The 57,671-nt window shown below is 50.0% G+C and carries 47 protein-coding genes (2 of these 47 running past the window's edge); 27 read left to right on the top strand and 20 right to left on the bottom strand.

Translation table 11 applies throughout. From position 1 onward, the window contains the following. The 7 genes from FOA19_RS19540 to FOA19_RS19510 form a co-directional block, all read right to left on the bottom strand. On the bottom strand, positions 1–732 hold the 5' portion of the coding sequence (locus FOA19_RS19540) for a glycosyltransferase family 4 protein (protein WP_149092521.1). The gene continues 366 nt to the left of window position 1, outside the view; only the first 732 of its 1,098 coding nucleotides appear in the window; it begins with the start codon at positions 730–732; its stop codon lies beyond the left edge, outside the window. A gap of 30 nt (positions 733–762) precedes the next feature. After that, the gene (locus FOA19_RS19535) at positions 763–2,181 is read right to left on the bottom strand and encodes a lipopolysaccharide biosynthesis protein (protein ID WP_190300476.1); all 1,419 of its coding nucleotides are present in this window, start codon (positions 2,179–2,181) and stop codon (positions 763–765) included. Positions 2,182–2,289: 108 nt separating this feature from the next. Beyond that, a complete protein-coding gene (locus FOA19_RS19530; protein WP_149092519.1) occupies positions 2,290–3,264 on the bottom strand; it encodes a UDP-glucuronic acid decarboxylase family protein in 975 nt (324 codons plus the stop codon). Between the two features lies 1 nt (position 3,265). After that, the gene (locus FOA19_RS19525; RefSeq protein ID WP_149092518.1) at positions 3,266–4,618 is read right to left on the bottom strand and encodes a UDP-glucose dehydrogenase family protein; all 1,353 of its coding nucleotides are present in this window, start codon (positions 4,616–4,618) and stop codon (positions 3,266–3,268) included. Between the two features lie 56 nt (positions 4,619–4,674). Then, positions 4,675–6,582 (bottom strand): asparagine synthase (glutamine-hydrolyzing), encoded by a 1,908-nt coding sequence (asnB, locus tag FOA19_RS19520; protein WP_149093136.1) that lies wholly within the window; start codon positions 6,580–6,582, stop codon positions 4,675–4,677. Positions 6,583–7,068: 486 nt separating this feature from the next. Beyond that, positions 7,069–8,046 carry a UDP-glucuronic acid decarboxylase family protein gene (locus FOA19_RS19515; RefSeq protein WP_149092517.1) on the bottom strand — a complete coding sequence of 326 codons (978 nt, stop codon included), beginning with the start codon at positions 8,044–8,046 and terminating at the stop codon, positions 7,069–7,071. 42 nt (positions 8,047–8,088) lie between these two features. After that, a complete protein-coding gene (locus FOA19_RS19510) occupies positions 8,089–9,441 on the bottom strand; it encodes a UDP-glucose dehydrogenase family protein (RefSeq protein ID WP_149092516.1) in 1,353 nt (450 codons plus the stop codon). 338 nt (positions 9,442–9,779) lie between these two features. On the opposite strand from FOA19_RS19510, the gene FOA19_RS19505 reads away from it, so the two are divergent. The 7 genes from FOA19_RS19505 to FOA19_RS19475 all read left to right on the top strand — a co-directional run bounded on the left by FOA19_RS19505 (position 9,780) and on the right by FOA19_RS19475 (position 18,163). Further along, positions 9,780–10,865, top strand: coding sequence for a mannose-1-phosphate guanylyltransferase (locus tag FOA19_RS19505; RefSeq protein ID WP_223808988.1), 1,086 nt, complete (start codon positions 9,780–9,782; stop codon positions 10,863–10,865). 481 nt (positions 10,866–11,346) lie between these two features. Continuing rightward, positions 11,347–11,793 (top strand): ArsI/CadI family heavy metal resistance metalloenzyme, encoded by a 447-nt coding sequence (locus FOA19_RS19500; protein WP_149092515.1) that lies wholly within the window; start codon positions 11,347–11,349, stop codon positions 11,791–11,793. A gap of 21 nt (positions 11,794–11,814) precedes the next feature. Beyond that, the gene (locus FOA19_RS19495) at positions 11,815–12,324 is read left to right on the top strand and encodes a GNAT family N-acetyltransferase (RefSeq protein WP_149092514.1); all 510 of its coding nucleotides are present in this window, start codon (positions 11,815–11,817) and stop codon (positions 12,322–12,324) included. Between the two features lie 148 nt (positions 12,325–12,472). Next, positions 12,473–13,084 carry an RNA polymerase sigma factor SigZ gene (gene sigZ, locus FOA19_RS19490; RefSeq protein WP_149092513.1) on the top strand — a complete coding sequence of 204 codons (612 nt, stop codon included), beginning with the start codon at positions 12,473–12,475 and terminating at the stop codon, positions 13,082–13,084. Between the two features lie 302 nt (positions 13,085–13,386). Then, the gene (locus tag FOA19_RS19485) at positions 13,387–15,018 is read left to right on the top strand and encodes an NAD(P)/FAD-dependent oxidoreductase (protein ID WP_223808987.1); all 1,632 of its coding nucleotides are present in this window, start codon (positions 13,387–13,389) and stop codon (positions 15,016–15,018) included. Between the two features lie 6 nt (positions 15,019–15,024). Beyond that, positions 15,025–16,575 (top strand): hypothetical protein, encoded by a 1,551-nt coding sequence (locus FOA19_RS19480; protein ID WP_149092511.1) that lies wholly within the window; start codon positions 15,025–15,027, stop codon positions 16,573–16,575. 358 nt (positions 16,576–16,933) lie between these two features. Beyond that, the gene (locus FOA19_RS19475; RefSeq protein ID WP_149092510.1) at positions 16,934–18,163 is read left to right on the top strand and encodes a hypothetical protein; all 1,230 of its coding nucleotides are present in this window, start codon (positions 16,934–16,936) and stop codon (positions 18,161–18,163) included. Positions 18,164–18,199: 36 nt separating this feature from the next. Here the strand turns inward: FOA19_RS19475 and FOA19_RS19470 are convergent, their stop codons facing one another. After that, entirely contained in the window at positions 18,200–20,281 is a 2,082-nt protein-coding gene (locus tag FOA19_RS19470; protein WP_149092509.1) for a ComEA family DNA-binding protein, read from the bottom strand. Then, positions 20,278–21,045, bottom strand: a complete 768-nt coding sequence (locus FOA19_RS19465) for a PorV/PorQ family protein (RefSeq protein WP_190300475.1) — start codon at positions 21,043–21,045, stop codon at positions 20,278–20,280. The genes FOA19_RS19470 and FOA19_RS19465 overlap by 4 nt, the downstream gene beginning before the upstream one ends. Positions 21,046–21,236: 191 nt before the next feature. Here FOA19_RS19465 and FOA19_RS19460 point away from each other — a divergent pair, with 191 nt between their 5' ends. Next, a complete protein-coding gene (locus tag FOA19_RS19460) occupies positions 21,237–21,440 on the top strand; it encodes a hypothetical protein (RefSeq protein ID WP_149092507.1) in 204 nt (67 codons plus the stop codon). A 146-nt stretch (positions 21,441–21,586) separates the two neighbouring features. Here the strand turns inward: FOA19_RS19460 and FOA19_RS19455 are convergent, their stop codons facing one another. Next, a complete protein-coding gene (locus FOA19_RS19455; protein WP_190300474.1) occupies positions 21,587–23,893 on the bottom strand; it encodes a S46 family peptidase in 2,307 nt (768 codons plus the stop codon). 66 nt (positions 23,894–23,959) lie between these two features. Here FOA19_RS19455 and yidD point away from each other — a divergent pair, with 66 nt between their 5' ends. The 7 genes from yidD to FOA19_RS19420 all read left to right on the top strand — a co-directional run bounded on the left by yidD (position 23,960) and on the right by FOA19_RS19420 (position 28,538). Beyond that, positions 23,960–24,190, top strand: a complete 231-nt coding sequence (gene yidD, locus FOA19_RS19450; RefSeq protein ID WP_149092506.1) for a membrane protein insertion efficiency factor YidD — start codon at positions 23,960–23,962, stop codon at positions 24,188–24,190. Between the two features lie 212 nt (positions 24,191–24,402). Further along, positions 24,403–24,726: a hypothetical protein gene (locus FOA19_RS19445; protein WP_149092505.1), complete on the top strand. Its 324-nt coding sequence runs from the start codon at positions 24,403–24,405 to the stop codon at positions 24,724–24,726. Positions 24,727–24,820: 94 nt separating this feature from the next. Next, the gene (locus FOA19_RS19440; protein ID WP_149092504.1) at positions 24,821–25,564 is read left to right on the top strand and encodes a DUF4184 family protein; all 744 of its coding nucleotides are present in this window, start codon (positions 24,821–24,823) and stop codon (positions 25,562–25,564) included. Continuing rightward, entirely contained in the window at positions 25,561–25,998 is a 438-nt protein-coding gene (locus tag FOA19_RS19435; protein WP_149092503.1) for a nucleoside deaminase, read from the top strand. The genes FOA19_RS19440 and FOA19_RS19435 overlap by 4 nt, the downstream gene beginning before the upstream one ends. Before the next feature lie 123 nt (positions 25,999–26,121). Continuing rightward, positions 26,122–26,673 (top strand): metal-dependent hydrolase, encoded by a 552-nt coding sequence (locus tag FOA19_RS19430; RefSeq protein WP_149092502.1) that lies wholly within the window; start codon positions 26,122–26,124, stop codon positions 26,671–26,673. A 224-nt stretch (positions 26,674–26,897) separates the two neighbouring features. After that, complete coding sequence (gene msrB, locus FOA19_RS19425; RefSeq protein ID WP_149092501.1) at positions 26,898–27,476, top strand: peptide-methionine (R)-S-oxide reductase MsrB; 579 nt, start codon at positions 26,898–26,900, stop codon at positions 27,474–27,476. Positions 27,477–27,671: 195 nt separating this feature from the next. Next, positions 27,672–28,538, top strand: a complete 867-nt coding sequence (locus FOA19_RS19420) for a hypothetical protein (protein WP_149092500.1) — start codon at positions 27,672–27,674, stop codon at positions 28,536–28,538. Between the two features lie 113 nt (positions 28,539–28,651). On the opposite strand, the gene lgt is transcribed toward FOA19_RS19420, so the two are convergent. Further along, the gene (gene lgt / locus FOA19_RS19415) at positions 28,652–29,482 is read right to left on the bottom strand and encodes a prolipoprotein diacylglyceryl transferase (RefSeq protein ID WP_149092499.1); all 831 of its coding nucleotides are present in this window, start codon (positions 29,480–29,482) and stop codon (positions 28,652–28,654) included. A gap of 194 nt (positions 29,483–29,676) precedes the next feature. Here lgt and FOA19_RS19410 point away from each other — a divergent pair, with 194 nt between their 5' ends. The 7 genes from FOA19_RS19410 (at position 29,677) to FOA19_RS19380 (ending at position 41,919) form a co-directional block, all read left to right on the top strand. Further along, positions 29,677–30,690 (top strand): NAD(P)/FAD-dependent oxidoreductase, encoded by a 1,014-nt coding sequence (locus FOA19_RS19410; RefSeq protein WP_149092498.1) that lies wholly within the window; start codon positions 29,677–29,679, stop codon positions 30,688–30,690. Positions 30,691–30,694: 4 nt separating this feature from the next. Further along, a complete protein-coding gene (locus FOA19_RS19405; RefSeq protein ID WP_149092497.1) occupies positions 30,695–31,018 on the top strand; it encodes a 2Fe-2S iron-sulfur cluster-binding protein in 324 nt (107 codons plus the stop codon). A gap of 290 nt (positions 31,019–31,308) precedes the next feature. Continuing rightward, entirely contained in the window at positions 31,309–32,073 is a 765-nt protein-coding gene (locus FOA19_RS19400; protein ID WP_149092496.1) for a LuxR C-terminal-related transcriptional regulator, read from the top strand. Between the two features lie 466 nt (positions 32,074–32,539). Beyond that, positions 32,540–35,071: a TonB-dependent receptor domain-containing protein gene (locus FOA19_RS19395; protein WP_149092495.1), complete on the top strand. Its 2,532-nt coding sequence runs from the start codon at positions 32,540–32,542 to the stop codon at positions 35,069–35,071. Positions 35,072–35,379: 308 nt separating this feature from the next. Next, positions 35,380–36,294 carry a carboxypeptidase-like regulatory domain-containing protein gene (locus FOA19_RS19390; RefSeq protein WP_149092494.1) on the top strand — a complete coding sequence of 305 codons (915 nt, stop codon included), beginning with the start codon at positions 35,380–35,382 and terminating at the stop codon, positions 36,292–36,294. A gap of 288 nt (positions 36,295–36,582) precedes the next feature. Further along, positions 36,583–39,105, top strand: coding sequence for a TonB-dependent receptor domain-containing protein (locus tag FOA19_RS19385; protein ID WP_149092493.1), 2,523 nt, complete (start codon positions 36,583–36,585; stop codon positions 39,103–39,105). 357 nt (positions 39,106–39,462) lie between these two features. Further along, positions 39,463–41,919 (top strand): outer membrane beta-barrel family protein, encoded by a 2,457-nt coding sequence (locus FOA19_RS19380; protein ID WP_149092492.1) that lies wholly within the window; start codon positions 39,463–39,465, stop codon positions 41,917–41,919. Between the two features lie 60 nt (positions 41,920–41,979). Here FOA19_RS19380 and FOA19_RS19375 read toward each other — a convergent pair whose 3' ends face one another. From FOA19_RS19375 to FOA19_RS19355, 5 genes are all read right to left on the bottom strand, one after another. Further along, positions 41,980–42,612, bottom strand: a complete 633-nt coding sequence (locus FOA19_RS19375) for an HD domain-containing protein (RefSeq protein WP_149092491.1) — start codon at positions 42,610–42,612, stop codon at positions 41,980–41,982. Between the two features lie 220 nt (positions 42,613–42,832). Further along, complete coding sequence (gene nadE, locus FOA19_RS19370; RefSeq protein WP_149092490.1) at positions 42,833–44,686, bottom strand: NAD(+) synthase; 1,854 nt, start codon at positions 44,684–44,686, stop codon at positions 42,833–42,835. Between the two features lie 433 nt (positions 44,687–45,119). After that, positions 45,120–45,782: a ribonuclease III gene (rnc, locus tag FOA19_RS19365; protein WP_149092489.1), complete on the bottom strand. Its 663-nt coding sequence runs from the start codon at positions 45,780–45,782 to the stop codon at positions 45,120–45,122. Positions 45,783–45,874: 92 nt separating this feature from the next. Beyond that, positions 45,875–47,125 (bottom strand): beta-ketoacyl-ACP synthase II, encoded by a 1,251-nt coding sequence (gene fabF, locus FOA19_RS19360; RefSeq protein WP_149092488.1) that lies wholly within the window; start codon positions 47,123–47,125, stop codon positions 45,875–45,877. 76 nt (positions 47,126–47,201) lie between these two features. Then, positions 47,202–47,438, bottom strand: a complete 237-nt coding sequence (locus tag FOA19_RS19355; protein WP_048919546.1) for an acyl carrier protein — start codon at positions 47,436–47,438, stop codon at positions 47,202–47,204. 177 nt (positions 47,439–47,615) lie between these two features. On the opposite strand from FOA19_RS19355, the gene FOA19_RS19350 reads away from it, so the two are divergent. Next, positions 47,616–48,041, top strand: coding sequence for an IPExxxVDY family protein (locus FOA19_RS19350; protein ID WP_149092487.1), 426 nt, complete (start codon positions 47,616–47,618; stop codon positions 48,039–48,041). A gap of 3 nt (positions 48,042–48,044) precedes the next feature. Next, positions 48,045–49,475 (top strand): pyruvate kinase, encoded by a 1,431-nt coding sequence (gene pyk, locus FOA19_RS19345; protein WP_149092486.1) that lies wholly within the window; start codon positions 48,045–48,047, stop codon positions 49,473–49,475. 279 nt (positions 49,476–49,754) lie between these two features. Here pyk and rpsT read toward each other — a convergent pair whose 3' ends face one another. After that, complete coding sequence (gene rpsT / locus FOA19_RS19340; RefSeq protein WP_149092485.1) at positions 49,755–50,012, bottom strand: 30S ribosomal protein S20; 258 nt, start codon at positions 50,010–50,012, stop codon at positions 49,755–49,757. Between the two features lie 516 nt (positions 50,013–50,528). Between rpsT and FOA19_RS19335 the strand changes: the two genes are divergently transcribed. After that, positions 50,529–50,945, top strand: a complete 417-nt coding sequence (locus FOA19_RS19335) for a BrxA/BrxB family bacilliredoxin (RefSeq protein ID WP_149093133.1) — start codon at positions 50,529–50,531, stop codon at positions 50,943–50,945. A gap of 160 nt (positions 50,946–51,105) precedes the next feature. Here FOA19_RS19335 and FOA19_RS19330 read toward each other — a convergent pair whose 3' ends face one another. The 3 genes from FOA19_RS19330 to recQ form a co-directional block, all read right to left on the bottom strand. Then, on the bottom strand, positions 51,106–52,389 hold the full coding sequence (locus tag FOA19_RS19330) for an acetyl-CoA hydrolase/transferase family protein (protein WP_149092484.1): 1,284 nt from the start codon (positions 52,387–52,389) through the stop codon (positions 51,106–51,108). Positions 52,390–52,568: 179 nt separating this feature from the next. Further along, the gene (gene purD, locus FOA19_RS19325) at positions 52,569–53,873 is read right to left on the bottom strand and encodes a phosphoribosylamine--glycine ligase (RefSeq protein WP_149092483.1); all 1,305 of its coding nucleotides are present in this window, start codon (positions 53,871–53,873) and stop codon (positions 52,569–52,571) included. 154 nt (positions 53,874–54,027) lie between these two features. Beyond that, positions 54,028–56,205, bottom strand: coding sequence for a DNA helicase RecQ (gene recQ / locus FOA19_RS19320; RefSeq protein WP_149092482.1), 2,178 nt, complete (start codon positions 56,203–56,205; stop codon positions 54,028–54,030). Positions 56,206–56,274: 69 nt separating this feature from the next. On the opposite strand from recQ, the gene FOA19_RS19315 reads away from it, so the two are divergent. Both FOA19_RS19315 and FOA19_RS19310 read left to right on the top strand, forming a co-directional pair. Continuing rightward, positions 56,275–57,243, top strand: coding sequence for a KpsF/GutQ family sugar-phosphate isomerase (locus tag FOA19_RS19315; RefSeq protein WP_149092481.1), 969 nt, complete (start codon positions 56,275–56,277; stop codon positions 57,241–57,243). Between the two features lies 1 nt (position 57,244). Beyond that, positions 57,245–57,671 carry the 5' end (the start) of a mannose-1-phosphate guanylyltransferase gene (locus FOA19_RS19310; RefSeq protein WP_149092480.1) on the top strand. The gene runs 650 nt beyond the window's last position, so the window shows 427 of its 1,077 coding nt (coding positions 1–427); its start codon is at positions 57,245–57,247; its stop codon lies beyond the right edge, outside the window.

The following is a 57,671-nucleotide window of genomic DNA, read 5'->3' as shown; positions in this document are numbered from 1 at the left end:
ATGATAAAGCATAACACTTTTTTCCAGCTTAAGAGATTTTACAATTTTACTACAAATATCGTATAGGTTACCTGATCCTACCATGAGCAACTTAGCATCCGGTACTTTATCAAGCACTTTTTGGAAAGATAATATTGTAAGGTATGGGGCTTTCTTTTCTACAAATCTACCGACAGCTATTAGCTGCTTAGGTGACAAATTTACTTTGGCTTCACTAAATCGATCAGTATCTACTCCGTATACATTGTAAAATATTTTATCAGAAGGTGCTCCTAAGCTTATTAATTGATTTCTCATATCCTTAGATACTACAATTAACGCCTTTGCATAAGAAAATAATTCCTTATACTGTTCCTTGAATTCATCTAAAATATCTTTTCTATAAGCATCATACCCATGGAAGTGAACAACTAGGGGAATATTTAATTTTTTACAACTAGGCATCACCTTAACGCCTGTCATACCATACTCTGCAAGTACTATATCAATTCCGTTTCCAAGAAGAAACTCCTTTATTCTTTTTTCATATAATACATTTTTAGCTGTATGGTAGGCGTTTCTAATGTACCTCTTAATAAAGGGCTGTTTTGCAAAATCTCCTCCTTTAGATATTATATATTCAGGAAAAGACTGAACTGAAAGAGTTTCAGCATGCAAATTGTTTATATGTGATTGAATAAAAGTTTCAGAATATTCAAGAGCCTTTGTCCTAATAACAACGCAAATTTTCATACAGATTCAACTAAATTCGATATTACAATATTAGCTAAGTATTTTTTTTACAAAAAACCTTATCGTTACCTTTATTTCTTCAAGCACTTTCAGCACTATTGTAATACCATAAATCATAAGGACAAAAGGAATATAATAATCTAATTTATTCCAAAGTAAAAACAAGATTACTAATGACAACAATACTTTAGGCACCCAAAATACTATTATAAATTTCCAATCAAATCCAAAACTTTTGACAAATCCAAAATATAAATTTATCGGCACATTAAAACTTAGATATACAAGCGCATAAACACGAGCAACATCAACAATAGAATAGAATGCTCCAATTACAATCCCTAAAACTAGGATTACTGCATTAACAGCGCCTACGTAGAAATTAGTTTTTTCCTTCCCTAATAAGTAGTAAATATTACCAATTGTTGTAATTAAACCCTGAGTAAGCAGCAACAATCCGAAATAAGGCAATAACTCGGCAACTGCAATCCAGTTAGGCCCCCATAAAAAACTAACTAATTGTTTTGGAAAAACTATTAATACAAATGCAATTGGAAAATCAAGAAGGCTAATTATGTTCAACACCCCTTCGTATTCTTTATTTATGTCTCCTCCACTACGTTTTAGTTTAGTTAAGCTAGGGAGCAATACAGAGCCAAAAATTCCTGAAACAATATTTAGTGGTAGGGTTAACAATGAATAAGCTCTATTATAAATACCTAGTTCTTCAGCTCCATACCATTTTCCAATAATCAAATTATCAGCGTTTCTAGCCCAGTAATTTATTGTATCAAACCCTAAGACACTCCCAATCAATTTTTTTGTTTTTTTATACCCTACAATTGTATATTGCCAAGGATATATTTTATATCCTAAACCAACCTTCAATTCTAAAAAGTAGAAATTCAAAATTGCTACAAAAATTTGCGGAATAATCAATGACCAGTATGAACAATTCAAATAAGCCATTATAATGGTAATTAAAACACTGATTAAGGAAGACAAGAGATCTCTTTTACCTATATATGAAAAATTCAAATTTTTTCGCAATATAGCAGAGGGCACTATTGATAATGGTCTGAAGATAAATACTAAGGAAAAAACCACTATTGGTAATACCAAACTTGAATTCCTATAAAACCAAGCAATAGGATATGCTAAAAGAAGCATAATTGTAAAAATCACTACCCCCATCAACAAACTTAAATTTCTTAAAGCTTTGTAATAAGTAGTATTGTAATTACTTCTTATGACTGCTGCTCCAAACCCCGCATTTGTAAATATTCCTACAAACCCTGTAAACACTGTTATTAATGCAAAAAAGCCATAATCACTTGGCAACAATAGTCTTGAAATAACAATAGAAGACAAAAAACTAATAACCTGTGTACTGTAGGTATATCCCCCTACGGTTAGCACATTAACATAAAGATTTTTTTTAAATTCCAATTGCAATATTATTCAAAACGTTATAGCTAATATTACCTAAAAAGACTGTATTGTTACACACCCTTATAAGTAATTTCTCGCATTCAAGGTTGTTATATAAAAATAAGCTTAAAACGTCCGATGCTCGACCTCTTCCGCGTGAACGGTCTCCCGGAAGTACTCCAGAGTCTTACGTAACCCCTCGGCCCGGGAGACGTGGGGCTCCCAACCCAAGATGGCCCTTGCCTTAGTAATGTCAGGACGTCGCTTCTGAGGGTCGTTCTCCGGCAGGGGTTGGAAACCCAACTTTAGCTCTACGCCAGTCAATTTGCAGATTTCCTCGGCGAACTCCTTTATGGTCACCTCTGAGGGATTGCCGATGTTCACTGGCAAAGCGTAGTCGCTCAGGAGCAAGCGGTAAATGCCCTCCACCAGGTCATCCACGTAGCAGAACGAGCGGGTTTGAGACCCATCTCCAAAAATTGACAACTCCTCGCCACGTAATGCTTGGCTCATGAAGGCGGGCAATACTCTGCCGTCGTTGAGGCGCATGCGAGGACCATAAGTGTTGAAGATTCGCACAATGCGAGTCTCCAAACCGTGATGCATATGGTAGGCCATAGTGATAGCTTCCTGGAACCGTTTAGCCTCGTCATAACAACCCCGAGGTCCTACAGGATTCACATTACCCCAATATTCTTCAACTTGTGGATGCACTTCTGGGTCGCCGTATACTTCTGAAGTAGAAGCAATAAGCATGCGTGCACCTTTAGACTTTGCCAAGCCTAAGAGATTATGAGTACCCAGAGATCCTACTTTTAAGGTCTGGATTGGAATCTTAAGGTAGTCAATTGGTGAGGCTGGAGAAGCAAAATGAAGGATATAATCTAAGTGACCCGGCACGTGCACATACTTAGACACATCGTGGTTATAAAATTCAAACTGCTCTAATTTAAACAGGTGCTCAATGTTCCGCAGGTCTCCGGTAATAAGGTTATCCATTGCAATAACATGGTATCCTTCTTTTATAAACCGATCACACAAATGTGAACCTAAAAAGCCAGCACCACCAGTTATAAGAATTCGTTTTCTATCTTCTGCCATTTTAGTTTGTTATTTCTGTTACTGGTTGTACTTCTTGGACGCCTATACCATAATAAGCAAAGCCCTGTTCCTGAAGTTCCTTTGCCTCATAGATGTTGCGGCCGTCTATGATAACCTTATTTTTTAGCAGTTTGCCGATGACCTGGAAGTTGGGCGAGCGGAACTCGGGCCACTCGGTCACAATCAGCAGCGCGTCGGCGTCGATGAGGGCCTCGTACTCGTCCTTGGCGTATTCCACCCTGTCGTTCTCCCCAATCATATGCTGCGCCTCTTTTATGGCTACTGGATCATACGCTTTCACACTAGCACCCTCTGCCAAAAGCTTTTCAATAATGACCAATGAAGGAGCCTCACGCATATCATCTGTTTTAGGCTTGAAGGAAAGCCCCCATAGCGCAAAGGTTTTACCAGCAAGATCCCCTCCAAAGTGCTTCATCACTTTATTGAAAAGGACTTCTTTCTGGTTCTCGTTCACAGTTTCTACTGCCTGCAGTATCTGCATCTGATATCCATTCTCTGCCGCAGTTTTGATCAAGGCTTTCACATCTTTAGGGAAGCAAGAGCCTCCATAACCTATGCCTGGGTAGATGAATTTATTACCAATGCGGCTATCGCTACCTATGCCACGGCGCACCATATTTACATCTGCGCCCATGATCTCGCACAGGTTGGCGATGTCATTCATGAAGCTGATTTTGGTGGCGAGCATCGAATTGGCCGCATATTTGGTCATCTCCGCCGAAGGAACGTCCATAAAAATAATGGGGTGGCCATTCAAGAGGAACGGTTTGTAGAGCTTGCGCATCACTTCCTCGGCTTGCTCACTCTCAACTCCTATGACAATTCTATCTGGCTTGAGGAAGTCGTCAATAGCAGCACCTTCTTTCAGGAACTCGGGGTTCGAAGCCACGTCAAAAGTTAGGTTAAAACCTCTCTTTTCCAATTCTCCTGTCACAGCCTGTTTTACTTTCTGGGCCGTGCCCACCGGCACTGTGCTCTTGGTCACCACTACCAGGTAGTCGTTCATGTGCTGACCGATCTCCCGGGCCACACCCAATACATATTTCAGGTCAGCAGAACCATCTTCACCTGGAGGGGTACCAACAGCAATAAAAGCTGCATCACATCCCTGAATGGCAGTAGCTAAATCTGTAGTGAAATGCAGTCTGTCTTTTGCAACGTTCCGCATCACCATCTCCTCCAGCCCCGGCTCGTAGATAGGCAAAATACCTTGCTTTAAATCCTCAATCTTTTTGACATTGACATCAATACAAGTTACATCTATACCTACTTCAGCGAAGCAAGTACCTGTCACCAAGCCTACATAGCCTGTTCCTACAACTGCAATTTTCATGGGAGAAATTTAAAAATTAAGATTGTTCTAGAAATAAAGGTTAATGGTAGAAACTCTTATGCCATCCACTTTTTCCACCAGTGCTGGAACACTACCAACGCCCAAATGCGGGCATGGATGTCGCCTGGATTTTTAGAGAATAGCTGAGCTTTCAACCGCTGAATCTCTTTAAGGTTAAAAATTCCCTGGGCTTCTATAAAGGAGTCCGAAAGAAGGTCATCCATAATCATAGGCCGCAACTCGTTTTGGAACCATTTTAGCAAAGGAACCTCAAAACCGTGCTTCGGGCGTTTGTACAATTCAGCAGGCAACATCTCGCGGAAGGCATCCTGCACGATCTTCTTCTTCATGCCGCCATCAATCTTGGAGGACTGGGGCAAAGAGAAGGCGAAGTTGACCACTTTGTAATCCAGGAAAGGAGTACGTACCTCTAAGCTGTTGGCCATCGACATCAGATCCACCTTGGTGAGCATGTCATTTGGCAACACGAGTTGCATATCGGTTAAGAGCACCTCGTTTATGTCCCCTTTTTGGGAAAGGTGACTTAAAATCTTTTGGCGACGCTTTTTGTAGACATCCTTGGAAAGTATCTTTTTGGATTTGCCGCTGAGTAAGGATTTGGCGTCTTCTTCGGTGGCGAAGGAAGCCCAGCGCCAGTACCGGTCCTTAGCGGAAAGGTTCATGCCCTCACCAAACCTTTGAAACTGCCGCATGCGGTTACCGAAGGAAGAGTTCCTGGATTTGGGCATCATTTCCCAAACCGGCAGCAAAGCGGCCACTGCTTCGGCGGCAAATCCGCCTTGACGGACTTTGTACTCGGCCATGTGCTTGTTATAGCCGGCAAAAAGCTCATCAGCGCCGTCACCTGACAAGGCAACGGTCACTTTCTGGCGAGTATAGTGGCTTAGGATATTTACAGCCAGGGCTGATGAATCAGCGAATGGCTCATCTATGTAATCGAGGGCTCGGAACAGATGATCGTATAGGTCATTGTTCGTAAGCGAGAAGACCGTGTGGTTGGTCTTGTATTTATCGGCCACCAATTTGGCGTACTTGGTCTCGTCAAAGAAGGGCTCGTCTTTGTACCCGATGGAGAAGGTATTCAGATGTTGTGTATGACGGGAAGCCAAGGCCACAATCGCCGAAGAATCAATTCCGCCGCTCAGGAACGCTCCCAAAGGAACATCAGAGATCATGCGGCGCTGCACCGCACCGTCCATCAGGTCTACCAGTTTTTTCTGCTGTGCCTCATAGGAGAGCGTGTTGTGCTTTACCTTTTTCTCATCGTACGGAATCTTGTACCACCGCTTTATCTCCACTTTGCCCTTCTTCCCCACCATGAAATAATGGCCCGGCATCAGTTTTTTGACACCTTTGAAAATGGAAGCAGGTCCGGGGATGTAATTTAGCTGAAGGTACTCGTACAATGAGGCATAATCCAGTTTGCGCGGTATCCCGAAGGCCAGCAAGGACTTCATCTCAGACGCAAACACCAGTCTATCCTCGTCCTGGAACATCAGGAGGGGCTTAACGCCATACCGGTCCCGGGCTACAAACAAGGTATCCTCCTCTTTGTCGTAGATGGCAAAGGCGAAAAAGCCATTCAGTTTCTTGAGAAACGAAGGTCCTTCTTCTATGTAGTATTTCAGCAATACCTCGGTATCTGACTGCGAAAAGAAGGAATACCCTTTGTCTACAAGTTGCTTTTTAAGCTCCTGATAGTTAAAGATTTCGCCGTTGAAGACAATGGTATAGCGCTCATTTTCTGTATGCATGGGCTGACATGCCACATCACTTACGTCAATGATGGATAGTCGCCGATGGCCTAACCCTACGTTTCCGTGGGTAAAATGCCCGCCGGAGTCTGGGCCGCGCAGTTGAAGCGCGTCAGTTGAGTCTGGTAAACGTTCGAGGGCCAACCGGCCCTCCTGAGTAAAAGCGTAGATTCCTGATATACCGCACATATTGCCGCAAAGGTACGACATATCCTTGAGATGGTTTTACTATATCGGATAGATTATACTTCTCCACTCAAATGCATTTCTACCTGAAGCCTTAAAACAAAAGCAAATAATTAATAACCAACCACTTAACAAACAAAAAACAAATTGTTAAGGATTTATCCTTGGTTTTAACTTTTTATATCACCATTTGTGTTTTTTGTTAATTTTATAATTAATCCAAGCAAAACAATTTCAAATATCTTCACCCAGAACCGTCCTCTGCATTGAACTTTGTTCTAGTTGGATCATTAGGATATCCTTTAAACAGGCCAAAAAGCAAACAGTAACCCTCTTAAAGAAACTCATCTTTGAGACATCCATCCTGAACTTTGTGGCGCTGCTGGCTCCCTAATCTTTCAACATGAAACAGTTGTTCATTAATAAAAAAAAGGGTTTGCCACCTCTTGGTAGCAAACCCTTTTCAGCCTATTTTTTTGAAAAAGAGTTCTAAAACGCCCGATGCTCGACCTCTTCCGCGTGGACGTTCTCCCGGAAGTACTCCAGGGTCCTTTTGAGGCCCTCCGCCCGGGAGACCTGGGGCTCCCAGCCCAGCAGGGCCTTGGCCTTGGAGATATCCGGCCTGCGTTTCTGCGGGTCGTTCTCGGGCAGGGGCTGGTAGCCCAGCTTCAGCTCCACGCCCGTCAGCTTGCAGATCTCCTCGGCGAACTCCCTGATGGTCACCTCCGAGGGGTTGCCGATGTTCACCGGCAGGGCGTAGTCGCTCAAGAGCAGCCGGTAGATGCCCTCCACCAAGTCGTCCACGTAGCAGAAGGAGCGCGTCTGGGAGCCGTCCCCGAAGATGGACAATTCCTCGCCCCTGAGCGCCTGGCCCATGAAGGCGGGCAGCACGCGGCCGTCGTTGAGGCGCATCCTGGGCCCGTAGGTGTTGAAGATCCTGACGATGCGCGTCTCCAGGCCGTGGTGCATATGGTAGGCCATGGTGATGGCCTCCTGGAAGCGCTTGGCCTCGTCGTAGCAGCCGCGGGGACCGACGGGGTTCACGTTCCCCCAGTACTCCTCCACCTGCGGGTGCACCTCCGGGTCGCCGTACACCTCCGAGGTGGAGGCGATCAGCATCCGCGCGCCCTTCGCCCGCGCCAGCCCCAGCAGGTTGTGCGTGCCCAGGGACCCCACCTTCAGCGTCTGGATCGGGATCTTGAGGTAGTCGATGGGCGAGGCCGGCGAGGCGAAGTGCAGGATGTAGTCCAGCTCGCCCGGCACGTGCACGTACTTGGACACGTCGTGGTGGTAGAACTCGAACTGCCCTAATTTGAATAGGTGCTCGATGTTTTTGAGGTCCCCGGTGATCAGGTTGTCCATCCCGATCACGTGGTAGCCCTCCTTGATGAAGCGGTCGCACAGGTGCGAGCCGAGGAAACCGGCGGCGCCGGTGATGAGCACGCGTTTTCTATCCGTTTTTGCCATTATAGCCTTGAAGTAGCGTCTTTTTAGTGTCTTCTCTGTCTTTTAGTTCGTGGTCTCCACGATGGGCAGCACCTCCTTCACCCCGATGCCGTAGTAGCAGAAGCCCAGCTCCTGCAGCTCCTTGGCCTCGTAGATGTTGCGGCCGTCGATGATGACCCTGCTTTTCAGCAGCTTGCCGATGACCTGGAAATTGGGCGAGCGGAACTCGGGCCACTCGGTCACGATCAGCAGCGCGTCGGCGTCGATGAGGGCCTCGTACTCGTCCTTGGCGTATTGGACCTTATCGTTCTCCCCGATCATGTGCCGGGCCTCTTTGATGGCTACCGGGTCGTAGGCCACCACAGAGGCGCCCTCCGCGAGGAGCTTGTCGATGATCACCAGCGAGGGCGCCTCGCGCATGTCGTCGGTCTTGGGCTTGAAGGAGAGCCCCCACAGCGCGAAGGTCTTCCCGCTGATGTCGCCTGAGAAGTGCCGCATCACCTTGTTGAAGAGCACCTCCTTCTGGTTCTCGTTCACGCTCTCCACCGCTTGCAGGATCTGCATCTCATAGCCGTTCTCCTGGGCCGTCTTTATCAGCGCCTTCACGTCCTTGGGGAAGCAGGAGCCGCCGTAGCCGATGCCCGGGTAGATGAACTTGTTGCCGATGCGCGAGTCCGAGCCGATGCCGCGGCGCACCATGTTCACGTCCGCCCCCATCAGCTCGCACAGGTTGGCGATGTCGTTCATGAAGCTGATCTTGGTGGCCAGCATCGAGTTGGCCGCGTACTTGGTCATCTCCGCCGAGGGCACGTCCATGAAGATGATCGGGTGCCCGTTCAAAAGGAACGGCTTGTACAATTTGCGCATCACCTCCTCGGCCTGCTCGCTCTCCACCCCGATCACGATCCGGTCGGGCTTGAGGAAGTCGTCGATCGCGGCGCCCTCCTTGAGGAACTCGGGGTTCGAGGCCACGTCGAAGGAAAGGCTGGAGTTTCTCTTCTCCAGTTCTTCTGCCACTGCCTGCTTCACCTTCTGGGCCGTGCCCACCGGCACGGTGCTCTTGGTCACCACGACCAGGTAGTCGTCCATGTGCTGGCCGATCTCCCGGGCCACGCCCAGCACGTACTTCAGGTCCGCCGAGCCGTCCTCGCCGGGCGGGGTGCCCACCGCGATGAAGGCCGCGTCGCAGCCCTGGATCGCCGAGGCCAGGTCCGTGGAAAACTGCAACCGCCCCTTCTCCACGTTGCGGAGCACCATCTCCTCCAGGCCCGGCTCGTAGATGGGCAAAATACCTTGTTTCAGGTCCTCGATCTTCTTGACGTTCACGTCGATGCACGTCACGTCGATGCCCACCTCCGCGAAACACGTGCCCGTCACCAGGCCTACGTACCCTGTGCCTACTACTGCGATTCTCATAATAGATATATTAGAATTATACTTTATTAGAACTAAAAATAGGTTCCTCTTACAATTTCTTTATACAAACATACCTGTATTCTAAACAAAAGCAAAAAAAGTTACAATGCTTCTATATTTCAGACAAATCAACAGTCATATTTCTGGTACATTTCTTGAAAATCACATAATAAAAGCTATGCACAGCTTACAAATTTGAAATTATCTACTTCTTTCCAACGTTTGCATTACATATTTTAATAAATTAAATATTTTTTTGTATATTACCTACACAACTGTAACTTTGTTTCACTTCAAAAAGCGTCAGTATCTTACCATTTTCACTCAAGTCTAAGTTTATGAAATGTTTATCTGAGAACACATTTGTAGTTGTGATGGCTGGCGGAGTTGGCAGCAGGTTTTGGCCTTTCAGCAGAAATAACTACCCAAAACAGTTTCATGATGTTCTGGGCATTGGGGAGAGCATGATTCAAACCACGGTAAAGCGTTTCTCCACGGTCTGCCCCAAAGAGAACATATACATCGTAACGAACAGAGAATATAAAAATCTAGTAAAGCTTCACTTCCCTGATTTCAGTGAGGAGCAAATACTACAAGAACCTATCGGTCGGAACACCGCCCCGTGCATAGCCTATGCTTGTTTCAAAATCGCACAAAGAAACCCCGCGGCTAATATAATAGTAGCCCCCGCTGACCATGTTATCCTCCGTGAACAGGCTTTTCTGAACTGCATCCAGCAAGGATTGGAGGTTGCCTCCCAAGAGGATATCCTCGTCACCATCGGCATAAAACCCACGCGTCCTGATACAGGTTATGGTTACATCCAATATTTACCGGAAAGCACCAGATGCGCGATGAAGGTAAAAACCTTTGCGGAGAAGCCTACTTTGGAAAAGGCATTGAAATTCATTGAAAGCGGGGATTTTGTTTGGAATGCGGGTATTTTCATCTGGAACGCACAATCTATCCTTAAAGCCTTTAGAACGCACCTGAAAGACGTAGCAGATCTTTTTGAGGACGGCGCTGCCTCATTTTACACCCATGAGGAGGATGCCTTCATTGATGCTACTTACGCCAACTGCCGCAACGTTTCCATTGACTACGGGATCATGGAGAAGGCGGAAAACGTACAGGTGATTTTAGGCGACTTAGGCTGGTCAGATGTGGGCACCTGGAATTCGCTGTACAGCATCGCTGACAAGACGCCCGAAGGAAACGTGGTAGACGGCGACACTATGCTGTACGATACCCAAAACTGCATCATCAAAACTCCCCAAGACAAATTAGTGGTTATCCAAGGTCTGCAGGACTACATTGTAGCAGAGCATGACAATGTACTTATGATCTGTCAGCGGAAAAATGAGCAACAGGTTAAGGATTTTGTTTCCCATGCGAAGGCAAGCAAAGGATTAGAGTATGTATAGTTCCTTATTGCTAAGGATGCTCTTTTAAGAATTTCGTATTTTATACCTGCTGGGTCATGGGCTTAATCAGAGGAAACTGCTGGTTAAGCCCACGACCCATTTTACATCAAAGCAGTTAAAAAAGACTGCAGACAAGCTTTGTCCTTACATGTAACTACTTACCATAACGCATCATTTCTGTGCAGCAAATTTGCAAGTACCTGACCTAGCTTCTCCTCTCACTCATAAGTCAAGAGTCTTTGTGGTCAATAATTTGTGGTCAATAATCTTTGTGGGAACTTCTGTTCGCCTTCAACACTACAACTTGCCAATTGGGAACAGCTTTCCTTTTAAATTGAAATACATAGCAAACCTGTTTTGAGCTTAATTTGCTAAAAAGGGCTTACAAACAACTTTTAAAATATTTTTCAAAAAACATGCGTCTTTTGGGCAGGTACTCCGTCATCAGGGCAAAAATCAAGTTATTCTAAAACTTACTGCCATGAAAAGATTGCACATAAACATTAGTGTAAAAGACCTGCCGGAATCTGTGGAGTTCTACTCTGCCCTGTTCGCTGCCAAACCCACTGTTCTGAAAACCGATTACGCTAAGTGGATGTTAGAAGACCCGCGCGTAAATTTTGCTATCTCCAGCAAAAACACGAGCATAGGGATTGAGCACCTGGGCATCCAGGCGGAGACTCCGGAGGAGTTGCAGGAGGTATACAGTCGGTTGGAGAGAGCCAAAGGCACCATCCGGAACGAAGGTGAAACTACCTGCTGCTATGCTCAATCTGAAAAATCCTGGATTCAGGATCCGCAGGGAGTCGAATGGGAAACGTTTTATACCTTTGGAACTTCCACTACCTACGGCGGCGAGACTAAAGAAAATGCCTGCTGCGCCCCTACTTGCTGCTCCACCGTCACTCAAGAAATTGCAAGTGCTTAATCTCCAGAAAACATTGACTCCATGGATACGCTTACCAAAACAATCCTACAGCCACTCCAGTCTGAGCACTACCCTCAGGTAAAAGCCATCTACGAGCAGGGCATCGCTACTGGTAATGCCACTTTTGAGACCACCGCTCCCACTTGGGAGACTTGGAATATGAGCCATCTGCCACATAGCCGGTTTGTGGCGCTCACCGATGCTGGAGAAGTGGGGGGTTGGGCAGCCCTCAGTCCGGTTTCCGGTAGGTGCGTGTACGGCGGCGTGGCCGAGGTGAGCGTCTACGTGCACGAGAATTTTCGGGGACAAGGCTTGGGTGCAAGGCTGCTGAACCAGTTGATCACAGAATCTGAAGCCAACGGAATTTGGACTCTGCAGGCGGGAATTTTCAAGGAAAACGAAGCCAGCGTGGCCCTGCACCAGAAATGCGGGTTCCGGATGGTAGGCATGCGGGAGCGCATCGGAAAACTGCACGGCAAATGGCGAGACACTATTTTGCTGGAACGCCGCAGCAACTTAGTAGGCTTGTAAGTTGTAGGCGAATAGATCCGTTTTAGGCCTACTTCTAATAATATAAGCCCAAAACTGAATTTCCTTTGGCTCATGAAACTTAATTAGGTTGGCAAAGGCTGCTATAAAAACTATCTACTTTTCTGGCATTTGTTAATTTCACTTCCTTATGGGAAATAACTCCAACTGTAGTTCCTCTCCTGAGTGTGCCTCACAGGATCCTTGTGCTGCGGTAGCACCAATTTTCCTTACCTATCAGGAAGCGCTAAAAGGATTCATCCGCAAACGGGTACCCAGCCCTGCCGATGCCGAGGATCTTTCCCAGCAGGTGCTGCTGAAGGTACACCGGCACTGCGAGAAGTTACCCGAGGTCCGTAACGTTCGGGCCTGGCTTTACGAGATCACCCGCCACGTGGTACATGACTTCTTCCGCGAACGCCAGCGAGAAACTGCCCTGCCAGAAGGCACCGAGATAGTAGACCTGTCCCATGAGAATCCGCTACACGATCTGGAGAGTTGCGTGCTCCCACTCCTGCAATTGCTTCCGCCAGAATACGCCGAGCCACTGCGCCTGAGTGACCTGGAAGGTGTACCGCAACAGGAGATCGCTAATCAATTAGGACTATCCCTATCCGGTGCCAAATCAAGGATACAGCGCGGACGCGAGAAACTGAAAGCGGTTTTCCTGGAGTGCTGCCACTTGGAACTAGACCGACAAGGCCGCCTCATCAGTGCGGAGATCAAGCCAAATTGCCAAGTTCTACAAAATTGCAGACCTTAAACTATCAAAAAGGGCATAAACATTTAGGGCCAGTTTTTACAAAAACAGGCCCTAAATGTTTATGCTCATACCAATCTTTCTTAAGACCGAATTCTGTCTAATTAGCTTAGTTAGGGCTTTTATTAGAAGACTTTGGTAAACCTTTTAAATACTAGGAAAAGCACCACAGGCTCTTGTTCCACTTTTAATAGGTTTTCTTGCTAGTGAATATCCTTAAATCAGGTTTAGCAAAAACAAATCTGCATTTGCTTATTGGGCTCAAAGTCTAAACATGGTAGGCATAGGGTTGCCAGTGCAGAACTTTGGCAGAACCCCTTTTGCCTGCTATCTTTGAGGTGGCTTATTGTGCTTTTATGTCAACTTCCTCTACAGCTCTTATTATTGGGGCTGGACCGGCCGGATTAACGGCTGCCCATGAATTCCTGCAAAATTCTCAAGTGCATCCTTACGTAGTGGAAGCCACAGACCGAATTGGCGGCATCTCGGCCACCATCAATTACAAAGGGAACCGCATGGACATAGGCGGGCATCGCTTTTTCTCTAAGTCGGATCGCGTTATGGATTGGTGGCTCTCCATTTTGCCCCTGCAACTGGAGGCCGGGCAAACCATTGGCGCGCTCAATTACCGAGGCAAAAGCCGTTCTATCCCTATTGTTTCTGCAACTGACCCATCTGTTGGAGACAATGTGATGCTGTTGCGCCAACGCAAGTCCCGCATTTTCTTCCGCCGGAAGTTCTTTGATTACCCGCTTTCCTTCTCACTGAACACCCTTGCGCAATTGGGAATAGGCTGGTCCACGAAGGCCGTGTTCAGCTACCTGAAACAAGTGGTGCGACCTATCAAAGAGGAGCAGAACCTGGAGGAGTTTTTCATCAATCGCTTTGGTAAGCACTTGTACGAGACTTTTTTCAAGGCTTATACGGAGAAGGTGTGGGGCGTACCCTGCCAGCAGATTAGTGCCGAATGGGGCGCCCAGCGTATTAAGGCGCTTTCTATTACCGAGGCCTTGAAACACTTTTTTCGGCAGCAATTCTCCTCTTCTCCAGAGGATTTTACCCAGAAAGATACCCAGACATCTTTAATAGAACAGTTCCTGTATCCTAAACTGGGGCCAGGGCACCTTTGGGAAGTAGTAACGCGTCAGGTTCAGGAGTTAGGCGGCGAAGTGCACATGCAGCAAAAAGTAGTCGGGTTGCAGTTACAAGGCAATCGGATCGTTTCCGCCACTATTCAGGAAACCGCCACCGGCGCTACTTACCAGATGCAGCCAGAACACGTCATTTCCACCATGCCTGTCCGAAGCTTGATTCGGGCCCTAGGGGAAGTAGTACCTGCCGATGTGCGAGAGATTGCGGAAAATCTACCCTACCGAAACTTTATCTCAGTGGGCTTACTGCTGCACAAACTGGCTATTCAACAGGAGAACAACCATCTCATACAGGATAATTGGATTTACATTCAGGAACCGGATGTGCAGGCCGGCCGCCTTCAACTGTTCAATAATTGGAGTCCCTATCTGGTCACCGATCCTGCTAAAGTCTGGCTGGGCGTAGAGTATTTCTGCCAGGAAGAAGACGATCTCTGGCAAATGTCTGAAACCGATTTACAGCAATTGGCCATTGATGAACTGCATAAACTAGGTATCATCTCCGCGGATCAAGTGCTGGATGGCACCGTAGTAAAGATGCCGAAGGCCTATCCAGCTTATTTTGGTTCTTACAACGAGTTTCCAAAAGTGCAGGCCTATTTAGACGGTATTGAGAACCTGTTTCTGGTGGGTCGCAACGGCATGCACAAGTACAACAACCAGGACCATTCCATGCTTACCGCCATGCTGGCCGTGGAAAACATCACTGCTGGCCGCATTGACAAAGCTAACTTATGGGCGGTGAACACAGAACAGGAGTACCATGAACAAGCTGATTCTCTCTAGGACCAAATGATGCGCGCTTTTATCCGGGATAACTCCTTTGCGATAGGTTTTACCTTACTGTATGGCATACTGCTTGCCTGGCTCATGCAGAATCATGAGATGTGGTTTGATGAAACGGAACCCTGGCTACTGGCCCTGTACAGCGACACATATGGCGAATTACTTTACAATAAGCGCTTTGAAGGCCATCCAAATCTGTGGTATAGTTTATTGTTCATTATCACTAAATTCACTTCAAACCTCAAGGTTCTACAAGTCACGCAGGGTATTTTTGCGGTAAGCTTTGTATTTGTCTTCCTTAGTTTTTCCCCTTTTCCCAAGGTTTTCAGGCTATTGGTTTGCTTTGGGTACTATGGGCTGTTTGAGTACGGGATTTTAAGTCGGCTTTACGCCATTGAATTGTTTTTTCTGTTTCTGGTTTGCACCTTTTACCCAAAGCGCTTCTCCCATTGGTATTGGTACCTTACGCTACTTGTCTTGCTGGCCCAAACCAACCTTTTTGGTTTTTTCATGGCAGGTGTCTTAGGGTTACTTCTGTTTTCAGAAGCTCTTCGAATTTGGAAAGATTCGCCAAACTGGGAGGCCCCTTCTTTCTTACAAATAACCGCAGGTGCTATTATCTTGGCGGCAGGTTATCTATTCTCACTCTGGAGCATGGTACGGCCCAATGAGACAAACGAATCTGCCTTCACTCAATTTCATCCTTACTATCTTTACCAAGCTGCGGCGCGGGTCTGGCAAGCCTTTGTTCCTGTACCCAATTTCACTACTACTTTCTGGAACACCTCCTACCTGCCTACGAGGTATGAAATACTATTGTCCGCTATTATCTTAGTAATACTCTGTGGGGTGTTCTACCGCACAAAGCGGCTATTACTCTCTCTCTTCTTACTGTTTTTTGCCTCCTTCTGTCTTTTCGTGCTTAAAATGGAAGGCAGTATGAGGCACCATGCCCACTTCTTCTTTTTCACGATTGCCTTTCTTTGGATTAAGACATACTATACCCAGACTGGTATCTCCCCCTCAATACCTTTTCAACAGAAGCTTACTCCAGTGTTTCGTGCGCTTTTAGTAACAGCAGCGTTCTTTCAAGTAATTGCCGGGGTATATGCTTTGGCACTGGATTGGCAACACCCATTTTTTGTGGGCAAGAAGGTAGCCACCTTCCTAAGATCCTTGCCCCCTACCTATACACTTGCCACTGATGAAGGAGTTGTTTCATCCAATATCACAGCGTACTTAGGGAAGCCTATCTATAATTTGCCCAAAGGCAACCTCAAAAGTTTCTACACCCTTGACCCCAATGAAGTGAATGACCTACGCCCTTATATTATATTGGACTGGGCCTTAGCCTTGGCACAACAGAGAAACACTCCTGTAATCCTTGTTTGCCGATTTGAGTTGCCTTATCAATGGGCTTTCATTCCAGTGGAACCAATGGCCATCTTCCGGGGAGACGCCATCACACCTTTTGCTTTCTTCGTGTACAAAATCAATCCCCTCACAATTGCTCCGAAGCAGATGACAGCTGAATACCCCTCCGTTAAAGCGGAGTGATTTGTGTTTACCCTCTAGGAAAAAATCATGTAAGGTCAAACAAATGCGCCCTCTCTCTCGCAACTGGTCTTTTACCATTTCCTTCACCTTGCTTTACGCCTTGTTGCTGGCTTGGCTTATGCAGCACCATGAACTTTGGTTTGATGAAACCGAACCCTGGCTCTTGGCCCTGTACAGTGATTCTTATACTGAACTATTAAACAACAAAGTGTATGAAGGGCACCCGAACCTGTGGTATAGCCTTTTGTTTATAGGAACCAGGTTCACCCATGAATTACTGGCTTTACAGGCAGCACAGTTCATATTTGCTGTGGGGTTTGTATTTGTTTTCCTGCGGTATGCCCCATTTCATTGGCTAGTGCGGCTGCTGTTCTGTTTTGGATACTACGGGTTGTTTGAGTACGGCATGATCAGCAGGCTTTATGCGCTGGAACTGTTCACCACTTTCCTTATTTGTGTCCTCTACCCCAAGCGGTTCTCCCATTGGTACTTCTTCTTACTTATGTTGGTACTCAATGCGCAAACCCATCTCTTTGGGCTTTTCTTTTCTGGGGTCATGGGCCTTATGCTGTTTTCCGAGGCATTTGGTTTCTGGAAAGATGCGCCACAATCACTAACCATCTCTCCTCTGAAAAAATGGCTAGGATTAGGCATATGGGCTCTGGGCTTTATTTATTCGCTGTACAGCATGATCAGGCCGTCTGAGGGTGAGTTGGTCATGGTGAATCTCAGATCTGCCACCAGGCCTTGGCAGGCATTCTTTCCCATTCCGCACTTCGTTGTTGAATTCTGGAATTCCTACATCTTAACTCCCTCCTTAATTGGGTATACCTGCGAAGCTGTTCTCTCAGTGGCTATTGTCGCTTTTGTACTTCGGTGTTTTATGCCGGTGAAACGCCTGTTCTTGCCATTGGTAGCGCTTTTTATGCTGCTTACCCTGTTCTTCGCGTTTAAATACATGGGCAGCCTTCGGCACTTTGGGCATTATTTTGTCTTTACCCTGGCATTTAGTTGGCTGCTAAGCTACCACCAGGGCACCTCCACACCTGCCCTGATTTCCTTTAAACAACTACAAAAACTTCTATTCCTGGCTACTTTCATCCAGTTTGGGGTAGGCATTTATGCGCTAGCCATGGACATCCAGCATCCTTTTCACCCTGCCAAGCAAACGGCGGCTTACTTGCAGGCGCAAGTACCGTCAACTGACCTGGTTGTTCTGGAAGACGACATCATTCTATCCTCCATTGTGGCTTACTACGGCAAGCCGATTCTTTACCTGCCGACGTTAACTCCCACTACTTTTTTTCAACCAAACAGTCCGGAGGAAAATGAGTTAACCCTCTACCAACTGCTGGATTGGGCAAAAGCTTTAGCACAGAGGGAAAGCAGGCGCGTTGTCTTGGTCTCATCGCAGGAAATTGACTTGAATTGGTATCCTTACCCAGTGAAATTACTGGCTCGTTTTGATGCGCCTAACATCACCCATCATTTCTTCTACCTGTATCAGATTACCCCCGCTCCTTTTCCGAAGGCGGATTTTGTGGCGGGCACACCTCAAGGTGCTCTTCGTCCCAACCTTGTCAAATAGCAATTTCCATTTCAGACCTGATTTCCTAAAAACAGCCTAAAAACGGTAGCGGACCTGAAGCCGGACATCGGTGCGCTGGGGACCTTGGATCTGCTCCAGGCCAGAGCCGATGGTGCTCTGTCCGCGGTAATGCGTGTGGCTGAGCTTGAACCAGGCATCCAAGTGGCGGGTGAGGCGCTGTTGGGCCAGCAAGTAGACCCGGGTACCCTGACCGGCAAAAGCTGGAATGGAGAATCCGTAGAGCACATCTTGTTCCGGCGCGTAAAGGCGGGTATCGTAATCATCGGTATCAAAGAGGGCGTAGCGCGCACTCAGGCGGGTATTGTTATACTCCCAACTCACATCCTGCGCCGCGAAAAAGCCGGTGCGGACGGGGCCACTTTGCCTGAACCTACTGGCCTGCACTCTGGAACGCAGGCGCAGGGAAGGCAAAGGGCTAACATCCAGGAGCAGCAGGAACCTGTGGGCGTTCGTATCGGTGACTTGCCGCAGGGACTCACTTTCTACGGTTTCATTGCGGGCTTTGCGCTCGTACTGGTATTGGCCGTAGAGAAGGGTGGTTTTAGACGGCATGAACTGCAGACGCAGCAGGTATTCCTCCCCATCAGAGGGGGCATCTACCCGGTAGCGGAGCCACGGAAAGGAAAAGCGGTCATAGTAACCGGTGAGTTGCCAGCGGTCACTTAACCTGACTTTCAGGCCGGTGTACAAGCCGCTCTCATTCTGGTTCCGGCTGCCCTCCCCGAAAGCCGCTCCATACAGCGTTTGGAAGTCCCGGGCGTAATAGCGATACAACAGGGAAACTTCCACTTTCTCTGAAAGGCTCGCCAAAAGCCCGTTCACGGTTCCCAAACCACCGGTACCAGACAAGGCCGTCTCTCCGAAGAAATTTAGGTTCTGCCACAGATAGCTATAGTGCAATCCGGCTACCATATTCCGGGTTCCGCTGAAGGTAAACAGGTTGTACGGCTCGGGGCGAGGTTGCAGCGCCAGATCAAACATAGTATGCAGGCCGGTGAAGCCAAGGCTGAAGGTTTGCGTAGGATTCCGGTAGGTGACGTTTGCGCCCATAACTTGCTCCCACGCCCGCTGTCGGTTCGCCAGCTCGGTGGGTGTGCGGTGCAGCCCCGAGGTTTGTAGTCCGCCCAAGGTGGCAGTGGTGGAATCCTCTGCCGGTACGTCTCCCGCGGAGGCATCTACCCGGCGGTTAGAATAGAACAAGGTGGTTTCTAGCCTTTTCCAGCGGTGGGTAGCGGCCGCACCCCGGAAAAAGTTCGCTTCCAGGGTAGAGGTATGGGGCCTGATGCCTAGTTGACTGCGCCGGATAGTGGTGATGGTCTCCCCTCCTTTGCCCACACTGAAGCCGCTGGAGAGTAGCAAGCCCTGACCAAACTGCAGTTGGTAATCGCCCAGGGCGATGGTCTTGAAAGCGCCCCGGTCATATAATTGGGCGTGCGCCGAAAGGAAATCGAAGCCGTAAACCCGCTGCCCGGGGTTCCACGTGAACGACTCGCCTGCATCCTTCTCGGCGGTGACGCCAAAGCTGAAATCCCGCGGGTGGCTGAGGCGGTAACGCAACAGAAACTTATCTGGGGAGCCGAGGTAGCGGGTGGTTGAGCGGCCCTCGGGAGGCGTGTAGCCACGTCGCTCCTGCACCGTGCGGTCATACCGAAGCAAGAGCGAATGGTTATCGGCATTTTTCAGGCGTTCTTGCCAGGATCTCTGACCTATCTGACCCAAAGATTGCACGGTTACAAAAGGCAGCAACCTTCGGATAGAGATCAGATCAAAGCCGGGCACCGACTGCAGTTCATAGAGACTCAAAAGGCGGCCGTTTTCTTGGATGTGCTGCAACAGCGCAGAAATCTGCCCTTCGGAGAGAAGCCACAGGCTGCGGAGTTCCTCTCGGGAGGCGCGATTCAGGTCCAAGGGCTGGCGGTAGTACTGGAGCAGCGTTTCGTAAAGATCTTCGTAGGCCACGGAGTTTTCATCGTCCTGCTGCGCGAAGAGTTCCTGCACCAGCAGTTCCACATCCACGGGCGGGCGCGGAATTTCCTGTCCGGCAGCTACCTGTTTCAGGCCTATCATCAGGAAAATGAGCCAAAAACCATACTTCATGGCCTCTTCTCCTTCTCCAGCTTGTAGCCAATTGAGAGGTAGTTGCTCATGCCCAATTGGTTCTGCGCCCCCAAGGCGTAGGCCACCTGGAACTGCTTGAACTTGATATCCACGCCAGCGGTGCCCGATCTAGTGCCGGTGTTGAAACCGGTGCGTAGTCCCAAGGCCGGCATTACCCGGTACTCCACCCCGCCTTTCACCGCCACCGGAAACGCCAGTTCTTTCTCGGCCTCCAGCACCAGCAGCACCTTGGTAGCAGCCTGGTAACTCAGCCCGATCTTCATGACCGTGGGTACGCGCTCGTCTTCAAACTGCGCCAGTTTGGCTTGGTTCAGGTTGTAGATGTGCGCCCCAAAGGTGAGTTTCGGCAGCAAATCTGACTGCAGGCCCATGCTCAGGGCCACGGCTTTGCGGCTGCCCCATTCTTTCACCCGCACCTGCAGCAGATCGGCCTTTAAGCCCAACCGCACTACGCCTAACTGATGCGCCAGCCCAATGCCCAGCCGTTGCTCATTGTACAGCTCTCCCCCGAAACGCTGCACCTCCACCCCGATGGTCCCATACTTAGCCGTTGGGTAAACCGCCAGCAAACCTACCGTAGTGAGTTCTTTGATAGAAAACCGATTATGGGCATAGGCACCCAGTTCCAGGCTTTTCAAAGCGGCGATGCCCGCCGGATTATTGCTCAAGGCCCAGACATCGGGTAAGGTAACGGCGGCCCCGCCCAGGCTTACGCCTCTGGCACCTACGGTTGCATTGCCCATTTGACCCTTTGCGGAGAAGGGATTGTACAGTAAAGAGATAAGCAGACACAAGCGTAGCAGTCGTGGCATAGGCAGAGGACATGGTGGGCTTCTACTTTACGAATCTCGTTTCAAAATGGTAGTACTTAAATATTTAGTTTTACTATATTTATACGCGCAATTGTTCAGCTTTCTCCTACTTTATCAGAACTATGAAAAGAATTTTTACCGCTATTACTTCCACTGTTACTTTGGGGTTCCTTCTGTCCTTTTCAGCGCCCTCCCAACCCTCCACTGACGCTGCTACCGTCTACAACCCGCAATGCACGGCCACTGCCAAATCAACCGGTAAACAGTGCAAGAACCGACAATGGGGTAAGTGCGAGCAGGTGCTTTGCTACGTGCATTGCAAGTAGATTATTTCACCGCACGGATAAGTTTCAAGAATCCTCTAGCCTTGGCATAAAGGACAGCCTTCTTCTATCAGATAGAAACAAAAACGCCCGGAGAGATGCTCTCCGGGCGTTTTTGTGTGTTTTTCAAAAAAGAGGCTCGAAACGGCTTAGCTGTTCTGCTTTTTTGTTTCTTTTTTGATCTTGGTCTCGTTCTTTTTCTTCTTGATTTTGATTTGGCCTTCCGGCGTCTCAATCTCCATCTTGCCGTCCATCTTCACGTCATTGATGGCGGGGTTGAAGGTGGTGTTGGGATTGCCTTTGTCTACCAGGGTCATCTCGTTCACCAGGTGCCCGGCGCCGGAGAGTTTATCAATCACGAAGAGCACGTACTTGATGTCTACGTTGATGCAGCGCTTGTACTCGGGGTCAAACACCAGGTCACCGGTCATGGCTTCCCAGTTGCCGTCAAAGGCAAGGCCCATCAATTCGCCGCGGCCGTTTATGACCGGAGAACCGGAGTTACCGCCGGTGATGTCGTTGTTGGTGATGAAGCCCACGCGCAACTCGCCGTTCTCGCCGTAGCGACCGTAGTCTTTCTTGCGGTACAGTTCCATCAGTTTGGCCGGCACCACGAACTCGGGGTTGGTAGGGTCTTCTTTCTCCGCGATGCCTTGCATGGTGGTATAATACTTATACCGCACGCCGTCTTTGGGCTCGTAGTCTTGCACGGTTCCGTAGCTCAGGCGAAGCGTGGAGTTCGCGTCGGGGTAGAACACTTTGTCTGGGTGCATTTCGCGGAGGCCGGCCACGTACAGGCGGTTGGCTTTGCCCAGAGCGGCGTTGTACTCGTTCAGCTTCGGCAGGATGTTGTCCTGGTAGTTCGTTTGCACCGCGCGCATGAACTTGAATGCCGGGTCTGTTTCCAGGGCCTTTTGCGTAGGATTGGCCAAAAACGCGTTGGCTTTGGCTTCAGAAGAAAGCAGCGATTTGCTGTACACATCGGCGGCCCACTTCTTGAAATCGCCTTTGTAGGTAGACGTCAGGTCTTTGAAGATATCGGCGTGCTGCGCTTTGGGCACATCGTTGTAGTACATCTGCATCAGCTCGGCGAAGATCTTCTGGTCAGAGGAAGGCACGTAGCTCGCGTAGAACTCCTTGTTCATGTCTTTGTAGGCCGTTACCAATTCCTGCAGTTTGGCTTTGTCCACGTTACCGGCTTTGAGCATATTGTACAGCGGCGTGTACTGGTAGGCATGCGCGATCAACTGCGGAGCCAAAGCAGCCTCGGAGCGGTAGATAGCTGATAAGTTGTAAGTGCGTTGTCCGGCATACGAAGCATTGATATCCGTCAGGGCCGTACCATAAAGGCCTTTGCGGTTGGCGTAGCCATTGGCCCACTCCTGGAAGGCTTTCTCCTCGGCGGCTTTCTTGTCCAGCGTTTTCATGCGCTTGATGCCTTCGTTCTGCCCGATGTAGTATTTGTAGTAGTTGCTGATGCTGGCGTAATTGGAAGCCAGTTTCAGCCGGTCAGCCGAAGAGGCATCCATAGCTTCTTTCATCAAAGCCAGGCGGCGCTCACGCAGTTTGATACGGGCGGGGTTAGACTGCTCCACGGCCATGCTCAGACCAGAACCGGCCATGAAGCGCGTAGTTCTGCCCGGGAATCCGAAAACCATGGCGAAATCGCCTTCTTTCACGTTGCTCATGGACACGGGCAGGTGGTGCTTAGGACGATACGGCACGTTCTTCTCAGAGTACTCGGCGGGTTTGCCGTCTGGGCTCATGTACACCCGAAACATGGAGAAGTCGCCGGTGTGGCGCGGCCACATCCAGTTGTCGGTGTCGCCCCCGAATTTTCCGATGCTCTCCGGCGGGGTTCCTACCAGGCGCACATCAGAGAAACGCTCGTACACGAACATGTAGAACTCGTTGCCATTGAAGAAATCGCGCACGTACGCTACGTACTGGCCGTTGTTTTTGGCGGCATCGGCGAGGGATTTGGAACGCTCGGCAACCAGTTTGGTACGCTCCTGCTCTGCGGTCTGCGGCGTGATGCCTTGTAAAACCTGACCGGTTACGTCTTCCATGCGCACCAGGATGTCTACGAAAAGGCCTTCGTTTTTCTTTTCCTGTTGGCGGGTCATGGCCCAGAATCCGTTCTTCAGGATGTCGTCCTGCGGGGTGGAGTTAGACGCGATGGCATCGTAGCCGCAGTGATGATTCGTGAGCAAAAGGCCTTCCTTAGACACGAACTCACCGGTACAAAAACCCCCAAACTGCACGATGGCGTCTTTAAGGCTGGCGTTGTTCACGTTGTAAATTTCCTCAGCGGTCAATTGCAGGCCTTGCTTCTGCATATCCACGTGGTTGAGGCGCTTCACCAGCAGCGGCAACCACATGCCTTCATCGGCGCGAGCGTTCATTGACAAGCCCAGGCAACCAATAAGAAGTAAACTATAAATCTTTTTCAGCATTACGATTGTTAGTTAGAAACCACAAAGGTAAGGATTTGTGGCTTTTTTTTCCGAAACTAGCAGCATATGCAGGCAATCAACTGGCTTTTCAGGTACCTCTTTCTGGGCATTGTGTGGGTATACCGCTACATGATCTCGCCGCTCACGCCCGGTAGTTGCCGCTTCACGCCCACCTGCTCGGCCTACGCGCACCAGGCTATTGTGAAGTACGGTCCCTTCAAAGGCGGCTGGATGGGATTGAAACGGATTGGCCGGTGCCAACCCTGGGGCGGGCACGGCTATGACCCGGTGCCGTAAGGGCATTTTGAACCATGTTTTTAAGCTGTTTTAGAAAAAATGAGCAGAAAGCCGAAGTCGTGAGTTCCTATAAACACATCTTCAAAAGCTGATTTTTACCCTAAATCCACCTGATCCCAAAATTGATGTTGAGCTACAAAGGCCAAATTATAGGTAAGTCAGCCTGGCTTACATTTCTTGTTTTTGTTGTATTTTCCTGTAAATCAACGAACTTGGATCCTAGAAACCCTTCTACCCTGAAAGCTGAAAAGATTCAATTGAAAAAAGATTATGCCTTTTGCATGTGCCTGCACTATACTTTGGGCAAAGAAACGGCAGATAAACTTTGGGCTGAAGATATTAGCAGAGGCGTATTGATAGACATAGCAGATTTGTACGAGGAAAATTCCCACTTAGACAGCATTGCCTTAGAAGCATCTGAGCGCATTGTTCCCAGCACTTACTCAGATCATGAAAACAAAAAAGCGGTAGTTTTTCGTTGCCTGCAGTTCTATCAATCCAGAGAGTTAGACAGGTTTGTAAAATCAATGAAGTAGACGTGGCTATTAGCTAATACCTTTATCAAGGCTTCCTTCTACAATGTATCAATTTGCGCCACCTGCACGTTAAGAAAACTTAAGCTTCACGCGCATGCCCTTCACGTTTTCTCATCCGGCCATTGTCTTACCATTTATTGGGTTAAAGTACCGGTGGCGCTCCGCAACGGGGCTTATTGTGGGCAGCATGGCCCCTGACTTTGAGAAGTTCATCCGGATGAGTTTGCATGACCCGCACAGCCACACCTGGAAGGGCATCTTCTACTTCAACCTGCCCATGGGGCTGCTGCTCTGCTTTGTCTTCCATCTCATTGTGCGCGACGCCCTCATTGACCACCTGCCCTATTTTCTGCGGCAGCGCTTTAACCGGTACAAACGGTTTAACTGGAAAACGTATTTCAAGACCCATTACCTGATGGTGCTGCTGTCATTGCTGGTGGGCATTGTCTCGCACCTGGCCTGGGATTCATTTACCCACAGCACCGGCTTGGGCGTGCGGCTGTTTCCTTTTCTCTTAAGCGAGGTGCTGCCGGAGCCATTCACCAGATCCTGGTACGCGTTCCTGCAGCAGACTTTGTCGGTGATCGGGGGCTTTATCATGCTCATCTTTATTTACCTGCTCCCCAAAGAAGATCGGCCCTTGGAGAAGAAGCCGCTGCTGGGTTTCTGGTTTATGTCTGGGGTGATTGTGTGCGTGGTGGTGGCGCTCTGGATCATGGCCGGCGGAAAACTGAACCGGTACTACATTATGGTGGCGGCGCTCTCGGCGGGTTTGCTAAGTTTGATTATTCTGCCTTTCTTGATCAGAATAAGAGAACACCTATTTTCTAAATCATGAATGAATTTTTGCAGGCTGCCTTAGACGAGGCGAAAAAAGGATACGTGGAGGGGGGCATTCCCATCGGGTCAGTGCTGGTACACAACGGCAAGATCATTGGGCGGGGCCACAACAAACGGGTGCAGGACGGTAGCGCCATTCTGCACGGCGAGATGGATGCGCTGGAGAACGCCGGTCGGCAACCCGCCTCGGTGTACCGCGAGTGCACGATGTACACCACGCTGTCTCCGTGTTCCATGTGCTCGGGCACCATTCTGCTGTATGGCATCCCTACAGTAGTGGTGGGCGAGAACAAAAGCTTTATGGGCGAAGAGGAACTGCTGCGCTCCCGCGGCGTGGAGGTGACCGTAGAAGACAACCAGGAATGCTTTGAGCTTATGCAACGGTTCATCCAGGAGAAACCTACCGTCTGGAACGAAGACATTGGCGTGTAAACCTATCCGTTTTTAGCCTCTTTTAAGGAATCTTGGCCGAAAACAACCTTTCACCATATTGGCAATTATTTTGGGCAGCCCGTTTTTGATGGGCTGCCTTTCTTCTAACCGTTTTTGACCCACATGGCTTCCGCCTTTGCCCATGCCCTGATGGCTTTCACCCTGGGAAAACGTTCCCAGAAAGAAAACAAGCACAAACTTCTCCTTTTAGGCATCTTCTGCACCATCTTCCCCGATGCAGATGTGGTGATGTTTAAGTTCGGGATTCCATATGAGCACTTTTTGGGTCACCGGGGGTTTTCCCATTCCCTGGTATTTGCCCTGCTGCTGGGCATTCTGGTAACCCTTGCTTTCTCCCGCAGCGTGCCGCTGGCCAGCCGCCAAGGACTCAAACTGATAGGGTTCTTCTTTCTGTGCACGGCTTCCCATATCCTGCTGGATGCTTTGACCAACGGCGGCTTGGGCGTGGGCGTCTTCTCCCCATTTGACAATGGGCGCTATTTTCTGCCGTGGCGTCCTATCCAGGTGTCACCCATCGGGGCGGGGCGGTTTTTCAGCGAGAAAGGATTGGCCGTGATCAAAAGCGAGCTGGTGTGGGTAGGGCTGCCGTGCCTGCTTTACTTCCTGGTTTCAGGCCTCTTCAGGAAAAACGGCCGAAAAACGACTTCGGCTTAGTTGACCTAGGATTCAGAACGGATGCATTGCGCTATTGGGAAACTGCTTTGTAAAGGAATTTGGCCCAGAAACACGCAATTGAAATTCTTCTGGCTTGGCGTGCGTTATGAAGAAAACTGCCTTAAGACAGAGAATCCGCCGCTTGGGCGTTTGCCGTAAGTACAGACGCCAGATACATCAGGCCCCGTTTACCAGCAAGTTTACCTTTTCCAAAAGCCATTCTTATGAACCGCATTGTATTGCTATACTCCGCTTTGCTGATGACGCTGCTCAGCTGTCAGCGGGCCTCTCCTAAAATAAGCCAGGAAAGCCAAGCTCCGCCCATGGTAGCCACCCAGCAAAAGGCCGGCACACCACAGCAAGCCAAGAACCCGTACTATTCCCGCACCGATACCACCAAACTGCACGTCTCAGACGCCGATTGGAAAAAGGTGCTGCCCAATGAGGTGTACCACGTTTCCCGCAGAAAAGGCACCGAGATGGCTTTCAGCGGCAAGCTCTGGAACTTCACGGGCCGCGGCACCTACTATTGCGCCGCCTGCGGAAACAAACTTTTCAAGTCAGATGCCAAGTTCGCGAGTGACTGCGGCTGGCCCAGCTTCTTTGAGACCATCCGGAAGAAAGCCGTTATTTACGAGGAAGACCACACCTACGGCATGGAGCGCATTGAGGTCCTTTGCGGCCGCTGCGACGGGCACCTGGGGCACCTTTTTGACGATGGCCCCGCCCCCACCGGCAAACGCTACTGCATGAACTCCATCGCGCTGGATTTTGAGCCTTCCGCCGGTCTGCAAGTAAACTAACCGCACCTAAACCTTTCTGGAAACTCCGCAGTCTGCACCGGCTGCGGAGTTTCTGTTTTCAGCCCGTTCTGGTCAAATCGGTTTGAAAACAGGTGTCCTAATCCGGATTTTTATAAACCCCTTGACTCGTGATTCGTTAAACAAATTTCCGGCCCGGCCGGAAAAACACATTCACCTACCCTACAACCCGACCACATGAAACGACTCCCCCACCTTCATCTGTGGCCAGTTCTGGCACTTCCCATCGCCTTTGTTTTCAGCAGTTACTATCCTGCCGAGACTCCGGAGAACACATCTGTTAAGGCTGCAGGAACCAGCACGCTCACGCATTTGGCCAAACTGCCCGGCGCCGTGGTGGAAAGCTCCGGCCTGGAACTCGCCGATAAGCCCAACACCTACTGGACGCACAACGATGCCGGCAATGCGCCCGTTCTCTACAAGATCAATGAGCAAGGCAAACTGCTGCAGGAAGTGACCATTGCAGGCGCCACCAACACCGACTGGGAAGACCTGACCGAAGACAACCAGGGCAACCTTTACATAGGCGACATGGGCAACAACAGCAACAAACGCAAAGACCTGTGCATCTACAAAGTATCGGTAAGAAATGGGTTTAAAGCGCAACAAATCAAGTTCAGCTATGACGATTTGCCGGCAGGGAAGATAGCCAAGGAAAACCGCAACTTTGATTGTGAGGCGTTCTTCTGGCAGAACGGCAAACTGTACCTCATCTCCAAGGACCGCGGGGCCGAGCGCACGGCCAAACTGTACGTCCTCCCCGATGACGCTGGTACCCACACCGCCCGTCTAGTGAGCAAGAAAGAACTGCATGGCCTGGTAACCTCCGCTGACCTCAGCCCCGATGGCCGCCGCCTGGCCGTATTAACCTATGGCAAACTGTACCTGTACCCGATAACCAAAGGTTCTACCCAGTTCTTCTCCCAAACACCCAGAGTCATGGATCTACCAGCCATCGGGCAGGCCGAAGCCGTGCTTTTCAAAGACAACCAGAACCTGGTCATCACCAATGAGGAAGGCAACCTCTTCAGGTATTTGCTGTAAAAGCGTAACTCTTGAGAAGAAATCCATAGAACAAAAAAACGCCCGGGCCTCACAAGTATACTTGTGAGGCCCGGGCGTTTACTGGCTGTTTTCTGAAAAGTAGCTTAAAAAGGCTAGGCGTTTACCCTTGGCTGCGATTGCCTGGGCTGCCGGGCGGCGTTCACCAACACCACAATGCCGATGAGGATAAGCGGAATACTCAGCCACTGGCCCATGTTCAACGGCAAGGCGTTCTCAAACTCTTCCTGGTTTTCTTTCAGGAACTCCACCAGGAACCGAAACGTGAACAGCAAGGTCACAAACAGCCCGAACAACAGGCCGCGGACCTGGCCTGCTCCTCTTTTCCAGAGGAAATACAGCAGGATAAACAGAAACACGCAGAAAAGGCTCTCGTAGAGCTGCGTAGGGTGGCGCGGGTCTACAAAGGCACGTACCCCGTTGAACAACTCGTTATTACGCACAAATTTGAACGCCCACGGCACATCCGTCGGCCGGCCGATAATCTCAGAGTTCATTAGGTTTCCTAACCTGATGCAGGCACCGCCCACGGCTACCACAATCACAATCCGGTCCAAGACCCAGAGGTAATCAAACTTGTATTTGCGGCAGAACATGTACAGGGCCAGCAGAATACCTACGGTACCGCCGTGGCTGGCCAGGCCGCCTTCCCAGATCTTGAAAATTTCCAGCGGGTTAGACAGGTAATGCACCGGATCGTAGAAAAGGCAGTGCCCCAGGCGTGCGCCAATCACGGTGCCAATGATCATGTACATGGTCAGGATATCCACGTCTTCATCGGTGCGGCCGTCTTTGCGGTAGATGTATTTCTCAATGGGTTGTGTGAGCACAAAAGCCAGCGCGAAAAGCAAACCATACCAGCGTACCGTCACCGGCCCTAAGGAAAAAATATCGGGAGAAACGTCCCAGGTGATAAAATTTAGCATGTAAAACAGGTTAGTGGGGCTAAAATTACAATTTAATCTAGGAGTGGCAAGAATCACTTCTGCTTCTGAGGAAACACTTTACCCGAAAATGATGTTACTTTGTGGGCGCAAACCATAAAGTGTAACGTTTGCGCACCACCAATATTGGCGGGAAAGCAGATGCCAGACTGCCTGTGTGAATTACTATACCATTTATGTCAACTGTAACTACTGATATCTGTATTATTGGCGCCGGGCCGGTTGGGCTTTTTGCCGTGTTTGAAGCAGGTCTTCTCAAAATGAAGTGCCACGTGGTAGACGCCTTGCCTCAGGTGGGCGGCCAGCTTTCTGAGATATACCCCAAGAAACCCATCTATGACATCCCGGGCTTCCCGTCCATCCTGGCCGGTGACCTGATCAAGAACCAGATGGAGCAGATCGCTCCTTTCCACCCTACCTTCACCCTGGGCGAGCGCGTAGAGGACCTGGAGAAACTGGAAGATGGCTCTTTCAGACTGGTGACCAATGAAGGAACTGAGATTTTTTGCAAGGTGGTGGTAATTGCCGGCGGATTGGGTTCTTTTGAGCCCCGCAAACCAGCCATTGACAACCTAGCCAACTTTGAAGGCGGCAAAGGCGTGAACTACATGATCCTGGACCCAGAGCATTACCGTGACAAGCGTGTGGTGCTGGCCGGTGGCGGTGACTCTGCCCTGGACTGGGCCATTTACCTGGCCGATGTAGCCAAAGAACTTACCCTGGTGCACCGCGGAACCACGTTCAGAGGCGCGCCGGAATCTGCCGAGAAAGTGGCCAGTCTGGCCGAGGAAGGCCACATGCGCCTGCTCCTGAAATCAAACGTGACCGAGGTACACGGCAACGGGCAACTGCACGCCGTGACCCTGGCTCCAGACGGAGCCGAGCCGTACCAGATAGAGACCGATTACTTTATCCCGCTTTTCGGGTTGGTGCCTAAGTTGGGGCCGCTGGAGAACTGGGGTCTGGAACTGGAGAAATCTGCTATTGTGGTGAACACCGTGGACTACAGCACCAACATCCCCGGCATCTACGCCATTGGCGACATCAACACGTACCCGGGCAAACTGAAGCTGATCTTGTGCGGCTACCATGAGGCGGCCTTGATGGCGCAGAGCGCGTACTCCATTGTTAACCCAAATAAGAAGTTCGTTTTGAAATACACTACCGTAAACGGAGTGCCAACCATGTAATGCCATGCAAGAAGACATCACCGTTTACGTAGAGAACCAAGACGGGGAGCGCGTTGCCGTTCCCGTACCCACAGACATGGGCCTGAGCCTAATGGAAGCCTTGAAAGCGAACGAGTTCGATATTCTGGCTACCTGCGGCGGCATGGCTCTATGTGCTACCTGCCACGTGGAACTTATTGAGGCCCCTGAACTGCCCGAGGCCTCTGACGATGAGCTCTACATGCTGGAGAACCTACCCAACCTGCGCGACGGCAGCCGCCTTTCTTGCCAGATAAGGGTTACCCCAGAGTTGGATGGCATGGTGCTGCGGGTGATGTCTGACCACTAGAGTATACCACGCATTTTAAAGCCCCGGCTTATGTTTCAAACGCATAGGCCGGGGCTTTCTGTTTTAGAGTTATTTTGTCAAAATCAGCTCAAAACAAGGCTATTACGAATTAACAGAGATTGAATAAATATGAATTTTCCTTTTCTGTGTGTTCACTAACGTGGATAATAGCGCAAAATAATAGTCATTTCTTCTAGGCTACTTTGCATAATATCTCCACTAAAGTTGTACCTTGAAGCAAATTTAAAAAGATAGATATATAAAATATTTAATACTAAAAAAACCTTCCAATGCCACTCACTGCTTTTGAAGAAGCGCAAAGAATCTGGAAAGAAATCTCAAAAGAAGCCATAGTTCCTGAACTCAAGTTTGAGCTGAAAGTGCGTAAAAAACTCCTGAACATCTTTCAGGTAGGCGATTATTACCACTACATTTTCAACTGCCAGGAAGCCAAGGTAGACTTTGTGCACCACAACGTACTGCCGGTACTGGGCTACGACCCACAGGAGATCACCACCCCTTTTATTCTGGATAGAATTCACCCCGATGATCTGGCCTGGTTCCTGAAATATGAAGACGCGGCCAAGGATTTCCTACTGAGCTTACCGCCCGACAGAAGCCTGAAGTACAAAATACGCTATGATTACCGGATCAAGAAGGCCAACGGCGAGTATCTCCGCATACTTCAGCAGGTGCTGCCCATACAGGTAGATGTTTCTGGGGGAGTGTTACGCACCTTGGGGATACACACAGACATCTCGCACCTGAAGAAAGATGGCTTGCCAATGCTTTCCTACATCGGGTTGGAAGGGGAACCCTCTTACATAAACGTCCAGGCCAAAAACGTCTTTTCCCCAGACCGGGAACTCCTGAGCAAAAGGGAAAAGGAGATTCTGTCCCTGCTTATTGCCGGGCTCCCCAGTTCCCAAATCAGCGAGAAACTTTACATCAGCCAGCACACCGTGAACACGCACCGCAAGAATATGCTGTCCAAAACCGGGGCCGCCAGCACCTCTGAACTCATTGCCCGGGCTGTGCGGGAAGGCTGGCTGTAAGTTAACCTATCTTCGTTTTACGGCGCTTTTCTTGAAATCAGCTTAGAAACAGCTCCTCACCTCTTTGTTAACGGTTAGCAGAAAAACTCTTCAGAACAAAGCTGATTTCGGCTTCCTTTTTAAGTTCTGCCAATCGTCTTGTTGTTTCTTGGAAGAACATTCAAAGGATAGCTCATCTGTTCCTTTCCGCTGCTTCAAGGCCTTTCCGGGAAAGCAAACCAGAAGAAGGCAACCACTTCATATCACGCCTATTACGCAGATGACCTGTTAGCGAAAATGTTAAGGTTCTGTTAAAAAGCTTCTTTTTGTTTTTGGGGCTGTAATAATCGCCCGGCCGGGCATACTAATGCTACAACTGAATAAATACTGGTGCTCTGCGGACGGGTGTTACACTAATACCCGAATCCCCGCAAATCATTGGTTACCTTTGTCAGCCCCAAAAGCAATTATCTTCTTTAACCTCTGTATGAAAAAACTTCTGCTCTTAACCTTGTTAAGCTGCGCTACCTCTGCCCCGCTCTGGGCGCAGAATCCAGTGAATTCCCCACGCCCGCAAGGGGCTCCCGCCGGGGCTGCTCCTGCCATCCAAACTCCCCAGGGAGCCGGCAAAATCACCGGCACGGTGGTAGACTCAGAATCTTCCAAGCCGGTTGAGTTCGCTACCATTGCCCTGATCAATACCGCCAACGGCAAGACCGTAGACGGCACCGTTACCGATGAGAAAGGTCGTTTCACCCTAAACCGGGTGCCCAACGGTACCTATACGCTTAACATCAGCTTCATTGGGTATGAGACCAAGGAAATGAAGCAGGTGACCATCTCCGCAGAGGACCAAACCGCGAACCTGAACAAAGTAGCCTTAGCTCCTGCCCAGACCAAATTACAGGAAGTAACCGTGGTGGGGGAAAAGCCTTTGATTGAAGACAAGGTAGACCGCCTGGTGTATAACGCCGAAAAAGACATCACAAACACCGGTGGTACTGCCGCCGACGTGATGCAGAAAGTACCTTCCGTGGCTTTGGACCAAGATGGTAACCTCCAACTGCGGGGTTCTTCCAACGTGCGGGTACTTATCAACGGAAAACCTTCTACCGTGATGGCCGGAAGCGTGGCCGATGCCTTAAAGCAAATCCCCGCTGATGTCATCAAAAACGTAGAAGTGATCACCAGCCCCTCGGCCAAGTATGACGCGGAAGGTACTGCCGGGATCATCAACATTGTGACGAAGAAAAACAGCCTCCAGGGCGTTACGGGTTCTACCACCCTTACCGCCGGTACCCGCGGCAGCAACGGAAACGCCAATGTGAGTATGAAACAGGGTAAGGTAGGCGTGAACGTGAATGCAGGCGTGAACCGGTTCTACAGCAAAGGGTCCATGAACCTGCGCCAAGTGAACCAAGCCAGAAACGAAGCAGAGGAATTGTTTGAGAACACCACTACCCAATTAGGTACCAGCACCGTTGACGGGATGTTTGGCTTCGGGCAGTTAGGTTTGGATTATGACATCAATGAGAAGAACAGCTTGTCAGCCGGTATCCGGGTGAACACAGGTTCTTTCAAGATGCGGTCACACCAGAACGCCAACACCTTTCAGGCAGCGCAGAACGAAGCAACCACTGGTTTCCAGGAGCCAATGCTCACCGATGAGTACAACCTGTCCATGAAGAACAATAATAACCGTTTGAGCATGGACCTGAACCTGGACTTTACCCACCAGTTCAAAAAACCGCAGCAGGAGCTTACGTTGCTGGCGCTCTACAGCCAGACTGACCAAGACAATGAGGTAAACCAATTAAGGTATGAGATTGAGGGCCCCTTGCGTTCCACTACCATCAATGAAAACGAAGGCCTTAACAAGGAACTCACCTTCCAGGCAGATTACGCGCACCCAATGCCTAAAAACACCTTGCTGGAAGTAGGCGCCAAAGGCATTCTGCGCGATGTATCCAGCTCCTCTCTGTATAACGGCAAAGACCTGAATGGAGACTTCTCCTATGACCAGAACGTGATTGCCTCTTACCTGTCTTATGGCTTCAACCTGAATAAGAAGACTGCCTTGAAGTTTGGCGGACGCTATGAGTACACCGATGTTGCCGGTGATTTTGTCAACCCACAGCAAGATTTCACCGCCAATTACGACAACTTCATCCCCAACATCACCCTGGCCTATGACCTGACGCAGAACAGCAAACTGCGTACTACGTTCACCCAGCGTATCCAGCGGCCGCAGTTGTTCTTCCTGAATCCGTACCGCCAGCAACAAGGCCCTAACCTGGTGGTGTACGGTAACCCACGACTGGATGCCGAGCTAACCGACTCCTATGAACTGAACTACAGCACTTTCTTCAAGACTACTTCTATCAACGTGTCGGCGTACATGCGCATCACTGATAATGCCATTGAGTCTGTTTCTGAAGTGCTGCGAGACACCACCTTTGTGACGTTCAACAACATCGCCAAGAACAAGACCTACGGCATGACCTTGTCTGGCTCTACCAAGCCTGTTCCGGCCTGGAACATCAACGGAAATGTGAACGTGTACTACGTGGATTTGAACGCCCCCTTCGCGTCTAACTCAGGTGTGATGTACAACATTAACGTAAGCTCTGGCTATACCTTCGGGAAGGGCGTGAGTGCTCAGTTCTCCGGGGGCTTCAACTCTGACAGGGTTCAACTGCAAGGAATTGCCTCTTCGTTCTCTTACCATAACCTGGCTATCCGGAAAGAACTGTTTGAGAAAAAAGGAGCTTTAAGCTTAGGGATGGACAATCCGTTCAGAAGAGCCCTGAAGTTCAGAAACGAGTTGTCTGGCGTAAACCAAAACACCGAGGAGAGACTACCTTTCAGCACGCAGACCTTGGTTACTCAATACAACCGCGGTTTCCGGTTAACCTTTGAGTACCGCTTTGGGAAGATGCAGCAGCAAGGACCGCCTAAGCGCAAGAAATCTATCCGCAACGATGACGCCAAACAAGGCGACGGCGGCGGAGTTCAGTAAGCCGTTTTAGCACCCATAAGAAGAGCGATGACTACCCAGTTATCGCTCTTCTGCTTTTCAAAGGTTTTGAGCCTGCTTCTGATAAAACGGCCTTAAAACAGAAAAGAAGGTCGGTTGAATTCCGGATAATATATAATTATTCTATATACAATTTAATTGATATACCTCGCGTTGAATAATCATACTGCCTTTTAGCCCAATGAATGTTTACACTGTTATCTTTTATTAAATATTACAATCTAATATTCCATCCAATATTTAATCTATTATCCTGAATAAGAGCCCATCTTATTCAGGATTCCCCCGACATGAACCGATCCTACATAACCTTTGCATTTTTTGGTTTATTTCTCTTGCTATGCTCCTTTACCATCCCCTCGTGGGAGGGTGAGGTGTTGGTAAAAAGGGAGAAAATAACTCTTTCCGGCACCATCACCGAGAGCCAGACGGGGCAGCCGATTGCGTATGCCAGCATCGGGATTTTGAACGGGTCAGAGGGCACCATCTCAGACGAGAAAGGGAACTTCAGCTTTTCGGTTTCTCAGGAAAAACTGGAGGAAATGGTCAGGATTTCCGCCATTGGCTTTGCGGCCAAAGAAGTGAAAGTCAGCAACCTGTGGCAGGCCAGAACCCCGGAAAATAAACTCGTTATTGCCCTGGATGCCCAGCCTGTGCAGCTTGCCGAGGTAGACGTTCATGTAAAGAAATGGAAGACGAAAAAACTGGGCGGCAGTGCCGGGCCTGTCACCATGGTGCACCACAACTTTGCCATGTTTCAGCGCTCCCTGCACGAAAACCTGGGGCATGAAATGGGCATTCTGATCAAAAACGGCCCCAAAACCGCGTTCCTGAACAAGCTGAATTTCTGCCTCACCATGAACAAGTATGATCTGGTCAAATTCAGGTTAAATGTTTATTCGGTCAAAGACAACCTACCCTATCAGAACCTTGCCCCAAAAGACATTTACGTGACCGTTGAAAACCAGAAAAGAGGCTGGATTGCGGTTGACCTGGAGCCCTACAACTTGTATGTCCAAGACGATTTTGTGGTTTCTTTGGAATGGATAGACTGCCTGCCTAAAAAAGATGCGTTGGCTTTAACCATTGCGGGCGCCTTGCCCGGTTTCCATACCACGTTCCATAAAGATGCCAGCCAGGCCAAATGGGAGAAAATAACCTCTTTTGGCATGGGCATGAACGTGGAGGTGCAGCGCCAAAACTAACCGCCTTCTACTTTCTGTTTTAGCCAGCATTTAAGAAAATCAAGCTTAAAACAACCGTCCTCCCATTAGGCGGCGCAACCTCGTTCTTTTTTGTCTGTCTTTGGAAAGTGATTTAAACCATCGCTCTGAAAAAAGGTCTAATTCACTGACTGCTCTACAGACAATTTATCCCCAAAAAATCATTCTGCATATACCTGTTTCTGAATACCAAATTAGCTTTTCTTCTATTACTTATTAAATCAATTAACCTATCGTTCAACCCTTTCTCTATCTTCCAACTCTCCCTTCATGCGTCACCCTTTACTTATTGCCTGCCTTAGCCTGGCAACTGTGGCCTCCTTGCGGGCACAAACCTCCTCCCTTGTCCCTACTCCTTCTACGGCCACCGCAGCGGGCGGAGGGGTGCAGCGGGTAGCCGGGAAGATAAGCGGCGTAGTCACTGATTCTTCCACCACCAAGCCTGTGGAGTTCGCGACGATTTCTTTGGTGAGCACCGCCACCGGAAAACCCATTGACGGCACCGTGACCGATGATCGGGGCCGCTTCACTTTGTCACGGGTGGCGAACGGCACTTATTCTGTTTCGGTGAGTTTTATTGGCTACGAGAGTTTCACCCGCGCCGGGATAATCGTGTCAGACAAAGACCCTGAGATAGTGTTGGGCCGCATTGTGCTGAAACCCATCCAAAACAAGCTGAAGGAGGTGACCGTGGTAGGCGAGAAACCGCTGGTGGAAGACAAAGTGGACCGCATGGTCTACAACGCCGATCAGGACATCACCAACATTGGCGGCAACGCCTCAGACGTGCTCAAAAAGGTGCCTTCGCTTACGGTGGATTTGGACGGGAACGTGCAGTTGCGCGGCTCCTCCAACGTGCGGGTGCTCATCAACAACAAGCCCTCCAGCATCATGGCCAACAGCGTGGCCGATGCCTTGAAGCAGATCCCATCAGACATGATCAAAACCGTGGAGGTGATTACCAGCCCCTCGGCCAAGTATGACGCAGAGGGTACGGCGGGGATCATCAACATCATCACCAAAAAGAACACTTTGTACGGCGTGAACGGCAGCGTGAGTACCTCTGTGGGCAACCGAAACTCCAGCGGAAACGGTAACGTGAACGTGCGGCGCGGAAAGGTAGGCTTCAATGCCAGTTTGGGTACCCACCAACAATACAACAACCAAAACGACAGCGAACTGCACCGCTCTACCAAAAGCAGACCCAATCTTGAGAAGTTTGATTCTTTCCTGGATCAGATGGGAGAATCTAAACGGCGTGGCGGCGGGGTCTATGGCCAAGTTGGGTTCGACGCCGACCTGGATTCTTCCAACACCATCAATGCGGGGATCAATATTTACCGGGGTAATTACCGCAACCAGGGCTTCCAGAACTCCCTGACCAGAGACCCCAATGGCCTGCAGCAGATTGAGAATGACCTGAGGGGTGCCAACAAGAATGCTTCTGTAGACGCGAACATCGGGTACACCCACATCTTCAAGCCACAGCAGGAATTGTCGGTATTGGCGCAATGGAACAAAGGTCAGAACAACAGCTCCTCAGACCAGGACATCTTCCTGAACCAGAACTACACCCTGGACACGCTTTTGCGCAACACCAATGACGGCTCCAACCGCGAGATGACGTTCCAGGTAGATTACGTGCATCCGTTCCAGAACAAAACCCAACTGGAGGTAGGTACCAAAGGCATCCTGCGCCACGCCGAAAGCGATGCGATGTACCGCAGACTCAGACTTTCTACCGGCGCGGAAGATTTGCGGCCCAATGAGTTCTCCTATGACCAGGACGTGTACTCTACCTACGCTTCTTACGGCTTCAAACTGTTTAAAAACTACAACGTGAAATCTGGGGCCCGCTTTGAGTACACGGCCATTGACGGCAAGTACATCCAACCTTACCAAGACCCGTTCACAGACAACTACTACAATTTCATCCCCAATATTCTGATCTCCCGCAACTTCAAAAGCCAGACGGTGCGGGTGGGGTACACCCAACGCATCCAGCGGCCGCAGATCTGGTACCTGAACCCATACGTGAATATCATAGACGCAAAGAACGTGTCGTTCGGGAACCCGGAGTTGGAGCCGGAGTTGTCGCATGCCTATGAGTTGGGCTACAGCAACTACTTCAAGACCAGCTCAGTGAACGTGTCTTTGTACTTGCGACAGACCAATAACGCCATTGAATCCATCCGCCGCATTGTGGGCGACGAAGGTGCTTTGCCCGTGCTGGACGGTACCTGGCAACAGCCCGGTGTCTCCTATAACACCTACCAGAACATCGGGAAGAACGCTACCTACGGCCTCAGTTTCTCGGGGAACACCAAGCCGATGCCTAAGTGGACCATCGGGGGCTCTTTCAACCTGAACTACATCACGCTTAAGAGTACGCTCCAAAGCAACTCCGCCATGCAGTACAACACCAGCCTCAACTCCAGCTATGATTTCGGGAAAGACCTGGCGGTGCAGTTCTTCGGGAATTACAGCTCACCTAGACCCACCATACAGGGGAAATTCTCGGGGTACTATTACTCCAGCTTCAGCATCAGGAAACAGCTGTGGGACAAGAAAGGCAGCCTGAGCCTGGGCGTGGATAATCCGTTTTCCAAGACCATCAAGTTCACTTCTGATTTGCGCAGCACCACCTTTGAGCAGAACAGCATCAACCAGAATTACAACCGAAGCGTGCGGGTGAGTTTCTCGTACCGTTTCGGGAAAATGGAGATGAACCAGAAGCCGCGCCGCAGCAAGTCCATCCGAAACGATGACGCCAAAGGCGGAGAAGGCAACTAAGTTTACCTTTCTTCCAATTTACCAGAAGCACTCCTTACGTGGTGCTTCTTTTTTTTGCCCTTACCAATTTGGGAGATCGCTTTCCTTGAAAGGATTTCTTCAGCCTTGAAAAATTAACTAGGCGTTTTCAGCTTGTTTTGCCAGAAATAGCACGAAAACGAAAAAAGTTTGCAACTCAGGCAACCGCCGAAGAAAGTCTCACATCTAATAGACAGTTGCGCGCATCAACTGCTTACCCAATCCCACGAAAGATGTCCTATTCCGCCCCACGCGGCTACCAGGTGGTAGCGGCGGCTGGAAGAAGTGCGTCCCTGTGAACCTGATGTGATACACCCTAAACCTGCAAAAGAAATCCCAATGCGTCTCTCCATCCTTGCTACTCTGTTCGTTCTTTGTTTCATCATAGCCTCTCCCCTGCGGGCGCAGGCCCAAACCCCAGCCGGTAAAATAACGGGCCAAGTATTGGATTCGGCTACTACCAAACCCGTGGAATTTGCCACCGTTTCGCTGACCAGCACCGCCACCGGAAAGCCCGTGGATGGCACCATCACCGATGAAAAAGGCACCTTCACCTTCACCAAAGTAGCGAAGGGCACTTACTCCCTCTCGGTGAGTTACTTGGGGTACGTGTCCCAGTCTGTGCCTTCTTTTACTATTTCAGCCGATAAACAGGAGATCTCCCTACCCAACATCAACCTGAGATCAAATGCCACCAAGTTGCAGGAAGTGACTGTGGTGGGCCAGAAAGCTCTCATCGAAGATAAAGGAGACAAGTTGGTGTACAACGCCGAGCAGGATATCAGCAACCAGGGAACCACCGCTTCAGAGGTGCTCCGGAAAGTGCCTTCGGTGACGGTAGACGGAGACGGCAACGTGCAGTTGCGGGGCAGCGCTAATTTCAGGGTCCTCATGGATGGCAAACCCTCCAGTATTCTGGCCAACAACCTAGCCGATGCCCTGAAGCAGATCCCGGCGGATATTATTAAAAGCATCGAAGTGATCACCAGTCCCTCGGCGAAGTATGACGCGGAGGGAACGGCTGGCATCATCAACATCGTCACTAAAAAGAACAGCCTGCAAGGGGTGAGCGGAAAGACCAGCCTTTCTTTAGGCAGCCGGTACCGCAACGTGAATGGCAGTTTAAACGTGAAGAAAGGCAAGTTTGGGCTGAGCACCAGCGTGAGTGGCTATGACAGCAACAACCGCCGACTTAATCTGACAAACCGTACCACCGACGGCCAATCTACCCTGCAACAAGAAAGCCGCAATCTTTCTCTGAACCACGGGTTCAATGCCAAGGCAGAACTCACCTTTGACCCAGATACCATGAACGCCTTCAACCTGGGAGTTTCTACCCGGCGGAATTACTTCTTGGGTTCTGGCTACCAGACTACCCTTAACCGAGGCGCTGGCTCTGAGCAGCTTCCGGTGGCGTACTCAGACCTGGAAAACCCCTGGAACGGCTCTGGCTATGATGTGAATTTCGGGTACACCCGCACCTTCAAGCCCAAGCAGGAATTGACCTTTCTGGCCCAACTGAACCACAATGAATCCAATGACCTTTACGATAACCTGCTCTACTCCCCCGAGGCGCCTTTGGTGCAACGCCAGGTAAACGACAACACCTCGCCCAGTGAAGAGAAAACCCTGCAGCTAGATTACACCCAGACCTACAAAAACGGAGGCAAACTGGAGTTGGGCGCCAAAGCTATCTTCCGGGATGCGCATAGCCGCACCACTTACGCGTACACGTTCCCCACCCAGACAGATTCTACCGTCATCAACAACTTTGACTATGACCAGGATGTAAAGGCCGCGTACGCCACCTACGCTTTCCAGCTGAGAAAATTTGACGTGAACCTAGGTACCCGCTATGAGCACACCACCACCAAAGGCGTGTTCCTGAATTCGCAATGGAACGACGACGCCAAAGAAACCCAACTGGTGAGAAGCGCCTTCAAAGACGCGTACCAGAACGTGATCCCCAGCCTAAGCGTGTCGCGCACCATTGACACCATCCATACCGTACGGGTAAGCTACACCCAGCGCATCCAGCGGCCGCAGATCTACTCGCTGAACCCTTTCCTGCAGCTGGAAGACTTCAACTTCGGGTACCGCGGAAATCCAACCTTAGATGCTGAATTGACCCACGCCTTTGAGGTTGGCTACAACACTTTCTTCAAAACCACTTCCATCAACGCCTCCCTGTTCCTGCGCCAAACAAACAACTCTATCCAGCAGGTATTGGCGCCGGAGCAATTGGTGGTGAATAACCAACTGCGGGAAGTATTGCTGATTACCCATGACAACATCGGCAAGAACCGCGTGTACGGGCTGAGTTTATCTGGTTCTACCAAGCCAATCCCCACCTGGACCATCAGCCCAAGCCTGAACCTGAACTACGTGAGCATGGAGGACAACCGCCAGAAAAGAGAGGGACTGCAATACAACCTGAACCTGAGCACCAGCTACGAGATCGCCAAGGGCCTAACTGCGCAAGCAAATGCCGGCTATAACTCCAAGAGCAAGATGCTGCAGGTGAATATCGGGGAGAACTACTACAACAGCTTCTCGGTGCGCAAGAAAGTGATGCAGGACAAAGGCTCCATTAGCTTCGGGGTGAACAATCCGTTTTCCAACACCTTTATCTTCAAGTACACCGTCATTACCCCTGGTTACGAGCAAACCGTACAGAACATCAACTACAATCGCACGTTCAGAATCGGGTTTGACTGGACTTTCGGGAAGATGCAGGCCAGCCAGAAGCAGAAGAAATCCATTCAGAACGATGATGCTTTGAGCGGCGGAAAATAGAATCAGATCTCTCGCTGGTTTAGCGCTCTTTTTCTAAAAAGGAGCGCTAAACCAGCGAGTTTATTCTTGCTCTTGGTCTGGGAGACTCTGGAACCTTTGCCGGTCTTCCTCTAAGCGGTAAACGGCTTTCTGTACCTCATAACAAGCCAGCATGTACAACCTAAACGGCTCCCCTTTTTTCAGGACTTCCAGCAACGCCACAATCTCTGGGATGTACACCTTCGCGAAGCTGATGTCCTGGGCAATGATGTCGCGGGTGTTGTCAATGATATCGGCGAGCTTGATGGTTTGGGCGCGGGAAGAGATTTGGCTTAGGCGCTCTACCTCCATCTGCTTCCGGCGTTTGCGGTTGTGCCCGGGAGCGTTCTGTTTGGTGAACTGATCGGTGAGATCTATGACCATTTGCAACACCTCCGCTGGCTTCACGATGGAGCCTTGGCAGACTTCCTCCAGAAAGGATTGCATTTCCTGTTCGGTCACCGGGGTGTCTTCCAGTACATCGTGCAGGAGCGCGGCCATGACCATGCCAGTAGTGCCGCTGTACGCCATCACCGTTTGGGCTACCCGTTCCAGGTGCTTTACATAGGGCTCATTGTGGTACTTGCGGCGCTGCTCGCCATGGGCTTGCACCGCGAACGCCCAGGCGGCTCTTTCCAACTCATTGAAACTTGAAGGACACTCCAATTCTTCCATGGATTCTAGCAGGATAAGCCAACACGCCACCAAAAGCGCTTCCGGCGAAGACCAAACGTTTAAGGTCCGTTTACGGAAAATGAACCGAAAACAACCGAAGTTGCTTCCAGAGACAAAACAAAAAAGACGCAACTACGGCGTCTTCCTTTGATCGTTTTAGGACCTGCTTTACAGAAAACAGGCCCTAAACGAAAATCATATTCTTTTTTAATCAGCCTTTCTACAGCTCGCTCAGCTCTTCCCGGAAGCCACCACTCAGGATGGGGAACCGAAGCCAGCTGCGCGGGTCCACGTTGTAGTCATCCAGGTGAAAGGCCGGGGCGTACCGCTCGCGTTTCCATTGGTTGCGGCTCCAGAGTGAGTAGAACCGTTGGATGAACTGCTTTAATTGCTCATCAGGATAGGTGCCTTTTAGCTTCTCAAACACCTGCTTCGGGGCAAGACGGTCATAGAAGGCCAGCCGCTCAATCTGGTTCAGGAGCGGATACGGCATGAGGTCTTCTTCATCGGTCTGGGTGTTTTCCAGGGGCCGCAACTCTGCCGAGGGTTGCAGGTTGTTCACGTACTGCAAGCCTTCATAGCCCAGTTGCTGCTGGGCCCAGATCAGCCACTGTCGGACGAAAGCCTTATCCACGCCCGCAATGGGCGAGATACTACCGGCGGTGTCGCCATCCATGGTGGCATAGCCCACCGAGGCTTCTGAGCGGTTTGAAGTAGCTAGCAACAAAGAATTCTTGAGGTTGGCCAACATCCAGATACCGGGCGCGCGAACGCGGGCCTGGATGTTTTGCAGCGTCAAGTCATCGTGCTGCCAGGTTAAATCACGGCCAATGGCGTGCTCAATTTTGCCCCGGTAACTTTTCACTTCTTCATCAATGGTCCAGTTATAGAAAACAGCCCCAATGGACTTGGCCAGTTCCTCGGCGGAGCGGTAGGTGTCATCGGAGGAGTTGATGGTGCCTTGGTAGGCCGTCACCAGCAGTTTACCCACCAACGCATTTCTAAGCTCGTTTCCGGAAAGTAGCTTGTATTCAGGAAGCTCTTCCGCGGTGAGGCAATTGGTTTTCTGCACAAATTCCTCCAGGCTGATCTCCTCCAGGGCGCGGCGCACCATCTCGGCCACGGCCACGGCACACAAGGACGAATCGGCACCACCGCTCAGGGAAAGCACAAACCCGCGGCTGCGGCTTTTGCGCAGGTAATCAAACAAAGCCAACGAGATAGCCGAGATAAACTCCACGTTCTCATCCACCGGCAAGAGGTCCAGTTCTACCGGGGGTAGCGGATTCTCAAAGGAAACCTCGGCACACTCAAAGTCCACGCTCTTGAAGGAAAGCAGTTGGTTACGGAGCACCAGATTGCCATTTTGCGCGATGATGGTCTCGCCATCATAGATCATTTTACCGGCTTCGTTGCCCAGTAGGTTGACGTATAGATACGTGCACTCAAACTCGCGGGACGCATCCACTACCAGGTGATACCGCACATCGGTTTTGCTCATGGCAAAGTGGCTGGCACTAGGGTTGATGATGAGCTGCACGCCTTTGGGCTTGTGCCGGTACGCCGGGCGGTTGGCGTTACGCCAGGCATCTTCGCAGATCTCGAAGGCAAACTTCACGCCTTGGTGCTCATAGATGATATCTCCGATGGGGTAGGTCATCCCCATGGCCTCAAACTCAGCCACGGTATCAGGCACCCACGAACTGAACCAGCGCGGCTCATAATGCACCCCGTCGTTGGCCAGGAACTGCTTGGCCGTGAAGCCCAGAATCTCTTTGTCTTTGATAACGCAGGCGCAATTATAGGTGGTGTTGTTCAACCGGATGGGCAAACCCACACACACGATGACACCCTCGCACCATTCCTTTATCTCCAGCAAGCGCTCAAAGCATTCCACGCTCACCCACTCGCTCAGGAAAAGGTCCTCGCAGCCATACCCAGGAATACTCATCTCGGGAAGGCAAAGGATGTCTACGTTCTGCTCTTTGGCCTGCTCAATGGCCGATTTGATATTGCGGAGGTTGTTATCCCAATCCAGGGGAGTTTGATTGAGGGCGGCGCCGGCAAGTTTCATAGGATGCTAGTATTTATACTTATCTAACGCAAGAACAGCCTTGCAAGTTAAAAACCCGGCCATTATGGAGTGTAATCCACCATCAACCTGAGTGATACAAAACTAAAAATCCTCCTCGGAGAACCAAGAGAACCGGCAGAAACTAAGGTCATTTCACCGCTTTTAACCCAGCAGTTAAGGGCCTATTTTCTGAAAACAAGCCATAAATAAAGGCGCTCATTAGGGCCGCTTTCTAAAGAAATAAGAAGGAAACTGCAATGATATACACCGATGAGATCACTGCTATTAAAGCCCCTATTTACACCATGATCTACCAGGTAAAACGTTCATATTGAGCGCATTTACCCAAAAATACAAAGTAACAATAAAGGAAAAACCTTCTGCCTTTTTGAGGCTGATTTCTGTAAAAGGAACCGAAAATAGAAGGGATATTCTAGGAAAGGATAATGCCAGTGGATTTGAGCACTTCCATGCTCTTCTCGGCGGCCGCTTGCTCGGCTTTCTTTTTGGAGAGCCCGCTGCCCGACGCAATAATGTCGTTGTCTACCACCACGGCGGCGGTAAACTCAGTGGTGCTGCCAGACTGCTTCTGCCCCACAATTTCAAACCTGATGCTGCGGTTCTGGCCCTGGGCCCACTCAATCAATTTACTTTTAAAGTTGCTGGTGGTAGTGGTGAGTTGGTGCAGGTCAAAGTGCGGCTTCACCAGTTTCTTCAGGATGAAAGATTTGGTGTCTTCGTAGCCTTTGTCCAGGTACACGGCACCCACCAAGGCCTCCAGCGCGTTGCCGTTAATGAACTTGTGGCGGGTTACCCCAGAGACATTGTCTACTTTGATGAGCGAGTGCAACCCTACCTTTACGGCCAGGTTGTTCAATGACTCGCGGTTCACCATCCGGGACCGGATCTCGGTTAGAAAGCCTTCATCTTTGTAGGGGTACTTCTTGAAAAGGTATTCGGCAATGACAGCGCCCAGAATGGCATCACCCAAAAACTCAAGCCGCTCATTCGTTTCCTGGTTCCCCTTTAGGTTCTGGCGCACGAAAGACGTGTGCGTGAACGCCAACTGGTACAAGTGCAGATTATCTGGTGCCATACCCGTGATATGGGTAATGGCGTTCACAAAAGCCTTGTCCTTGTAAAAGAATTTATGGATTGCGCGAAAGACCGGTCTAATCGGGCTCAATGCTATTCAGTGAATTTCTTGAAAATCACAGAGGTGTTATGTCCGCCAAATCCGAAAGTATTGCTGAGGGCAATGTTTACTTCGCGCTTCTGAGCCTCATTAAAGGTAAAGTTCAGGCGAGGATCAATGTTCTCATCATCGGTGAAGTGGTTGATGGTAGGCGGAACAACGCCGTTCTGGATAGCCAGAATAGCCGCTACTGCCTCCACGCCACCGGCACCACCCAGCAAATGCCCGGTCATGCTCTTGGTAGAGCTGATGTTCAGGTTGTAGGCGTGCTCTCCAAATACTTTCTGGATCGCGGTCACCTCGGCCCCATCCCCGAGCGGGGTACTGGTTCCGTGGGTATTGATGTAATCTACCTGGTCTGGGGTGATTCCTGCATCACGCAAGGCATTCTGCATTACCAGCACCACACCTTCGCCGTTAGGGTCTGGGGCCGTGATATGGTACGCATCTGAAGACAGACCACCACCTATCACTTCGGCGTAGATCTTAGCGCCCCGGGCTTTGGCGTGCTCATAGCTTTCCAGCACCAGCGCACCGGCACCTTCACCCAACACAAAACCATCACGGTCTTTGTCATACGGCCGGGAGGCCGTTAAAGGATCATCGTTGCGCTCACTCATGGCTTTGAGGGCGTTAAACCCGCCAATACCAGACTCCGTGATGGCTGCCTCAGAACCACCGGTCACCACCACATCGGCCATGCCCAATCTAATGTAGTTCAAAGCCGCCACAATAGAGTCTGAAGAAGAAGCGCAGGCAGAGGTAGTCACAAAGTTAGGGCCTCTGAAACCGTACTTAATAGAGATATTGCCGGAGGAACTGTCGGCAATCATTTTAGGGATAAAGAAGGGGTTGTACCGTGGGGTACCGTCTCCTAAACCAAACTGGATGGACTCATCTTGGAAAGTCTTTAAACCGCCAATGCCAGAACCCCAGATCACGCCTACGCGGTCTCTGTTCACGTTCTCCAGAATGCCTGAGTCAGCGATGGCTTCATTGCTGGCGATGAGGGCAAACTGGGTGAAGTAATCCATCTTTCTACCTTCTTTCTTCTCAAAGTAATCTTCTGGATTGTAGCCTTTGATTTCGCAGGCAAACTGGGTTTTGAACTTACCGGCATTAAAGCGAGTAATAGGCGCCGCGCCGCTTACCCCATTGGAAAGTCCTTGCCAGTATTCTGCCACAGTTTTTCCAATTGGGGTGAGCGCGCCTAGGCCCGTTACAACAACTCTCTTAAGCTCCATACGCTGCTAGTAGAGGAAAAGAACCTATATTAATTAGGTAAAATTGGATCGATAAAGGGAAATAGGAGGAAGGAGATTACTTCGCGTGCTCTTCCAGGTAGCTGATCGCTTGGCCTACCGTTGCAATATTCTCAGCTTGATCATCTGGAATAGAAACATTGAATTCTTTTTCAAATTCCATGATCAATTCTACAGTATCAAGAGAGTCGGCACCCAGGTCGTTTGTAAAGCTAGCCTCAGGCGTTACCTCAGATTCTTCAACGCCTAATTTGTCAATAATGATAGCTCTTACTTTTTCTGCGATTTCTGACATTTTTTTAGAAGTTTTTTAAAACACAGTGCAAAGAAATAGATTTGGAAACACAATGCCAAACAAATTACGAGAGATTGTTTTATTGTGATACTTTTCTGAGAAGTTCACTTGAGTTTCCATTTGACTTCTTTAAATTGCCAACCCAACCTAAAGTACAACCAGCGTACCGCAACTCACATGAAATCTTTCCGTCTAGACGTTGAATACGATTTTGATTTCAACTTATATGGGGTTGTCTCATCCAGCAAGGAGCATACCCTGGCTTGGGCGCTGAACAAGTACTTTAAGATACGGCTGGTGAAACAGACCGACCTATGCATTGACTTCCTCAACAAGGGTCGGTTAATCATCTCCAATTACCTGCACCGGGCAGAACACGGTACGCTTCGTTTGTTCCGTAACCGGTCTGTGGGCACCAGCACTCTGGCGGCGCCTTTTCTGGTGCCAGACATAAAAGAATATGATTATGTAATACAGGTGTCTGGCGGACTCAGCCAGCTTCAGCAAGAGATTCTGCAGACCCTTAATGCCGTACCGCTGGTGCAGTACGTGCGTTCCTTTGACCCACATTGTTTACGTTATAAAGAAAACCTGCTTTTTTAGCGCATGGCTATTCCCTTCAACAACACCAAGATTATTGCAACCGTTGGCCCCGCCAGCAACACCCCTGAGCGCCTTCGCGCCCTGATTCAGGAAGGGGTAGATGTTTTCCGTCTTAATTTCTCTCATGGCGCTCACCACGAACACCTGAAGGTGATTGAACACGTACGCGCCATTAACGCTGCCGAAGGCTTCAATATATGCTTGCTGCAAGATTTGCAGGGCCCCAAGATCAGGATCAATGATGTGCAGGACGGCGCCATTGAGATTGTGGAAGGCCAGCAACTGACTTTTGTCTATGACAAATCCATGGGTAACTCCCAGAAGTTGTCGCATAGCTACGCCCGCCTGGCCCAGGACGTGCGCCCCGGTGATGCTATCTTGATTGACGACGGTAAACTGGAAGTGCGCGTTTTGAGCACCGACGGTGTGAATGAGGTCATCACCGAAGTGGTATATGGCGGCGTGGTGAAACCCCGCAAAGGCATGAACCTGCCCGACACCGTGGTCACCGCCCCTTCCCTCACCGAGAAAGATCTTCAGGACCTGCACTTCGGGTTAGACAATGATGTGGAGTGGGTAGCGCTTTCCTTTGTAAGAAAGGTAGAAGACATTCATGAGATCAAGAGCATCATCGCGGAGCGTGGCAAAGACGCCAAGGTGGTAGCCAAGATTGAAAAACCAGAGGCCATCCGCAATATTGACTCTATCATTGAGGCCACCGATGCCATCATGGTAGCCCGTGGTGACCTTGGGGTGGAAGTAGGAATGGAAGGCGTTCCTATGCTGCAGAAAATGATTGTGGAGAAATGCAACAAACTGGGCAAACCCGTGATTGTGGCTACCCAGATGATGGAAAGCATGATCACCAACCCTCGCCCTACCCGTGCTGAGACCAATGACGTGGCCAATGCCGTAATGGACGGTGCTGATACACTGATGCTGAGCGCCGAGACCGCTGCCGGTGCGTATCCGCTGGAAACTATCCGGAGCATGAACAACACCATCAAGTCTGTAGAGTCGCAGGCCGCTGTGTATCACCGCAACTTTGTATTCAACAGACAAGCTCCTACTTTCTACAACGATACTGTGGTAGCAAGTGCCGTAACCCTGGCCCGCGACACAGACGCCCGCGCACTCATCTGCCTTACTAAGTCTGGGTACACCGCCATTCAATTGGCCAAGCACCGCCCAAAAGCCAACATCTTCGTCTTCACAGACAACCGCGTGTTGTTGAATACCTTGAACCTGGTTTGGGGCATCAGAGGCTATTACTACGACCGGTTTGTGTCTACCGATGAGACCATCGCTGACCTGAAAGAGATTCTGGTGAAAGAAGGCCACCTGGAGACCGGCGATATCTTCATCAACATCGGCTCCATGCCGGTAATGGAGAAGAAACGCGCCAATATGATCAAATTGAGCGTGGTTCACTAAGAACCCTTGGAACTGGATTCCATATCCAGACCGCTATAAAAGAAGGCCAGTCTCGTTGCAGAGACTGGCCTTCTTCTTTTAGGCTGCTTTAGAATAGATGCCCCGGGTTAGGTCTAGCTGACCTACTTCAAAGCGATGATGCTTCTATAATCAGGCAAAGTGTTTAAGGCTCTGAATTCCAAAAGGAGGCTTTAAACGGCAAGCACCTACAACACAAAAAGCCTTGCGGCTAGCAAGGCTTTTTGATAATACCCAAGATTATAAATACTACCTAAAAGACTAGGCAGCTAAGTTATTCACGAAACGAGCCAATTTCGATTTGTTGTTGGCTGCTTTGTTTTTGTGGATCACGTTCTTCTTGGCCAACTTGTCCAGCATACCAGATACCGTCTTGAACAGCTCTTGCGCCTCGGCTTTGTCGGTTGTGGTTTTTAAACGCTTTACAAAGGTACGGGTCGTTTTCGCCTGATAGCGATTCAGCAAGCGTTTCGCGTTGTTAGATCTGATTCTTTTTAATGCTGACTTATGGTTAGCCATGGTTGTGAATATAGATAAATGCTTTTGACTCTGATTCTAAATGAGTTTGCAAAACTACAAGCTTACCGGATAAATTCCAAGAAACTTCCCCAAATTTAATCGGGTTTCTGCTTTTGCTCTTCCCCCCAAGGGAAGAAAAAGCGAAAGAGTTCCCCGCTTGGGTGTTTTTGCGTTGCAAAGGTAACATTTCTCCATTTGCTAGTACAGCTTTACCGCAAAAGTTTTCCCCATAGCTGCATTATAGATGGCCTCCCTCCTACCCCTCCTCTCACCAGAAACCCACGCCTTGCATACCTATTGGACTACTCCCCTATCCTTTCTCCTCTTGACTGCAACTCACTTGTATAAATAAGCTACTTACTAGTAAATGGCTTCCTCGCTTCCCTAGGAACAGTTTCTGACCAGAGAATTAGTATCCTTTTGGAAACCAGAAAGGTAACCGCGGTGTTTTACGGTTGATTTCGTAATTTTACGCTTGAAACTGTTTTCACCTTTAAAATCACCATACCCATGGCAATGTATCCTGAATATATGGTCGCCCCTATCCGGGAAGATCTTACCTCTGTTGGCTTTGAGCAACTGATGACGCCCGAAGAAGTAGAGTCTGTATTGAGCCAGAAAGAAGGCACTGTGTTAGTAGCCGTTAACTCTGTATGCGGTTGCGCCGCTGCCAAAGCGCGTCCAGCCCTGAAAATGGCGGTAGCCAGCAGCGACCAAAAGCCCGCTAAACTGGTAACCGTGTTCGCCGGTATGGAAACCGAAGCCGTAGCCAAAGTGCGTGAGTTCATGCTGCCGTATCCTCCGTCCTCTCCTTCTATCGCGTTGTTCAAAGATGGCGAGTTGGTGCACGTGATTGAGCGCCACCACATTGAAGGCAATGACTTAACCCGCATTGTAGATAACCTGCAAGGCGCCTTTGAAGAGTACTGCTAATCTGCGGTAGTTCTTGAATTAAAACAGAACGGCCTGACTTTGATAAGTCAGGCCGTTCTGTTTTAAAAGTGTTTTCAGGAAATCAGGCTTTAAACAGATTTACATCGAATTGCTGATTGCTGATTGTTTTGATCAGCAATCAGCAATTAGCAACCAGCAATTAAAGCACCTTAAACCGCTCAAAAGCCAGCCGCTCCAGTTCTGCCTGGTGGTTGGGGTGCGCAATCCTGATCAGTTCCTGGGCCCGTTGCCGAAGGTTTTTGCCGTATAAATCTGCGATCCCAAACTCAGTCACAATGTAGTGCACATGGGCACGCGTGGTGGTCACGCTAGCCCCAGCTTTCAGCACGTTCACAATCTTTGATTCGCCTTTGTTCGTGATAGATGGCAGGGCAATGATCGGCTTGCCGCCTTTGGAGAGCGCCGCACCTCTGATGAAGTCCATTTGCCCGCCTACGCCTGAGAACTGGTACATGCCAATGGAATCGGCGCAGACTTGGCCGGTCAGGTCTACCTCAATGGCACTGTTGATGGCGGTGACTTTGTTGTTCTGCCGGATGATGGCCGTGTCATTGGTATACACCGCCTCTTTCAATACCACCGTTGGGTTGTCATGCAGGAAATCGAAGACCTTCTGGGTGCCGTTCACGAAACAGGAGACAATCTTGTGTTTCAGGATTTTCTTTTTGGCACCCGTAATCACTCCCTTCTCCACCAAAGGGATAATGCCATCGGAGAACATCTCGGTATGGATACCCAGGTCTTTATGGTTACCAAGTTGCGCCAGCACCGCGTCTGGAATACCCCCGATGCCCATTTGCAGTGTGGCTCCGTCATCCACCAATTCAGCCACTAGTTTGCCAATCTGGGTCTCCACTGCGCCGGGCGTCTTGCCCCCGTGCTCTATCAGAGGCTCTTCCACCCACACCTTGGCGTGTATCTTACTGATGTGTACTACCCCATCACCGTGAGAGCGCGGCACGTGGGGATTCACCTCGGCAATCAGGATTTTGGCGGTCTCAACCGCCGACAAGGCAATATCCACGGAAGAGCCCAAGGTGCAGTAGCCGTGCCCATCGGGCGGTGACACTTGTATCAGGGCCACGTCCAGCGGCAGAATGTTGCGCCGAAACAGGAAGGAGATCTCACTCAGGAAAATAGGAATGTAATCAGCGTGCCCCTGGCTGAGGGCCTGCCGGATGTTGCCTCCCACAAAGCAGGCATTGGTCTTGAAACTCCCTGCGTGCTCAGCGGAAGTATAAGGTGCCGGCCCCTCGGTGTGCATATGGATGAACTCCACGTCCCGGAGTTCAGGACCGCGGGCCGATACGGCATTCACCAGGCGCAACGGCGTCATGGCGGCCCCGTGCACAAAAACGCGGTTCCCGGATTTAATCAGTTTAACCGCTTCTTCGGCGGTGGTATAGTCAGGTTGGAGAGACATGGGATCTTTACAGGTTGATGCTTCACGTTCTACGTAAATCTGCCGCAAAGATCAATTCTGTGTACCCCAGAAAAAATGACAAAGGCCAGCACTTGGGCTGGCCTTTGTCATTTCATGTCTTATTTTTAAAAAGCAGCCTCAATACGCTGCAACCATCGGCGGAGCCGAAGTACTATTGTTTATAGTCGCTCTGCTAAATACTGCTTCAGGTCAAACCCGATGTCGCGGCGGTAGTTGCGGCCTTCCCAGGTGATCTGCTCGGCGGCGGCGTTGGCTTTCTCCAGCGCTTCTTCCATGTCCTGGCCCAAGGCCGTTACGGCAATCACGCGGCCCCCATCGGTGACAATCTGCCCGGAGTGGGTCTGCTTGGTGCCGGCGTGGAAGCAGAGGGTGTTCTCGGGCAGCGCGGTCTGCAAGCCGTGGATCTCTTTTCCTTTCTCGTAGTCGCCGGGGTAACCGCCGGACACCAAAAAAATGGTAGTGGCGGAACGAGGATCTATCTCCAGTTGGAACTGCCCCAGTTCATGGTCATGCAGCGCCTTGAAGAGCTCAAACAAATCTGAGTTGATGCGCGGCAAGATAGCCTCGGTCTCAGGGTCGCCCAGGCGCACGTTGTACTCAATCACGTACGGGTCTCCGTTGGTGTTCATCAACCCAATGAACAAGAAGCCGGTGTACGGAATGCCTTCCTGCTGCAAACCCTGTAAGGTGGGCTCAATCACGCGCTGGCGCACTTTGTTCATGAAGGCGTCATCGGCAAATGGTACGGGAGAAACAGCCCCCATACCACCGGTGTTGAGGCCGGCATCGCCTTCGCCTATGCGCTTGTAGTCTTTGGCCTCGGGCAGGAGCACGTACTCTTTGCCATCGGTGAGAATGAACGCCGAGAGCTCAATGCCCTGCAGGAACTCCTCTACCACCACTTTGCTGCCGGCGGCGCCAAACTGGTTCTGCTGGAGCATACCAGACAGGGCCGCGCGAGCCTCCTCAAAGTTCTGGGCAATGACCACACCTTTACCGGCGGCCAGACCATCGGCTTTCAGTACCACAGGGTACGGATGGTTCTGCAGGTACGCAATGCCCTGGTCAAAGGTCTCGGCGGTGAACGTCTCATAACGGGCCGTGGGGATGCCGTACTTAAGGAGAAACTGCTTGGAAAAATCTTTGCTGCCTTCCAGCTGGGCGCCGGCTCTGCGCGGCCCTACCACCAGGATGTGCTGCAGGTACTCCCGCTCCGCGAAATAATCTGCAATGCCTTCTACCAGCGCCGCTTCCTGGCCAACCACCAGCATCATGATGTTGAAATCAGTGGCGAACTTGGCCAGTTCCTCAAAATCGGTGATGGAGATGTCTACGTTGGTGGCAATCTGGGCAGTGCCCGCATTACCCGGGGCTACAAAGATTCTTTCAGCGTAAGGGCTTTGGCTAATTTTCCAGGCCAGGGCGTGCTCACGGCCGCCCGCTCCTATTATCAGTACGTTCATACAAGCAGGGTTAACGCCTGAGTGCGGCTCAGGCAGGTATAGAGTTACGGTTCCGCCGTTTTAGGGCTATTTATTATAAAACACCACTAAAATGGTGCCACATAACAGAAACAGAAAAGCAGGTATTGCCACCTGCTTTTCTGTTTTCTACATCTTAGTTCGCGTATTTAGAGAGGAACTTGATCCGCATGAGGCGGAGGTCATCCTCGGTGTAATCATCGGTGCCCAGTTCTTTGATGGCAACGGCCATGTTGTCTGTGGTGGAACTCATGAAATAGTCAATCACCTCCTGCTGACGGTCATCGTCCAGCACCCCGTCTATGTAGTAGTCCAGGTTCAGCTTGGTGCCCGAGTAGCAGATGTGCTCAATTTCCTCAATCAGCTCAGACATGGTGAGACCTTTGGAGGAGGCGATCTCTTCCAGGTCCATCTTTTTGTCTATCTGCTGAATGACGTAGATTTTGAGCTTTGACTTGTTCACCGTGGTCTTCACCACCACATCGGCGGCGGTCACAATGTCATTCTCCTCCACGTATTTGGAGATCAGTTCCAGGAAAGGCTTCCCAAACTTCTGCACCTTGCCCATGCCCACCCCGGCAATGTGCGCCAGGTCTTCTTTGGTGGTAGGGTACGTGGTAGCCATCTCTTTGATGGACGGGTCCTGGAAGAGCACGTAAGGCGGCAGGTTCATGTCCTTGGCCAGCTTCTTGCGCAGTGCCTTGAGCAGGTCAAAGAGAACCGCGTCATGGCCGGCGGCGGCCTGAGTTTCCTCTTTCTCCTCTTCCTGCTGCACTTCCTCGTCAAAGTTGTGGTCTTTGGCGAATTTGATGGAGTGCGGGCTTTCTAAGAATTCTTCACCTTTATCTGTGATTTTCAAAGTTCCTACGTTTTCAATGTCTTTCTCCAAAAAGTCAAACAAAAGGGCTTGCCGGATAATTGAATTCCAGAACTGGGGTTCCTGCTCTTTGCCTACGCCAAATACTTCCAGTTGGTCGTGGGTGTAGCTTTCTACATATTGGTCTTTGAACCCGATGAGCACATTGACCAGGTGATCAATATTGAAACGCTGGTTTGTCTGCACCACGGCCTTTAAAGCGTAGGTGAGTTCCTGTTCGGCCTCAAACTTCTCTTTAGGATGTACGCAATTGTCGCAGAAGCCGCAGTCTTTGTCATACTGCTCGCCAAAGTAATGCAACAACTGGCGCCGACGGCATACTGCGGAGTCAGCGTAAGACGCCATCTCCTGTAGTAATAACTTAGAATTGTCGCGTTCGGTTACAGGCTTGTCCTTGCTGAATTTCTCCAGCTTCACAATGTCATCGTAGCTGTAGAACATGAGGCAGTTACCCTCCAAACCGTCGCGTCCGCCGCGGCCGGTTTCCTGGTAGTAACCCTCAATGGACTTAGGCGTGTCATAGTGGATCACGAACCGGACATCGGGCTTGTCAATCCCCATCCCGAAGGCAATAGTAGCCACAATCACGTCCACGTCCTCGTTCAGGAAAGCGTCCTGGTTGGCCATGCGCACGTTGGAGTCCAGTCCGGCGTGGTACGGCAGCGCTTTGATGTCGTTCACCTGCAGCAGCTCGGCAATCTCCTCCACCTTCTTGCGGCTCAGGCAGTAGATAATTCCGCTCTTGCCTTTGTGCTTTTTGATGTACTGGATAAGCTGCTTTTTGGTATTGTGTTTAGGTCTTACCTCATAGTACAAATTTGTACGATTGAAAGAGGACTTGAACACAGAGGCATCGTCCATCTGCAGGTTCTTCTGAATGTCTAGCTGCACCTTGGGCGTGGCCGTTGCCGTCAAGGCAATGATAGGCAGGTTGCCGATGTTGTCAATGATGCCTCTGATCTTGCGGTACTCCGGCCTGAAGTCATGGCCCCACTCAGAGATACAGTGGGCTTCGTCAATGGCTACAAACGCGATTTTGGCTTGTTTCAGGAAATCCAGGGTATCTTCTTTGGTGAGAGACTCGGGGGCTACGTAGAGTAGTTTCACCTCGCCGCTCACCGTTTCCTTTTTCACCTTGTTCATCTCCGCCTTGGAGAGCGTGGAGTTCAGGAACTGGGCATTCACCCCAAACGCGTTCAACTGGTCCACCTGGTTTTTCATAAGCGCAATAAGCGGGGAAATCACAATAGCCGTGCCTTCCATGGCCAGAGCGGGCAACTGGTAGCAAAGTGACTTTCCGGCACCGGTTGGCATGATCACAAAGGTATTCTTGCCGGCCATGATGTTCTCTATAATCGCCTCCTGGTTGCCCCTGAATTGACTATAGCCGAAAACTTCCTTTAATTTGTTCTTTAATGATTCTTGTTTTACTAACATGTAATATGCTTGTTGTGAGAAACAAGGGTTTGTACTTTCTGTTGTTGTCTTGTCTAATACAAATCTAACTTGAATATCACGAAAAATATCAAAAGCATCGCAAAAAAAGTGTTGGAAGAGGAAGCCACCGCCATCCTTAAACTCGCTGATTATATCAATGAGGATTTTGAGGCTTGTGTGGAGGCAATTCTGGCCATCAAAGGCCGTGTGGTGGTCACGGGCATTGGCAAAAGCGCCAACATCGCTTCCAAGATTGTGGCTACGCTGAACTCCACTGGCACCCCGGCCCTTTTCATGCACGCCGCCGATGCCATCCACGGAGACTTGGGCATGATCCAGGCCGATGATTTCGTGATCTGCCTCTCCAAGAGCGGCAATACCCCAGAGATTAAGGTTCTGGTACCGCTGCTCAAGCGCAAAGGCACCCAATTGGCGGCCCTGGTGTCTAACGTAGACTCTTACCTGGCCCAGCAGGCCGATTTTGTCTTGAATGCCACCATTGAGCGCGAAGCCTGCCCCAACAACCTGGCCCCTACCACCAGCACCACCGCGCACCTGGCCCTGGGCGATGCGCTAGCTGTATGTTTGTTGGAGTCCCGCAACTTCAGCAAAGAGGATTTTGGCGCCTTGCACCCCGGCGGCGCTCTGGGCAAAAGGCTTTACCTGAAAGTGGGTGATATTTACACGCTTAACGCCGCGCCGCAGGTGAACACAGCCGCTACCCTGAAAGAGATCATCATTGAAATCTCCTCAAAACGCTTGGGGGCTACTGCGGTTCTGGATAATTCTGGTAACTTAACGGGTATTATCACCGACGGGGACCTACGGCGCATGCTCTCCAACTTTGAGAATCTAGCCGGGATTACGGCCGCAGATATCATGACGCCCTCGCCGCTCACCATCGATTGTGATGAATATGCCGTAGAAGCCTTAGTCACGATGCAGAAGAAAAACATTACGCAACTCATTGTCACCAAGAACGGCACTTTCACCGGCTTTGTGCACTTGCATGATTTACTTAAAGAAGGATTAGTATAACATGAACGACAATACCTATGTGGTAATCATGGCAGGAGGCATTGGAAGCCGCTTCTGGCCGGTTAGTAGGGTAAACCATCCCAAACAATTCCATGATGTACTGGGCATTGGCGAAAGCATGATCCAAACCACGGTAAAGCGGTTTCAGGGCATTTGCCCTCCGGAGAACGTTTTCGTGGTGACGCACCGTGATTATGACAGCCTGGTACGGGAGCACCTCCCAGACCTCACCGACAACCAGATACTGCTGGAACCCATTGGCCGAAACACGGCCGCCTGTATTGCCTACGCCTGCTTCAAGATTGCCAAGCGCAACCCCAACGCCAACATTGTGATTGCCCCGGCAGACCACGTAATCCTGCGCGAAGAGTCTTTCAAGAACTGCGTGCGCGAGGCGCTGGAAGCCACGGCGAAAAGCGAGATTCTGG

This window comes from Rufibacter hautae (assembly GCF_008271695.1).
GTDB classification, from domain to species: domain Bacteria; phylum Bacteroidota; class Bacteroidia; order Cytophagales; family Hymenobacteraceae; genus Nibribacter; species Nibribacter hautae.
The sequence above is the reverse complement of the archived record's forward strand: the minus strand, read 5'-3'. Positions and strand labels throughout refer to the sequence as shown.

Excerpts from the sequence above, each read along its gene's own strand:
- FOA19_RS19530 (WP_149092519.1), bottom strand. The coding sequence starts at position 3,264 with ATGGCAGAAGATAGAAAACGAATTCTTATAACTGGTGGTGCTGGCTTT.
- FOA19_RS19525 (WP_149092518.1), bottom strand. The coding sequence starts at position 4,618 with ATGAAAATTGCAGTTGTAGGAACAGGCTATGTAGGCTTGGTGACAGGT.
- asnB (WP_149093136.1), bottom strand. The coding sequence starts at position 6,582 with ATGTGCGGTATATCAGGAATCTACGCTTTTACTCAGGAGGGCCGGTTG.
- FOA19_RS19515 (WP_149092517.1), bottom strand. The coding sequence starts at position 8,046 with ATGGCAAAAACGGATAGAAAACGCGTGCTCATCACCGGCGCCGCCGGT.
- FOA19_RS19510 (WP_149092516.1), bottom strand. The coding sequence starts at position 9,441 with ATGAGAATCGCAGTAGTAGGCACAGGGTACGTAGGCCTGGTGACGGGC.
- FOA19_RS19505 (WP_223808988.1), top strand. The coding sequence starts at position 9,780 with ATGAAATGTTTATCTGAGAACACATTTGTAGTTGTGATGGCTGGCGGA.
- FOA19_RS19500 (WP_149092515.1), top strand. The coding sequence starts at position 11,347 with ATGAAAAGATTGCACATAAACATTAGTGTAAAAGACCTGCCGGAATCT.
- FOA19_RS19495 (WP_149092514.1), top strand. The coding sequence starts at position 11,815 with ATGGATACGCTTACCAAAACAATCCTACAGCCACTCCAGTCTGAGCAC.
- sigZ (WP_149092513.1), top strand. The coding sequence starts at position 12,473 with ATGGGAAATAACTCCAACTGTAGTTCCTCTCCTGAGTGTGCCTCACAG.
- FOA19_RS19480 (WP_149092511.1), top strand. The coding sequence starts at position 15,025 with ATGATGCGCGCTTTTATCCGGGATAACTCCTTTGCGATAGGTTTTACC.
- FOA19_RS19470 (WP_149092509.1), bottom strand. The coding sequence starts at position 20,281 with ATGAAGTATGGTTTTTGGCTCATTTTCCTGATGATAGGCCTGAAACAG.
- FOA19_RS19465 (WP_190300475.1), bottom strand. The coding sequence starts at position 21,045 with ATGGGCAATGCAACCGTAGGTGCCAGAGGCGTAAGCCTGGGCGGGGCC.
- FOA19_RS19460 (WP_149092507.1), top strand. The coding sequence starts at position 21,237 with ATGAAAAGAATTTTTACCGCTATTACTTCCACTGTTACTTTGGGGTTC.
- FOA19_RS19455 (WP_190300474.1), bottom strand. The coding sequence starts at position 23,893 with ATGCTGAAAAAGATTTATAGTTTACTTCTTATTGGTTGCCTGGGCTTG.
- yidD (WP_149092506.1), top strand. The coding sequence starts at position 23,960 with ATGCAGGCAATCAACTGGCTTTTCAGGTACCTCTTTCTGGGCATTGTG.
- FOA19_RS19440 (WP_149092504.1), top strand. The coding sequence starts at position 24,821 with ATGCCCTTCACGTTTTCTCATCCGGCCATTGTCTTACCATTTATTGGG.
- FOA19_RS19435 (WP_149092503.1), top strand. The coding sequence starts at position 25,561 with ATGAATGAATTTTTGCAGGCTGCCTTAGACGAGGCGAAAAAAGGATAC.
- FOA19_RS19430 (WP_149092502.1), top strand. The coding sequence starts at position 26,122 with ATGGCTTCCGCCTTTGCCCATGCCCTGATGGCTTTCACCCTGGGAAAA.
- msrB (WP_149092501.1), top strand. The coding sequence starts at position 26,898 with ATGAACCGCATTGTATTGCTATACTCCGCTTTGCTGATGACGCTGCTC.
- FOA19_RS19420 (WP_149092500.1), top strand. The coding sequence starts at position 27,672 with ATGAAACGACTCCCCCACCTTCATCTGTGGCCAGTTCTGGCACTTCCC.
- lgt (WP_149092499.1), bottom strand. The coding sequence starts at position 29,482 with ATGCTAAATTTTATCACCTGGGACGTTTCTCCCGATATTTTTTCCTTA.
- FOA19_RS19410 (WP_149092498.1), top strand. The coding sequence starts at position 29,677 with ATGTCAACTGTAACTACTGATATCTGTATTATTGGCGCCGGGCCGGTT.
- FOA19_RS19405 (WP_149092497.1), top strand. The coding sequence starts at position 30,695 with ATGCAAGAAGACATCACCGTTTACGTAGAGAACCAAGACGGGGAGCGC.
- FOA19_RS19400 (WP_149092496.1), top strand. The coding sequence starts at position 31,309 with ATGCCACTCACTGCTTTTGAAGAAGCGCAAAGAATCTGGAAAGAAATC.
- FOA19_RS19395 (WP_149092495.1), top strand. The coding sequence starts at position 32,540 with ATGAAAAAACTTCTGCTCTTAACCTTGTTAAGCTGCGCTACCTCTGCC.
- FOA19_RS19390 (WP_149092494.1), top strand. The coding sequence starts at position 35,380 with ATGAACCGATCCTACATAACCTTTGCATTTTTTGGTTTATTTCTCTTG.
- FOA19_RS19385 (WP_149092493.1), top strand. The coding sequence starts at position 36,583 with ATGCGTCACCCTTTACTTATTGCCTGCCTTAGCCTGGCAACTGTGGCC.
- FOA19_RS19380 (WP_149092492.1), top strand. The coding sequence starts at position 39,463 with ATGCGTCTCTCCATCCTTGCTACTCTGTTCGTTCTTTGTTTCATCATA.
- FOA19_RS19375 (WP_149092491.1), bottom strand. The coding sequence starts at position 42,612 with ATGGAAGAATTGGAGTGTCCTTCAAGTTTCAATGAGTTGGAAAGAGCC.
- nadE (WP_149092490.1), bottom strand. The coding sequence starts at position 44,686 with ATGAAACTTGCCGGCGCCGCCCTCAATCAAACTCCCCTGGATTGGGAT.
- rnc (WP_149092489.1), bottom strand. The coding sequence starts at position 45,782 with ATGGCACCAGATAATCTGCACTTGTACCAGTTGGCGTTCACGCACACG.
- fabF (WP_149092488.1), bottom strand. The coding sequence starts at position 47,125 with ATGGAGCTTAAGAGAGTTGTTGTAACGGGCCTAGGCGCGCTCACCCCA.
- FOA19_RS19355 (WP_048919546.1), bottom strand. The coding sequence starts at position 47,438 with ATGTCAGAAATCGCAGAAAAAGTAAGAGCTATCATTATTGACAAATTA.
- FOA19_RS19350 (WP_149092487.1), top strand. The coding sequence starts at position 47,616 with ATGAAATCTTTCCGTCTAGACGTTGAATACGATTTTGATTTCAACTTA.
- pyk (WP_149092486.1), top strand. The coding sequence starts at position 48,045 with ATGGCTATTCCCTTCAACAACACCAAGATTATTGCAACCGTTGGCCCC.
- rpsT (WP_149092485.1), bottom strand. The coding sequence starts at position 50,012 with ATGGCTAACCATAAGTCAGCATTAAAAAGAATCAGATCTAACAACGCG.
- FOA19_RS19335 (WP_149093133.1), top strand. The coding sequence starts at position 50,529 with ATGTATCCTGAATATATGGTCGCCCCTATCCGGGAAGATCTTACCTCT.
- FOA19_RS19330 (WP_149092484.1), bottom strand. The coding sequence starts at position 52,389 with ATGTCTCTCCAACCTGACTATACCACCGCCGAAGAAGCGGTTAAACTG.
- purD (WP_149092483.1), bottom strand. The coding sequence starts at position 53,873 with ATGAACGTACTGATAATAGGAGCGGGCGGCCGTGAGCACGCCCTGGCC.
- recQ (WP_149092482.1), bottom strand. The coding sequence starts at position 56,205 with ATGTTAGTAAAACAAGAATCATTAAAGAACAAATTAAAGGAAGTTTTC.